The sequence below is a fragment of the Rhizobium sp. RM genome (assembly GCF_013390595.1).
GTDB lineage: Bacteria > Pseudomonadota > Alphaproteobacteria > Rhizobiales > Rhizobiaceae > Agrobacterium.
Window position 1 is genome coordinate 807,403 of sequence record NZ_JACAWV010000007.1, and the last position, 57,373, is coordinate 864,775.

The following is a 57,373-nucleotide window of genomic DNA, read 5'->3' on the forward strand; positions in this document are numbered from 1 at the left end:
CCAGGCTACCAGCACCGCCAACGACGAGATAACGCGTCACGCCCGATGCACGCACCGCCGCGATCAGGGTGGCCGCATCGCTCGCGGTGAAGTGAACTGACGAGATCACGACGTCATGCCCCTTCAACAGAGCAGCCAATCCTTGCCCATCGTACACGTCACCTTTAACAGCCGTCACGTTGGCCAATGTTGCAATCTTTTCAGGGTTTCGGCCAATGGCGGTGACCTGGTGGCCGCGGTCCGAGAGTTCCTTGAGAATACGCGATCCGGCATTACCGGATGCTCCGATCAGTGCGACTTTTGTCATGACGACAGCTCCTTGGCGTAACTGTTAATACGGTCTAAAATATAGACCTATAAGTTTGCTATGACAGATAAATGGCCTGCGCAAGAAGTCATCTTTCGTTGATCTGGTCACACGACGATGACCTTTGGCGGAGAGGAAGGAATGAAATTGACGACCCCATCGAACCGGGACGAGCCCCTCGTTTTCGATCAGCCCTGCCCTATAAGAGATGTGCTGGATCGTATTGGTGACCAGTGGAGCCTGCTGGTGCTGGAGGCGCTGGAAAATGGCGTCCGGCGCTTCAACGAGCTCATGCGCGATATCGGCGACATCTCCAAACAGATGCTCTCAAGGACATTGCGCCGGCTTGAGCAGGACGGCTTCATCGCACGCAAGGTCTATCCCGAAGTCCCACCACGCGTTGAATATACGTTGACCGATCTTGGCCGGTCCTTTCTGCAGCCTATGAAGTTGCTGGTTGGCTGGGCCGACGACAACCATCGGGAAATCGTCAAGGCGCGTACGCGCTACGCCACACCAAACGAACCAGTCTGATTTTCTCCATTGCACTTGGTGCGCATCCAATCAGCGGGAACGAAACGACCCGTCATGAAGCGGATTTAATTGTTTGCATTTTCTCTAACTAGAAAATTTTTGTTGCATCCGAAAATGCAATGCCTATAGCGTAGGCAAACATACGATATGCCTCCCTATTATTCAAATCCCAACGGAGCCCGTCACATGCGCCTTGCATCCACCCTGATTTCCCTGGCTGCCGCTCTTGCGGCAAGTGCGCCGGCGGCGCTCGCCCAGGAAAAGACCCTGGTCGTTTCGGAATGGGGCTACACGCCCGAGCAATCGAACGAATTTCTCTACAAGCCTTTCGAGGCTATCTGCGGCTGCAAGGTCGTCATCGATACCGGCAACAATGCAGACCGCCTCAACAAGATGCGCGTCCGTGGCGGCGTAGACGTGATGTTCATCACCGATGCCTTCACCCAGCAGGGCATCGACGCGGGCGTCTTCGCCAAGGTCGACCGGTCGAAGCTGCCAAATCTTGACGAAGTCTATGACATCGCAAAAGCTCCCCAGGGCGAAGAGTATGGTCCGGCCTACGTCGCCGGTCACTACGGCATCATGTACGATGCTTCCAAGGTAAAGGAGCCGATCACCTCCTGGAAAGACCTGTGGCGTCCGGAGTTCAAGGGACTTGTCGCCATCCCCGGTTTCAACACCACAACGGGCCCGCTGACAGCAGTCATCGCCGGTGAACGCGCAGGCGTGGATGCCTTCAAGGACCCGGAAGGTGCCTTCAAGAGCCTGGGCGAACTCAAGGAAAACGTCCGCAAGACCTACAACACCGGCTCAGAACTGGTGAACCTTTTCTCCACCGGGGAAGTGGTGATCGCTGCGGTTCAGGACTTTGCTGCGCCGGCTATTCACAAAGCTGTTCCAAATGCCAAGTGGGCGCCGTTGTCTGAAGGCGATTATGCCATCTTCAACACGCTGAACATCGGTAAAAAGGCCAACAATCCTGAACTTGCCTATCAGTTCATCAACTACAAACTCTCCAAGGACGTTCAGGAAAAGTTCGTGGCCGTTGGCGATAGCCCTGTTAACAAGAACGTCGTGATCAGCCCTGACAAGGTCGGCGACATGGCTTACGGCGCCGACGCAATCGCAAAGCTGCGCAAACCTGACTTCAAGGCCATTCTGGCACAGAAGCCTGATTGGGAACGCCGCTGGAACGATATTTTCGCGAAATAAGCCGAAACGGTGGATATCGACCAATGAACATCCGGCCCGGTCAGGCTTTACCTTACCTTCTGGTGTTGCCGGGGACGCTTATCGTCCTCGGCCTTCTCGTATTGCCAGTTGCAGATACATTTACTGGAACAATTGGCCCGGAGGGCGATCGTCTCGCTCTCTACCGCCAGTTCTTCAGCTACGACTACAACATCACCGTCATCGTGCGCTCCGTCCGCGTCGCGCTTGTCACGTCGGTGCTGTCTCTCTTTCTCGGCTATTTTGCCGCAAGCGTCATTGCACGCGCCAGCGGCCTCTGGCGGCAAATCCTGCTTGTCTGCGCGGTATTCCCGCTGCTGACAGGCGCGATCGTGCGCAGCTTCGCCTGGATGATCGTGCTCGGCCGCAACGGCCTGCTGAATTCCACACTGCTGTCACTTGGAATTATCAACGAGCCGATGCCGCTGCTTTTTACCGAGGTGTCATTGATCCTCGGCCTTGTTTACCTGTTCACCCCGCTTGCCGTCCTTTCCCTGATTGGCGTAATAGAGGCGATCGACCGCAGCATCATCGATGCTGCTACGTCGCTTGGCGCATCGCCGCGAGCTGTCTTTCGACAAGTTACGCTACCGCTGATCGCGCCTGGCCTTCTGGTCGGCGGCGTTCTGGTCTTCACCGGAAGCCTTGCGGCATTTGCGACGGGTCGTCTGCTCGGCGGTGAAGCGGAGACCATCCTTCCGACACTGCTCAACGAAAAGGCGATGATCAGCTTCGACTGGGACGCCGCTGGCGTTATCGCCGTCGTGATGGTCGCGATCACTTTTGCTGTCGTCCTTGTCGGCCAGTTCGCCGCACGACGTCTCAACCCCTCTGCAGGATAATCGGGCGATGACTGACACCACCTCCCTTTTCACCCGCTTGATGGCCGTCCTGGTGTTCATTTTTCTGCTGGCGCCGCTGTTCATCATCTTCGGCGCATCGCTGACACCCGGAACGTTTCTCTCCTTCCCGCCACAAGGCCTGTCGCTTCGCTGGTACGCCTTCGTTCTGCAGAACGAGAGCTTCATGGAGAGCTTCAAGACCAGCCTGATCGTCGCAACGCTTGGCACCGGCATTGCCATGCTGGTCGGCATTCCAGTGGCCTATGCGTTGGTTCGCCATCGCTCCGTCATTCCCGGCTGGTTCGGTTCGATTTTCTTCCTTCCCGTGCTGGTACCCGAAATCGTGTTCGGTTTTTCGCTTCTGAAAACCGTGATCGTGACGCTGGAGCTTCCCGTCATGACCGCGCTCTTGATCGGCCACACGATCATTGCCATCCCTTATGCAGTGCGCGTCATCGGAGCGAGCCTTTCAAGCTTCGATTTCAGCGCAGAGGAAGCCGCGATCTCGCTTGGTTGCTCGCCACTCAAAACTTTCTTCACGGTGGTCTTGCCCAACATCCGCTCGGGCATCGTCGCAGCCTTCATCCTCGCCTTCATTTCCTCCATGAACGACGTGTCCGTATCGCTCTTCCTGACCGGACCCGGCGTCAGCACGCTCCCAATCAACCTGTTTACCTATGTCGAGCAGCATTTCGATCCATCAGTTGCAGCTGTTTCAGTGCTCCTGATGCTTCTGACGGCGATCGTTATCGTGATCGTCGAACGCACGCTCGGCCTGTCGAAAGTCATGAGATAGACCGATGACCAGTCCTACCCTTTCGCTCACCGGCGTCTCCGCCCATTATGGCTCCACCCGCATTCTCGATGATCTGAGCCTGACCGTCAAAAGCGGCGAATTGATTTCGCTGCTTGGCGCATCCGGCTGCGGCAAGACGACAACGCTTCGACTGATCGCAGGTTTTATCAAGCCTTCTACTGGCTCGATCAGGCTTGGTGACAAGGAGCTGACCAGTTTGCCGCCGCACCGGCGCGACATCGGCCTTGTGTTCCAGAACTACGCACTGCTGCCGCATCTAACCGTCATCGACAATGTCAGTTTCGGACTGAAACAACGCGGCATTGCTGCGGCAGAGCGCCAGAAGCGTTCGATTGAGATGCTTGAAATCGTCGGCATGGCGCACCTGGCCAATCGCCTGCCATCTGCGCTTTCCGGCGGCCAGAAGCAACGTGTCGCACTGGCACGCGCGCTTGTCATCGATCCACCACTGATGATGTTCGATGAGCCGCTTTCCAACCTCGATGCAAAACTGCGTGTCGATATGCGGGTGCAGATCCGCCGCCTGCAGATGGCCGGTCAGCGTACAGCCGTCTACGTGACCCATGATCAGGAAGAGGCGTTTTCAATCTCTGACAAGGTTGCCATCATGGATGCTGGACGTGTTGTCCAGCTCGATACCCCGGAGGTTCTTTATCGCCGACCGGCGAACGCCTTCGTCGCCCGTTTCGTCGGGTTCGAGAATATCCTGCCCTTCCGTGTCGTCGACCGTCTGGCAAATGGCAAGGTGAGCGTTGAATTCGAGGGCGGAAGCCGCGTTATCCTCTCTAGTGCCGACTTCGGTGAAATTCCTGATCAGGGCCTGATCGCTACACGTCCCGAGGGCCTTACACCCGACATCGCCGGCGAAGGCATCACGACAAACATCGGCCTGCGAACCTTTCTGGGCCGCAGTTATCAGTATCACTGCGAAAGCTCGGCGGGCACGCTGGTGGCTTTGGGATCGATAGAGACCCCATTCGAGGCCGGCACGGCCGTGGGCCTGACCATCAATCCGCTGCACAGTGCGATCCTGCCGTTCGAAGCCATTTCCAGCAAAAAGGACACGTGACGATGGCCCGCTTCATCAACATTGCCTGCGCACAGATGGGCCCGATTGCCCGTACCGATAGCCGTCCGCAGATCGTGAAGCGGCAGATCGAACTGCTGCGCGAGGCAAAATCGCGCGGTGCAGAATTTGTGGTTTTCCCCGAACTTGCATTCACCACCTTTTTCCCGCGCTGGGTTTTAAACGATCAGGCCGAGATCGACAGCTATTTCGAACGGGAGATGCCGGGGTCGGAGACACAGCCACTCTTCGACGCGGCCAGAGAACTCGGCATCGGCTTCTACATCGGTTATGCCGAACTGGCCGAAGAAGATGGCCGTACGCGGCATTTCAACACTTCGATCATCGTCGGTCCAAATGGCGAGATTGTCGGCAAATATCGCAAGGTTCACCTCCCCGGCCACGCTGAGCCGGTGCCCGGCCGTGATGCCCAGCATCTGGAAAAGCGCTATTTCGAGCCCGGCAACCTGGGCTTTCCGGTCTGGCGCACGATGGACGGCATCGTCGGCATGTGCATCTGCAACGATCGACGCTGGCCGGAAACCTATCGCGTCATGGCCTTGCAGGGAGCAGAGATGGTGTTTGTTGGCTACAACACACCTGACAATCACACCGGCGTCTTCGATTTCGACCAGTTGACCGGCTTCCATCACCAGCTGTCATTGCAGGCAGGCGCCTATCAGAACGCCACCTGGGTCGCCGCTGCTGCCAAGGCCGGCTGTGAAGAAGGCACGAACATGATCGGCTTGTCGATGATCGTCGCACCATCCGGCCAGATCGTCGCGATGGCATCCACAACTGGTGATGAGATCATCAGCGCCAGGTGCGACCTCGACATGGGCGTCCTGTACAAGCGCACGATTTTCGATTTCGCTCGACACCGCGAGCCATCGCAATACGGTCTGATCGTGGAGCGCAAGGGACCAATTGTCGAGGTTTGAGAACTATCGGCGGGATGGAGAGGCATTATATGGCGGAACATGATGCAACGCCGAACAGGCCGGTAGCAATTGATGGGCGAAGCGCGGAAAAACCCGTCGGTATGCCCGTTGGTGCAATCCTGTCGCGGCTGCGCTTCGAAAACCGTTGGACGCTTGCCGAGGTTTCACGTCGCACGGGCGTTTCCATATCTGCATTGTCAAAAATCGAAAACAACCAGTCGACACCGGCCTACAGCGTTCTGGTGCGCCTGGCGGATGGACTTGGCATCGACTTTGCTGACCTGATCGGCAGCTCGACCCAGAAATTTGCCTCAGCAGCCCGGGTTATCACGCGCGCCGGTGAAGGCACGACCTATGTCAACAAGATGGGCGCCTATGAAGCGCTCGCCTCTGGCCTGGCGGCAAAATCCATGCAGCCCATGGTCATCGACATTCCCAAGCGTACCGGCAACGCCAAGACCGTTCGCAGCGCCCATCGAGCCGAAGAATTCGTCTACGTACTGGATGGCGAAGTGACCTTCTTCATGGAGCCGTACACGCCCGTCGTGCTCAAGACCGGCGATAGCGTCTATTTCGACGGCGCCAGTGAGCACGGCTTCTCTTCCAACAGCGACAAGATCGCCCGCATTCTCTCAATCTGCCTGGAACGTCCCGCAAGCGCGGCACATTCCGGCGAGGACACAGCATGACCAACGATATGACGATCCAGGATATTTCCATTGATGCCGCCAGCGAGATCAAGATCCGCCAGCGGTTGACGCTTGTTGCCCTGGGCAAGGAGAAGGCTGATGTGGCCCTGCGGGTCGGGCGGCTGCTTGATGTCGCAACCCGTACATGGTCGGACGACCAGGAAATCATCATCAAGGATCGTCGCATTGCCTATGTCGGCAAGGCAGGCAGCTATCCGGGTGAAGTCTCAATCCGCGTGCACGAACCCAGTCTATCTGCCGTTCCGGGCCTTGGAGAAGTCCACAAGCACATCGAAAGCTCGCATCTGACACCGGAATGGGAGGCCGCGCTGGTTCTGCCGCGTGGCAACACCTGGACCTGTGAGGCAAGCCATGAATTCTCCAACGTCAACGGTGCGAAAACGCTGGAGTTCTGGTTAAAGGCACGTGAGGCTGGCTCACCACTCAAGATTTTCCCTCTGCCCGGCTCTGCAGTACCGCCCACTGCCTATGAACACGGCGGCGGTTACTTCGGCTACGATGAACAGAAGGCTTTCCTTCAGGACAGCCTGATGACGGCAGGGCTTGATGAGGTGATGGACTGGCCAGCCGTCTGGAACCCGGAAAACCCTTCTTACGACCGTTTGTGGGGCATGATCCGCGCAACTTTCGAAAAGCGCGCCGTGGTTGAGGGACATGCTGCGGGCATCCGCGACCTGCCGACAATCAATGCTTTCGCCGCCGCCGGACTGTCCTCCGATCACGAGGCGTGGACCGTCGAGGAATTCTGGGACAAGCTCACACATGGCCTCTTCATGGAGCTACGTCCGCACAGTCTGCCGGAGGTCATCAAGGGCCTTCTGGAGCGCGGCCTTTCCGACTGGTCGCAGATCGCGCTGACGACGGACGACCGTTCTGCCTCCGACACGCTGAAACTTGGTGCGACAGACCATAATGTTCGACTTGCAATTCAAGCTGGCCTTGCGCCGGAAATCGCCATTCAGTGCGTGACAATCAACCCGGCCCGCCACATGCGGCTTACACCCTGGGTCGGCTCGATCGCTCCTGGCCGGTATGCCGACATCGTGCTGCTTTCCGATGTGGAGACATTCGAAATCGCCAAGGTCTGGGCGGACGGACGGCAGGTCTCTGAAGGTAAGACCTTCCTGCCGGAAGTGCCCCAGATCGACTGGCCGGAATGGGCCCGGAAGACCGTCAACATCGGTCGGCATCTGACGGCAGACGATTTCGCCATCAAGGCTGCGCCTGGCCGAGAAACCATGACCGCCGCAGTCCTGCGCCCCTTCCACTGGACAGACGACTTCCTCACTTACGATTTGCCGGTGAAAGATGGCCTGGTGCAGCGAGACGAGAGCCGCAACATCACCAAATTCTCCGTCATTGACCGCTTTTCCGGCAAGGCTGGCGTGTCGAAAATGTTCTGGCTCGGCTGTGGTCCGGCAACGCCAGACACAGCACTTGCCTGCTCCATGGCGCATGACAAACATAATATCTGGTGCGTCGGCTCGTCCGACGACGCGATGGCAAAAGCCGTCAATGCGGTCGCAGACAATGACGGCGGCTGGGCGCTGGTCCACGCGGGTGAGGTCGTTGCCCGCGTTCGTTACGAGGTGGCTGGCCTGATGAGCTGCCGCTCGGCAGAAGCGTTGCACGCGGAAATGCAGGCGCTTTATGCAGCCGGCGAAAAGATAGAATGGATGTACGAACCGACCTTCATGCCGCGCTGGTTCCCGGGATTCCCTGAACGGCTGGCGTTTGCCACTCTGACCTGCGCGCCCTGGCGCTGGGTTCTGGTTGCACCGAGCGACCATGCCCCGCAGGGTCTGGTCAACGTCCAGACCGGAGCGACCCACCCGGTTGTCTTCTAAGCCGGACTTTCCCCTCCCCGTTTTCTTTTGAAAGTGCAAGCATGACCGCCATCACCACCGTTACACCTGAGCTCGAAAACCGCTTTTCTGGTTTCGACGCGCTTGTTGAACCACGCGTGGTCATCGATCTCCCGACGCTTGACCGCAATCTCAGGGCGATGGCGAACTTGGTTGCCGGACAGGCGGAACTGCATCCGCATGTGAAAACACACAAGAGCCTGGCCATTGCCGGAATGCAGTCTGATCACGGTGCCAAGGGCTTTACGGTGGCGCGCGCGCATGAAGCCAAGATGCTGCTTCAAGCCGGACACGATCCGGTCACCATTGCCTACCCGCTGATATCAGAAGAAACGATCATTGCTCTTTTGAAATTGGCGGGTGAACCGCAGCGGTTGCGTTTCATCGCTGAAAGCGATGCGGGTGTCAGCGCCCTGTCCTCCGCCGGTCGCAAGCTCGGCATGTCCGTTCAGGTCTTTCTCAAGGTCGATGTTGGCCTGCATCGCTGTGGCGTCGATCCGAAAGGAGATGCGGGTCTGCAGCTTGCAGCGACTATCGATCGTGATCCACACCTGAGTCTAGTCGGGCTGCTCTCTCACGCAGGCCATGCTTACGGCGCCCCCGATCCTGATGCGATCAGAGTGGTGGCAACCGAAGAACTCTCTCTTTTGTCAGAGTTTCGCCTCCGCCTGGAAAAGAACGGCGTCGCGGTTCACCGCATCTCCATTGGCAGCACACCCACTCTCCTGTCCAATGCAGGATTTGAGGGCGTGGATGAGGTCCGACCGGGAAACTATGCTTTCCTCGATCTGACGGCAGTCCGTCTCGGCATCGCAAAGCGTACGGATGTTGCCCTTGGCATCGCTGCCCGCATCGTTTCCGGCAATGACCGTTACGCCATCGCCAATGTCGGATCTAAAACGCTGTCGTCTGATCTCGGCGCTCATGGAACGTCGGCCACAAGCAGCTTTGGCGAGGCATGGATCGCCGGTGCCGACGAACCACTAAGCGTGCTGAAGCTATCAGAGGAACATGCGTTTCTCTCCTACAGCGAAAAGCGGCCAGCCAATGGCACCCCCATCCTCATCCTGCCAAACCATAGCTGCCCTGTCGCCAATCTGAGCGGGGGCATGCTGGGTCTCGGCAATGATCGGGTCGCAACGCGTGAAATTCACGTTGAAGGCACACGCTCTGCGTTTCCATGACCTTGAAGTCCCGGGTTTAGCGAAAAGACAGGGGCCGGAAAGCGTTCAAACTTTCCGACCCCGATCCTAGCCTCTAGGCAGACGTTTTTCGCCGGTCCGTATCAGAACTCTTCCCAGCTATCCGCAGACGTGTTGAGCGCAGCATTGCCAGCGAATGCAGCCCTGATCTTTCCACCCAGTGCGCGCGCGGGTGACACTGCAGGCCTGTCAGCCGGCGAGGCTGTGCGGAGCGTTGCTGACGCTTCACTGTAACCGCCTTCTGACAGCTTGAACTGGGACAGTATCCGGTTAAGCGAGGACGCCTCGCGGGCAAGGCCGTGGCTTGCCGCCGTGCTTTCTTCGACCATGGCAGCGTTCTTCTGCGTATCCTGATCCATCTGGTTCACAGCGGTGTTGATCTGCTGCAGGCCGGACGATTGCTCCTGTGCCGATTCCGCAATCGCTGCGACGTGCCGGTTGATTTCCTTCACCTCGGTCACGATCTGCTCCAGCGCCTTGCCGGTCTCGCCAACCAGCTGGACGCCCTGCTGAACCTGACCGTTGGACGTGGTGATGAGATTCTTGATCTCCTTGGCCGCACCTGCCGAACGCTGCGCCAGTTCACGAACCTCCTGCGCGACAACCGCAAAACCCTTGCCCGCTTCGCCGGCACGGGCCGCCTCGACGCCCGCATTCAGCGCCAGCAGGTTGGTCTGGAAGGCGATCTCGTCGATCACGCCGATAATGTTGGAAATCTCATTGGCGGAGGATGCAATCTGCTCCATTGCAGACACAGCCCGCTGAACGACCTCACCCGACTGTTCTGCACCCACCTTTGCACGGCCAACGAGGTGCCCGGCGTCCTGGGCGCGTTTGCTCGCGTCCTTCACGGTCGTCGTGATTTCCTCGAGTGCCGCGGCAGTCTGCTCGACAGCAGCAGCCTGCTGTTCCGTGCGCTTGGCAAGATCATCGGCCGCCGATCTGATCTCGTTCGCACCAGCATCGATGCCACGGGCATTCTGCGCCACCTGGTTCAGCGTCGACTGCAGTTGCTCCGCAGCCCTGTTGAAATCGCCACGGATACCGTCGAGGCTGGCCACAAATGGCTGCACGATACGGTAGGTCACGTCACCCTGGGCAATCTTCGAAAGTGCCGTGGCGAGATTATCGACTGCAAACTGCACATCGACGGTTTCCTTCGCCTTCTGTTTCTCACGCTCGATGCGATCCTTTTCCGACAACGAGCGATTGGCTTCCGTCTCTTTTTCAAGGCGAATGCGCTCGATTGCACTTTCCCGGAAGGCCTGAACGGCGGCGGCCATCTGACCGACTTCATCCTTGCGGTCCATGCCGTCAATTTCCGACACCGTATCCCCAGCCGCCAGCGATCCCATGCGTTCACGCAGGCGCGCAATCGGCGCGGTGATGCCCCGGGAAGAAATCAGAAGACCAAGCGCGATCAACATCAGGGAGACGATTGCGATGCCAGCAAGGCCCGTCCAGATCGTCGTGCTGGTGCTGGCTGTCAGACGCTGTCGCCCCTCATTCATGACCTGAATGAGCTGCTCGTTGCCGGCGCTGATCTTCGGGGAAACTTCGGTCATCTTCTGAAGCACGGCGAGCGCCATTTGCTGGGCTTCGGCTTGTTTGCCGGCCTGAGCCAACGCGATTGCCTTGTTGCCAAGGTCTTCCACTTCAACGACGCCCTTCAGGATCTCGCGGGCTGCATCCGTGCGGGCCGGAACCAGTTCCATGATCTTGTTCTGGCGCTCTTCGAGCTGCTTGCGGTCGGCCCTGAAGGTTTTGACCGCGGCTTCAAAATCGCTGCTCTTTGGATCATTGAGCGTGGCGCGAAGCGTCTGCATGCCCAATGCGTTGAGGTTTCCGCTGGTCCGGGCATTCAGTACGGCAGCGAGCGCCTCATTGGCAATGAAATCGCTGTAGACGCTGTCTGTGCTCTTGTATTGCCAGCTCACATAGCTGATCCCGGAAAGCGACATCAGACTCATCAGCGATATGACAAAAACGACCTTCGTTTTTATCTTGGTATTTTTCAGGAACGACATGAATAGCCTCAAGGCAAGCGCTTCCCCGGCTCCCTTCCAGGACGCCTGAGAAACGAAATATAGAATGAAACATCGCGGGTAGCTGTGCCCCTCCTCATAGGGCGACAAGCGGGCATCCGGTGAAAGCGGCCAAAGCTCGCTCGAGGATGGTGTCCACTCGTTCTACCGGCTCCTCCGATGAAACATTGGAACCTGCACGGCGTAGATTTCACCAAATCACTGAATGAATTGTTACTTCAGGCACCCAATCAATCGCAATTCGCATCGATTGCTGCCGAATTATTCATGTCTTGGAAACGGGGCAATTGACGCTGTCGCCACAGGCCGGAAACCGGACAAAAACCGCTTCGGTCTGGCGCGGAATTTTTAAAGAATAACGACGAGATGAGCCTGAAGGCTAAAAGAGGAAAAGGGCTCCTGATTTCTCAGAAGCCCTCTTCAATCAACGAATTAGGATGGTGGGCGTGACAGGGATTGAACCTGTGACCCCTACGATGTCAACGTAGTGCTCTCCCGCTGAGCTACACGCCCTCCGTTGCGGCGGATAGACCACAAAACCCGATCGCACGTCAACTGCTTTTTTTCGGTTTTGTGAAGGTTTTTTGAGAACCCTTATGCCACAAGGAGTTTGTTGACCTCATCAACGAGGTCGCGAAGGTGAAATGGCTTGGAAAGAACCTTCGCGTCCTTCGGAGCCTTCGAATCGGCATTCAAAGCGACCGCCGCAAAGCCGGTGATGAACATGACTTTCAGGTCTGGGTCGAGTTCGGTGGCGCGGCGCGCCAGTTCGATACCGTCCATCTCTGGCATGACGATGTCGGTCAGAAGCAGCGAAAAAGGCTCTTCGCGGAGACGGTCATAAGCGCTGGCACCGTTGTCGAAGGAAGAGACCTGGTAGCCAGCCTTTTCCAGCGCCTTGACGAGAAAGCGCCGCATATCATTGTCGTCTTCAGCAAGAAGGATTTTCTGATTCATTTAAGTGACCGTAACTGCTCGATGTTTGGAATAACCTAGTCCGATTGTAAGGTTTTCAGGGTAAATATCCTGTGAACGCGGGAATCGGTATAGCGCTGTTTGGGCGATAGTATGGACTTGCCTGCCAGTAACTGGCAACATAAGCATTCTGATAGTTTTACGACATGGTAAATGGGCTGAATGGACTGGATAACCGGTGAATACGAGCTGTTCGAAGTAACGGAACCTGCCGTCCAAACCCTGCCATTCGTCTATAACTCCCCCCACAGCGGTCGCTGTTACCCGGTTTCCTTTCTCGAATCATCGCGGCTGGGCCCGCATGAAATTCGCCGTTCCGAGGATCATTTCGTCGATGAACTCTTTGGAGCGGCTCCGGAGATCGGCGCGCCCATCCTGAAAGCAAATTTTCCGCGCGCCTATCTCGACGTCAACCGTGAGCCCTATGAACTCGATCCGCGCATGTTTGACGGCACGCTGCCACCCTACGCCAATATCGGCTCCATGCGTGTTGCCGGCGGACTGGGCACGGTGCCACGCATTGTTGCCGAGAACATGGATATCTACGCGCATCGTCTGCCGGTCGAAGAGGCGCTAACGCGTGTGGAGACAATATACAAACCCTATCATGCCTGCCTGCGAAGGCTTGTGTCACGCACACACGCGCAGTTTGGCATGGCGGTTCTGATCGACTGCCACTCGATGCCGGGCAATATTCGTGTTGCAGGCTCGAACATCCGGCCCGACATTATCATCGGCGACCGCTACGGCACCAGTGCGTCCCAGGAGGTCTCACGGGCTGCACTGCACTTTCTTGAAGAACTGGGCTTCATTGCCGTTTGCAATAAACCCTACGCCGGCGGTTTTATTACGGAGCATTATGGGCGCCCCATCCGCTCCCTGCATGCCTTGCAGATAGAAGTGAACCGCGCGCTCTATGTCGACGAGAAAACCCTCGTCAAGAATGCCGATTTCCATGCCATTCAGGCATCGCTGGAAATCTTTATGAGACAGCTTGGCGCCTTTGTCTCCGAATACGTCATCGAGACGTCGCTCGCGGCTGAATAAATCTTTCCATCCAGGCGAATAAGAAATGCGCATCCAAGACCTGCGCAAAAAAAACCGCGCCTGCGCGCGGTCAAGTCTAGGGAGGAAACACCCAAGGAGGGTATTTACAGTCAAGGACTGTGAGATAAACCTAGTCAATAAGTGCTCATTTGTCAATCAATTTTATTATTGCACATATTTTGTGCTTTTGCTGAAAATATGGAAATGGTTCCTCCCTAGACATGAGTGGACGACCAGCACCGTTCCAGTCTATTGATTTGCCCAGATTGTTCAGGGAATGAGGTTCTCATGCTGCCCGACCGGGATTTCTTCTTCAAACTTGCCGATGTTGCCAGCGCTGAGACGCTGCCTCGCTTTCGCACCGGCATTGCCGTCACCAACAAGCAAGATGGCGGTTATGATCCGGTCACCGAGGGCGATCAGGCTGCGGAAACAGCAATCCGGGCGTTGATCGAGAACACCTATCCGCAGCATGGCATTCTGGGTGAGGAACACGGTAATGTCGGACTGGATCGCGACCATATCTGGGTTATCGATCCGATCGATGGAACCCGAGCGTTCATTTCCGGCGTTCCGGTCTGGGGTACGCTGATCGGGTTCCAATCCGCTGGTCGCGCGACGATGGGGATGATGGACCAGCCTTTCACCCGGGAGCGTTATTTCGCAGACGGAAAGGACGCATGGTACTTCGGGCCGGACGGTGAGCGAAAGATCAAGACACGCGAGTGCGCCTCACTGTCGGATGCCGTGCTTTTCACCACGTCACCGCACATCTTCACGGCAGAGGAAGCGCCGGTTTACGCAGCCGTTCAGGATAAGGTTCGCCTGTTCCGTTATGGCGTGGATTGCTACGCCTATTGCCTGCTTGCCGCTGGGCACGTCGATCTGGTGATCGAATCAGGCTTGAAACCCTACGATGTCGGCGCACTCATTCCCGTCATCGAACAGGCAGGTGGCATCATGACCACCTGGGATGGCGGCAGACCGGAAAATGGCGGGCGCATCATCGCGTCCGGTTCAAAGACCGTCCACGAAGAAGCTCTCGCTGTCCTTTCCAGGCTGTAGGCTAAAATTCACTCCGGCGCGAGAAACGCATCGATCGCCGCAAGCGCCTGCTTGCGGTAGACATCCCGCTCATGCAGCAGTTCATGACGGGCACCAGTAACGGGAAGAAGTTGTGCCGCTCGAAAATTGCGTGAAAGCTCTTCCTGCGCCTTATAGGGCGTGATTGTGTCGAGCATCGGCGCCAGCACGAGCGTTGGAATGGTCACCTTGGTCAGGTGATCCTGGCGCATGACACGATCCATGGTTTTCAGTGCTTCGTAGAGCCAGCGTGCCGTCGGCGCACCGACGAAAAGATCCGCATTCTGCCTGTGGAGCGCAAGATTGCGGGCAAAACGCGTCGCATCGGACGTCAGCGGATTGCCGTCAAAGTCGCGCTCTCGCTGGTCTTTTCCCAATTGAACTGCACCGAGCCCTACAAAACTGAGAGCCGTGGCCACAAGCCGAATGATCGAGGGCGGAACCGATTGCTGCTCGCCTAAAGCCACAAAGGGTGAGGTCAGAACCAGCCGTTCAATGCGGTTTGAAAGTTTGGGAGCCGACGCGAGCGCCGAGAGCGCGCCGGTCGAATGCGCCACCATGAAAAACGGCAGCCGGGTGTCCGGCAAGACAATCTGCTCCAGAAAAAGGTTGATGTCGCGCTGATAGTCGGAAAATCGGCGAACATGCCCCGCATCGGTCTTTTTAAGCAACCGTTCCGAACCACCCTGGCCGCGCAGATCGAACGTCGCGACCCAAAAGCCCATGGCGGTCAGGTCGGCAATCGTTTCGAAGTATTTTTCGATACATTCGTTTCGGCCATGCAGCAGCACGATCGTTCCACGGGCAAGCTGGCGACTGGCGCGAAAAATCGCATATCGAAGCTTTTTGCCACCATAGCCGGTGAAATAACCAACGGTGTTGTTCTCAGGAACCGGGTTGTTTTCGCTGGCGCGCAATAGGGCTTCGGTCATCAATCTTTTCCGGCTGTCGTGCCTATATCGGATAGGTCGGGGAAACGGACACGTCAAAGAAAAAATTGCCGGAACCGACGGTTAAAGCAGTCGCGGTTCCGGCCAGAAAGACAGAAGAAGAAGGGACGTTATTGCTTCTGTCTTCGAAGCATCGCTCCGATAGGCCCAGTTCTAGACACCTCAAACTGAACACTTCTGTAACCGCACATTCATTGGAAATTCAGCTTCCGTGATGGCCGCTCTGGAATGCCCCTGTCTTTTAACGGGAAAATGACTTGCGGGCGGTGACGAAAAGGCGGATCGTCAATTGCTGTGCGGCGGGAGGTTGTCGCATGAAGAAAGCATTCAGAAACAGCTACGGACGTTCTGCGATCATTCTGCATTGGCTCATCGCCGTGTTGATCTGTGGTCTGCTTTCACTTGGTTACATCATGACGCAGCCGGATATCGATCCAGGCCTGCAATTTTCGCTTTTCCAGTGGCACAAATCATTCGGCATCTTGGTTCTGGCGCTGGCCATCACTCGTGGCGTGCATTGGTGCTTCGCGATGCCTGTCACGCCAATAGCAGAGTTGAGCCCTATCGAGCGCATTGCCTCGAGCGTTGTTCATCGATGCCTGCTCGTGCTGACACTGGCCGTGCCGCTCGCAGGGTGGGCCATCGCGTCTGTTTCCCCTCTCAATATTCCGACGTTTTTGTTCAACCTCTACGTCATTCCCGATCTTCCACTCACGCGCTCCGACCGTGCCGAAGAAGTCTGGTCAAACGTCCACGCGACCCTTGCCTATACGGTTCTTTGTCTCGTCGTGCTGCACATCGGAGCAGCGCTCTACCACCATCTCTGGAAACGGGATTCCGTATTGCTTCGGATGCTTGGCAAAAACGGACAGCGCCCCCTGGAGAAACGCCCATGAAAACCAACTTGTGTTTCCGATTGACATATACGGCCGCCGTTCTCATTTGCCTCTGCGGACAGGCGATTGCGGCAGCGCTACCGAGTTTCGACGAAGCGGCAGGGCGCTACGCGATCCAGCCATCCTCACGGATCGGTTTCACAGTCGAACAGGTTGGTGGGGGCGCCGGCATAAGGGGCACATTCGGGAAATTTTCGGGTACCTTCAATCTCCAGGCGGGCGATATAAGCCGCTCAACGGTGACGTTCACCTTGATACCGGACAGTGTCGAAACCGGCCAACAACGTATCGATACCTTCCTTAAATCAACTGCCGTCTTTGACACCGGCAGCTACGCGACCATTTCCTTCCGCTCTACCGGCATTGCTCAAACAGCGTCCGACACCGCGACCGTCACAGGAGAACTGACGGCCAAAGGTCATAAACGCACGGAGACATTCAACGTCAAACTGACCCGCTGGGACGGCGCTCGCATCGCGTTCCAGGTGACGGGTGGCGTGTTCCGCTCCAGATACGCGAAGGATGTCGGCACACCGATCTACTCCAATGTTGTGCAGTTCAACATGTCGATTGAAGGCGCGCGCCGGTAACAACGCAACCGGCCAACACCGTGGCCTTGACGAGACGCGAAGCGATACCCACCTCTTTGTCACGGTCGCCAGAACGGGGCCGTGCCATAGACCGGCCGTCGCCAGAAAGGGATGTCCGGCTTAACCGCAAACAGTCGCTCACAAGGAGGACACCATGCGTCACGTTGATTTTTCTCCCCTCTATCGTTCCACCGTCGGTTTCGACCGCCTGTTTTCGATGCTCGATGGTATCGGGCAGCCCGAAGCCGCCCAGTCCTATCCGCCCTACAATATCGAACGGACGGGTGAGAACACCTACCGTATCACGATGGCAGTTGCAGGCTTCGATGAAACCGAACTCAGCATCGAATCCCGCGCCAATGCCTTGACGGTCAAGGCGGAGAAGTCCCAGGAAGACAAGGCTGCTGAAGGGGAATTCCTCTATCGCGGCATCGCCACACGCGCCTTCGAGCGCCGCTTCCAGCTTGCCGATCACGTTGAAGTCCAGTCCGCCTCTCTCAAGAACGGCCTGCTTCATATCGATCTGGTCCGCAACATTCCCGAAGCGATGAAACCGCGCCGCATCGCGATTTCCTCTGACATCGCCGAAGCAGCGAAGACGATCGAAGCGCAGGTTACGCCGGCTCAGGTCAACTAATCCTGACGATCAGTACCTAAACGAACGGCCTCCTTGGGGAGGCCGTTTTTGTTTGCCGATCCGGAAATTCTTACCGTGATGGAGCCACAGCAGGTTCCGCGGTGACAGCCGCGGCCTTCTCATGCGCCTTGCGGGCATAACGCTGGGCAAGGACCGCGCACACCATCAACTGGATCTGGTGGAACAGCATGATCGGCAGAACAATTGCGCCGATGCTTTGACCGGCAAAAATAGCGCCTGCCATCGGCACACCGCTGGCAAGGCTCTTTTTCGAGCCGCAGAAGGTGATGGTGATTTCGTCAGCCTTGTTGAAACCCAGCAGACGGCTGCCAAACATGGTGACGCAAAGGACAATAACGAGCAGGACGATATCGATGCCGATCACGACGCCGATGTCACGCAGCGAGAATGTGTGCCAGATGCCTTCGATCACGGCGTCCGAGAAAGCAAGGTAAACAACCATGAGGATGGAACCGCGATCAACAGGCGCGAGCAGTTTCTTGCGTGCCCTGATCCAGTCGCCAATCCAGGGCTGCAAGACCTGACCGACAATAAACGGCAGCAGCAATTGCAAGAAAATCTGCAAGAATGCGTCAAACGAAAAACCACCGCCATGGCCGCCAACGGTAAACAGCAGTCCAACGAGAAGCGGTGTGAGAAACATGCCGAAAATGTTCGAGGCCGAAGCCGAGCAGATCGCCGCCGGAACATTTCCGCCTGCCATCGACGTGAAGGCGATCGACGATTGAACGGTGGAGGGCAGAACGCAAAGAAACAGGATGCCCATATAGAGCGGCGCAGGCAGGATGTCGCCTGGAATAAAGCCGATTGCCAAGCCAAGCAGCGGGAACAGGCCGAAGGTCACCAGAAGAATGGCAAGATGCAAGCGCCAGTGTAGGAGGCCGGCGATAACGACATCTCGCGAAAGACGTGCGCCATGCAGGAAAAACAGCAGTGCTATCGCAAGTTTCGTGGCCACGCCGAAGTAATCGGCGGCCTGACCGCTGACAGGCAGTATGGAGGCGAGAAGAACGGTCGCAACCAGCATCATGGTAAAGCGATCGGGAAGAAAGCGGCTCATCGGAATTCTTTCTCAGCGTATTCTACTTGAAGTGGCCAGAAGTATCGCTCATCATGAAATCAGATGCAAAGATTAACAGTTATCGTGATTTGCAATAAATGCTGAACCTCCAACATCTTGCAAGTTTTGTCATGCTCGAGCGCACCGGCAGCTTTACCCTCGCGGCAGAACGGCTAGGCATCGGACAATCCACCGTCAGCCAGCATATTCAAAGGCTTGAGGCTACGCTCGGACGCACGCTGATTGCCCGTAACACCCATCACGTGAAGCTGACCGGCGAAGGCGAGGCCCTGCTCGGTTATGCGCACAGCATGCTGGATATCGACAGCAAGGTGGCATCGTTATTTGGTGAAAGCCGTCTTCGGGGGCGATTCCGTCTTGGTGTATCCGAAGATTTCGTGGCAAGCCGGCTGACAGTTATCCTCGAGGAATTCATCCGTCTTTATCCGCTGGTGGATCTCGAACTGACGGTTTCACTGAGTGGCGTGCTCTACCAGATGCAGGATAATGGCGAACTCGATGTTGTTCTTGCCAAACGCCGGGTCGGCGACAGGCTCGGGCATTTTCTCTATCGCGAACCGCTGGTCTGGCTGGCACGCGACCCTGAGCGGGTGGTGAGCCGGCCCGACGCCCTGCCACTGATTGCCTTTCCACCCCCCAGCATCACCCGAAAAGCCGCGCAGGAAGCACTGGACGGTGCTGGCGTGGTGTGGCGTATCGTCTGCACCTGCGGAAGTTTGAGTGGTTTGACGGCGGCGGCAAGAGCAGGCATGGGCGTTCTCGTCCAACCGCGCAGCATGGCGCCCGCAGGTTTGAGAGAAATCCCCGCAGGGGTGTTGCCACCACTCGAGGACGTGGAGTTCGTGCTGCAACCAAGCAAAGGCGCTGATGGCAAGCTGGTTCAGGCGCTATCCGACCTCGTGTCCAGCAAAAGCATCGCACCCGGCAGCTTCGTCTGAAGCGTAACCGTAATGACCGCACTCTTGCGAATGCGGTAACACTTTCCAAGGGTAACCTGTCCGCCGGGACGAAAGGTGTCAGGCCGTCGGCTGTTTCGTCTTGCGCAGGTAGGGAAGAACGGTATCGAACGAACCGAAACGGGTCGTCGCATCTTCGTTCGACACTGCGGCGGTGATGATGACATCCTCCCCCTGTTGCCAGTTTGCCGGGGTTGCAACCTGGTGCTTGGCCGTAAGCTGGATGGAATCGATGGCACGCAGGATTTCGTGAAAGTTGCGGCCCGTGGTCATCGGGTAAGTGAGGATCAACTTGATCTTCTTGTCCGGGCCGATGACGTAGACGGACCGAACGGTCGCATTATCGGCAGGCGTGCGCCCCTCCGAAGACTCGCCCGCACCGGCAGGCAGCATGTCATAGAGCTTCGCAACGTTGAGATCACGGTCGCCGATCAGTGGATACTCGACGTCGAAACCCGTTGCGGTCTTGATGTCGAGCTTCCACTTTGCATGGCTATCGACCGGATCGACCGAAATTCCGATAATTTTGACACCGCGTTTTTTGAACTCGCCTTCAAGCCCGGCCACCGCACCAAGCTCTGTGGTGCAGACGGGGGTGAAGTTCTTCGGATGGGAAAACAGAACTGCCCAACCGCCACCGATCCAGTCATGGAAATGGATGGTCCCCTGGGTGGTTTCAGCCGTAAAATCCGGCGCTACATCGTTAATACGCAGGCTCACTGGTCTCTCTCCTCTTTGATTTAACATGCTGTTGGCAACAGCCTGCTTCAGCCCCAATCTTGGACGTCACCTGGCTTTCTTCAAGCAAGTTTATTCCAACATTCCAGCACTTCACGACGTTAATTTTACGAGCACGCATAAATTGTGGTCAAGGTTCTGGCATACCAGCGATTTTTTTGCTGGCTGACGCCCCAGAACGGGGATGTGCAACACCTTTGGCCTCGACACATCATCCGAAGGTATGAGCAATCCTTATGTTTTCCTTATGTCGCCCATATGGATTCCCAATCGAACCTTGACGCAGATCAGGCCTAGATTTCGCTCCTGAATTCACAGGAGAAACGGAAATGTCCGACTTCATCTTCACTCTGGCAGGCGTGGGAATACTCATCCTGTTCGCGCTTTATGCCCGCGCGCTCAACCGGCTGTGAGGCAACCCATGATCGAACCCTTGATCGGCCTCGCCGTCGCTGCGGCACTCGCCATTTATCTCGTCGTGACGCTGTTGCGTCCCGAACGCTTCTGACCCTTCGGGAGAACCCCCATGACTATTATCGGGTGGCTACAGATCAGCCTCCTTTTTCTTGCCGTGCTCGTTATCGTCAAACCGCTTGGCCTTTACATGGCGAAAGTATTTTCCGGTGACAGAACATTTCTTTCTCCTCTTTTCACGCCCGTTGAACGCGGCCTTTATCTGCTCGCTGGCGTAAGCCCGAAGAAGGAGCAGAACTGGCTGGGCTATACACTTTCAATGCTTGCCTTTTCGATCGCAGGTTTTGTCGTGCTTTACGCCATTCTGCGCCTTCAAGCGTTTTTGCCGCTCAATCCGCAGGGCTTTGCCAACGTCCCCTCTGATCTCGCCTTCAACACCGCCGTCAGCTTCGTGACCAATACGAACTGGCAGAATTATGCGGGCGAAACGACGATGAGCCATTTCAGCCAGATGGCAGGCCTGACCGTTCAGAACTTTCTGTCTGCGGCTGTTGGCATGGCAATGGCAATTGCCCTGACGCGCGCTTTCGCACGCTCTCAGTCGGCAACGCTTGGCAATTTCTGGGTCGATATGACCCGTGCCACGCTCTACATCCTTTTGCCTCTCGCCTTCATCGTTGGCATCGCTTTCGTTGCCATGGGCCTGCCGCAGACCCTCGATGCAAGCGTCACCGCAACCACGCTGGAAGGCGCTCAGCAGGTCATTTCGCTTGGGCCGGTCGCAAGCCAGGAAGCCATCAAACAGCTCGGCACCAACGGCGGTGGTTTCTTCAACGTCAACGCAGCCCATCCTTTTGAAAATCCAACGGCATTCGCCAACTACCTGAACATTTTCGCGATGTTGTCGATTTCGGCAGCATTGGTCTACACCTTCGGCCAGATGGTCGGTAACCGCAAGCAGGGTTGGGTGCTGTTGTCTGCCATGGCGATCCTGCTCGTCGCAGGCGTGGCCGTCGTCTACTGGGCGGAATCCTCCGGCAACTCCATTCTCACCGCTCTTGGCGTCGATGCGGCGCAGGGGAACATGGAAGGCAAGGAAATCCGCTTTGGCCAAGCCATGACGGCGCTCTATGCCGCTGTTACGACCGGTCTTTCGGATGGTGGTGTCAACGGCATGCACGGCTCCTTCACCGGTCTTGGCGGTCTGGTGCCGATGTTCCTGATCCAGCTGGGTGAAATCCTGCCGGGCGGTGTCGGCTCCGGTCTTTACGGCATGCTGGTCTTTGCGCTGCTTTCGGTTTTCGTTGCAGGCCTCATGGTCGGCCGTACACCGGAGTTTCTTGGCAAAAAGATCGAAAGCCGGGAAATGAAATATGCCATGCTGGCAGTCCTCATTCTGCCGGTTGCAATCCTTGGCTTTACTGCAGTTTCCGCTGTCCTGCCGTCGGCTGTCGCCAGTATCGGCACCGCTGGTCCGCACGGCCTGTCGGAAATCCTCTACGCCTTCACCTCCGCAACCGGCAACAACGGCTCGGCTTTCGGTGGTCTGAGCGGCAACACGCCCTGGTATAACACGACGCTTGGCATCGCCATGCTGCTCGGCCGCTTTGCCTATGCCGTCCCGGTCATGGCCATCGCCGGCTCTCTTGCAGCAAAGGTCCGCGTTCCCGCCTCCAGCGGCACGTTCCCGACCGATGGCCCACTTTTCGTCGGCCTTCTCATCGGCATCATTCTTATCCTCGGCGGGCTGCAATTCTTCCCGGCGCTCGCACTCGGCCCCATTGTCGAACATTTCGCGATGCTGGCCGGCCAGACGTTCTAAAGGACAGTCAACATGTCTCACAAACCCGCAAAACCGGGCCTTTTCGATCCGGCCATTTTGGTGCCGGCCACAAAAAATGCGTTCGTGAAACTCGATCCGCGCCAACTCGTGCGCAACCCCGTCATCTTCGTCACCGAAGCCGTAGCCGCCATGGTAACCGTCTTCTTCCTTCGGGATCTTGTGGCGAACACCGGCAATGCCGGCTTCTCGGGCCAGATCGCCGCATGGCTTTGGTTCACGGTTCTTTTCGCCACCTTTGCTGAGGCGGTGGCGGAAGGTCGTGGCCGCGCCCAGGCTGACAGCCTGAAACGGACCCGTTCCGATCTGACTGCCCGACGCGTCGCCGCAAACGGCAAGGAAGAGACCATTGCAGCCACCATGCTCAAGGTCGGCGATCTCGTTGTCGTCGATGCCGGTGAACTTATCCCCGGTGACGGCGAGGTCATCGAGGGTGTCGCTTCCGTCAACGAAAGCGCCATTACCGGTGAATCCGCTCCTGTGATCCGCGAATCCGGCGGCGATCGGTCGGCTGTAACTGGCGGTACGCAGGTTCTCTCCGACCAGCTCACCATCCGTATCACCACCCCGCCCGGCGCAAGCTTCGTGGATCGCATGATTGCGTTGATTGAAGGCGCGGAGCGCCAGAAGACCCCGAACGAGATCGCATTGTCGATCCTGCTGTCGGGTCTGACGCTGATCTTCCTGATCGTCGTCGTAACCATCTGGGGTCTTGCCGGTTACTCCGGTACCGTACTCTCGGTGACAGTCCTAGCGGCTCTCCTCGTCACCCTTATCCCGACAACCATCGGCGGACTTCTGTCTGCCATCGGTATTGCCGGGATGGATCGACTGGTCCGTTTCAACGTGATCGCCACGTCCGGTCGCGCCGTCGAAGCTGCTGGCGACGTCGACACGCTGCTGCTCGACAAGACCGGCACGATCACCTTCGGCAACCGCATGGCAGCAGACTTCATTCCTGCCCCTGGCGTCACCCAGCAACAGGTCGCCGAAGCCGCCTTGCTTGCCAGCCTCTCGGATGAAACGCCGGAAGGCCGCTCCATCGCCGCCCTCGCAACGGGTGAGTTTGGCCTGGCCGCACCGAAAGTGACGGTCGATGCGACAATTCCCTTTACCGCGCAGACACGCCTTTCCGGTATCGACATGGGCTCGCATCGACTGCGCAAGGGTGCGATCGATGCCATCCTGAAATTCGCAGGCGTCTCGGACAAGAACGTGCCTGCCGAATTCAGCCAGGCTGTCGAAAAGATCGCACGGACTGGCGGCACGCCGCTTGGCGTCGCTGATGGAAACCGTCTGATCGGTGTCATTCATCTCAAGGACGTCGTAAAGCCAGGCATCAAGGAACGCTTCGCAGCACTGCGTGCCATGGGCATTCGAACCGTGATGGTCACCGGCGACAACCCGGTCACGGCAGCCGCTATCGCATCCGAAGCCGGTGTCGATGACTACCTCGCCGAGGCAACGCCGGAAGACAAGCTCGCTTACATCCGTCGTGAGCAGCAAGGCGGCCGACTGATCGCCATGTGCGGTGATGGCACCAACGACGCACCCGCACTGGCGCAGGCCGATGTTGGCGTTGCGATGCAGACAGGAACCCAGGCAGCTCGCGAAGCCGCCAACATGGTGGACCTCGATTCCAGCCCGACAAAGCTGATCGAGATCGTTGAAATCGGCAAGCAATTGCTGATGACACGTGGCTCGCTGACGACCTTCTCGATCGCCAATGACGTCGCCAAGTATTTCGCGATCATTCCGGCCCTGTTCGTTGCGACCTACCCGGCCCTCAGCGCCCTGAACATCATGGGGCTTGCCTCGCCGCAATCGGCAATCCTGTCTGCGGTCATCTTCAACGCGTTGATCATCATCGCGCTGATCCCGCTGGCACTCAAAGGCGTGGCCTATCGCCCTGCCGGCGCCGCGTCTCTCCTGCGCCGCAATCTCTTCATCTACGGACTTGGCGGCCTCGTCCTGCCATTTGCCGGAATCAAGATCATCGATATCGCCGTTTCGGCGCTGCATCTGGTGTAATCATGCTGAACCAACTTCGCCCCGCATTCGTTCTTATTGTCATCCTGACAGCTCTGACCGGCCTTGGCTTTCCGCTTGCCGTAACGGGTATTGCACAGGCACTTCTGCCTGGGCAGGCCAACGGCACGTTGATCTACCGCGGCGACACGCTCGTTGGCTCCGCCTTGATCGGTCAGAACTTTTCATCCGACCGTTACTTCTGGCCGCGCCCTTCCGCAACCGGGCCGGATGCCTACAATGCATCCGCTTCATCCGGCTCCAACCTCGGAACGACCTCGGTCAAGCTGCGTGATCGCGTCGCCGCCGATGTCGAACGCCTCAAGACCGCTGGTATGGAAACCATACCCGCCGATGCCGTCACCACATCCGGTTCCGGCCTTGACCCGCACATCTCACCTGAGTTTGCCGACGCCCAGATCATTCGTGTTGCAACGGCACGGAACATCATGCCCGAAACCCTTCGCACGATGGTTCAAGATCATACGGAAAACCGGACTTTTGGAATTGTCGGCGAACCACGTGTGAATGTGCTAGAGCTCAATCTCGCGCTGGATGCGCTCAAGAGCTGATACGGATGCCATCGAACGAACGAGACGACACAAATCGCCCCGATCCGGATGCGTTGCTTGCCCTGGCGGAGAAAGACCGCCGGGGCAAGCTCACGATTTTTCTGGGAGCCGCACCCGGCGTCGGCAAGACCTATGCGATGCTGAACCGTGCCCAGCGCCTGAAGCGTGAGGGCACGGATATCGTTGCCGGCCTGGTGGAAACGCATGAGCGAAACGAGACATCTGCCCTGCTGGACGGTCTGGAAATCTTGCCACGTATCGCCGTTTCCTACCGCGGCAAATCGCTTGAAGAGTTCGATCTCGACGCCGCGCTGGCACGTCGGCCAAGCATCATCATCGTCGATGAACTGGCTCACTCCAACCCGGAGGGCTTTCGTCATCCGAAACGCTACCAGGACATAGAGGAGCTGATTGCCGCCGGAATCGACGTCTGGACGGCGCTTAATATCCAGCATCTGGAAAGCCTGTCTGATCTCGTCGCGCAGATCACCGGTGTCAACGTGCGAGAGCGCGTTCCCGACACGGTATTGAAACGCGCTGATGATGTATTGCTGGTGGACCTGCCGCCAGCCGAACTCATTACCCGGCTACAGGAAGGTAAGGTCTACTTGCCTGCGAGCGCGCGGCGTGCCGCCGACCGCTTTTTCCGTCTTGGAAATCTCACCGCGCTCCGTGAACTGGCCCTGCGGCGCACCGCCGACCGCGTCGACGACCAGATGATCGACTATCTGCGCCAGAACGCCATTGAAGGTCCCTGGGCGACCGGCGAGCGTCTTCTCGTGTGTATCGGGCCAGATGCCCTGTCCGAAAAGGTGGTGCGTGTCGCAAGCCGTCTCGCCTCCGGCCTTAACGCACCATGGGTAGTCGTCAGCATTTCACGCGACGACCGCGAAACCATGGACGAGGAGGGTTTGCGCCGGATCGACGAAACCTTTCGTCTGGCCGAAAAGCTTGGCGCCGAGACAAAGCGCATCACAGGCAACGATTTCGTCACGGAAATTCTCAAACTCGCACGGCGTGAACATGCGACGCAGATCGTCATCGGATCGCAAAAGCGCGGCTGGCTGCGCCTTCCCTTCCGCACACGCCTGGCCGATGCCCTGACACGCGAAGCAAGCGGCATTGGCCTTCATCTCGTGACGGCAGATGAAAAAGCGGTTGCGAAAACGCCGCCGAAACGGGTCCGGCTGCGGATTTCCTCGCTTGCCAGACCATTCGGCATCGCTGCACTGTCTGTCCTGCCGGCAATTGCAGTCGGCACGATCATGGATCGTCTCGTTTATCTGCCGAATGTCTCGCTGCTCTTCCTGCTCGCCGTTCTTTGCGCTGCGACCTATGCCGGCTTCACTGCGGCCATATTTGCCGCCCTGTTGTCGGCCCTCGGCTACAATTTCTTCTTCATCACGCCGCGCTACAACTTTACCATCGCCGCACCGCACGAGGTGTTTGCCCTTTTCGTTTTCATCGCCGCAGCGATTTTGGCCGGCAGTCTCGCTTCGCGTATCCGCGAACAGGCCAACATGGCGCGTTCGCGTGCGACGGCCATGCAGGCACTCTACGACTTTGCCCGCAAACTTTCCGGAACTGCCGATGTGGACGAAGTGCTCTGGGCGTCCGTGACGCAATTGCAGGCGGGCATCCGCCGCAACGTCGTGCTACTGCTGCCACAGAACGACACACTGGACACCGCCGCCGCGTGGCCACCGGACACCGAACTCGGCGTCACGGAAATTGCCGCTGCGCGATGGGCCAACGAGCGCAAGGAACCGGCAGGCTCAGGCACCGGCACCTTGCCCAATTGCAGATTCCAGTTCAGGCCGCTGACAAGTCCGCATGGTGTGGTCGGTGTCTGCGGTTACGAAGTCGGTGACGAACCGCTCGACTCCAATGCTGAAAGGATGTTGTCCGCCATCATCGACCAGACCGCGACAGCCATTGACCGCGCCCGCCTCTCCTCAGAAAGTGCCGAGCAGGCTGCAAGGCTGGAAAACGAACGCTACCGGGAGGCTCTGTTGTCTTCCATTTCGCATGACCTGCGCACACCCCTGGCAACAATCACCGGTGCCGTCACGAGCCTACGCGAACTGGGTGATCGAATGCCGCCGGAAAGCCGCGACGATCTTCTCCAGTCCATTGAAGAAGAAGGCGCGAGGCTGACGCGCTTCGTCGCCAATCTTCTCGACATGACCAGAATAACCGCAGGCACCCTCAAGGCCAAACGCGAATGGGTGGATGTGAGCGATGTCGTGCGTCTGGCAACTGAACGGGCGCGCAAATATTTCCCTGCACAGGCATTTGAAACCGGCATTGCAACGGATCTACCGTTGCTGCGCGGTGACAGTGTTCTGCTCGAGCAGGTCCTTTTCAATCTGCTGGACAATGCCGCCAAATATGGAGGCGGAGAACCCGTCAACATTTACGCGCGCAAGGACGGCAGGGAGCTGATAATTTCTGTTACGGACCTTGGCAAAGGGATTCCGACGGCCGATCTGGACCGTATCTTTGAAAAGTTCTATCGACGTTCCAAATCGGATGGTCGCGCACCTGGCACGGGCCTTGGTCTCTCCATCGCGCGTGGCTTCATCGAAGCGATGGGTGGGCGTATCCATGCTGAAAGCCCGGCCGTTCGCAAGCGGGGCACACGTATCGTCATGCGTTTCCCGATCGAGGAAAAGCAGGCGGACAAGGGAACATCATGACGTTAGGACGGATTCTTGTTGTCGATGACGAGCCTCAGATCAGGCGCTTTCTGCGTCCAGCCCTTGCTGCGGCTGGGTACGAGGTGATCGAAGCCGAAAATGGCACCGATGCCCTGAAGGCTGTTGCGACTGCTGCACCGCAGATCGTCATTCTCGATCTTGGATTGCCCGATATGGATGGCAAGGATGTCATTGCCAGCCTGCGTGGCTGGTCGAGCATTCCGATCATCATCCTGTCGGCCCGTGATCGCGAAACAGAAAAGATCGCCGCACTCGATCTTGGTGCCGACGATTACATCGAAAAGCCTTTCGGGATCGGCGAATTGACCGCACGCATCCGCACGGCGATGCGTCATCGCGGCAATACAAGTGCGGCGCTCACCGTCGTCCACGCAGACGGGCTGAAGATCGATGTGGTGCAGCGGATCGTTTCTCGCGACGGCAATCCGATACGCCTGACACCGAAAGAATACGACCTTCTGGTTCTCCTTGCGCACCATGCCGGGCGCGTGGTCACCCATCGCATCCTGCTGACCTCCGTATGGGGACCAGCCCATGGCGAAGACTTGCACTATCTGCGCGTTTTCATTGGTCAGTTACGGCAAAAGATAGAACGCGACCCGACCCAGCCGAAAATTGTGCAGACGGAACCCGGTGTCGGCTACCGGCTCATCGTTGATACGGATGGCGCGTAGACGAGGTCATCTTCCGCTACGGCGGAGACGTATTCTGACTCAGGTGTCTGCCGAGGGCCTTCGGAAGCAGCGATTGTCGCACCGAACGCATCACCAACGCCTATCAGAATGGGCTCGTTCACACCCAGCGTTTCAACGGCCGTGGCCAGCTGAGCCAAAGTTCCTTTCCAACGCTTTTCATTGACGCGGCTGACCGATGTCATAATGGCAACTGGCGTCGACGCTGGCATGCCGTGCAGCAAAAGTGCACTCTGGATATCTCCAGCCGTGCGGCCACCCATGTAAAAAACAGTCGTGACAGAAGGATCGGAAAGCGACTTCCAGTCCAGACTATCGGGCAACTTGCCCTGTCTCGAATGTCCAGTCACGAAGCGGACAGACTGCGCGTGATCGCGGTGCGTCAGAGACACGCCGAGACGTGAAGCCATGGCGCTGGCCGCCGTAATGCCGGGTACAATCTCGACCGGTATGTTCTCGGCCTGTAGCGCGGCGATCTCTTCGCCCGCACGTCCGAAGATCATCGGGTCGCCGGATTTCAGTCGCACCACCCGTTTTCCCGTCTTTGCAAGCCGGATCATCGTTGCGTTGATGTCTTCCTGCTTGCAGCTTTCGCGGCCGCCACGCTTGCCCACCAGCATGCGCTTCGCCTCCCGGCGTGCCAGTTCCAGAACATCGTCGGACACAAGATCATCAAAAAGAATGACGTCGGCAGCCTGCAGAGCGCGCACCGCTTTCAAGGTGAGAAGTTCGGCATCTCCCGGTCCGGCGCCCACCAGGGTCACATGCCCACAGGATGGTCTGATAGCACGCGTCTTGCTTTCGATCTCATTCAGCAGCCGCCCTTCGACGGCCGGATCTGGCTTTTCGGTAAAAGCCAGGTCGACAAATTTCTCCCAGAAAGTCCGCCGCGCGCCACCCGGCGCAAATCGCAAATTGACGCGATCGCGGATCGTATGAGCAAGTCTACCCCATTCCTTGAGCGTTCCGGGTAACAGAGTTTCGATACGTCGGCGGATCGCCTGTGCCAAAATAGGTGCGGCGCCATCTGTCGAGATCGACACCACCACCGGGGAACGGTTGACGATAGAGCCGAACTGGAACTGACAGAACTGTGGCTTGTCGATAACGTTGACCGGTACACCTGCCTTGCGCGCCGCAACGTAGAAAGATTTGGCCTCCGCGTCCGTTTCGCAATCAGCCAGTGCCAGTTCAGCACCGTCGAATATACTTTCATCCCAATGGTGAGCGTGCAACGTCATGGTCGGTGTTGCGGCGATCAACGCTGCGAAGGTCTCAGACAACTCGGACTGCTCGCAATGAACATGAACCTCTGCACCGCAGGCGCTAAGAAGCTCCGCCTTCCATGCCGCCCCATCCGAGCCACCCGCCAGGACAGCGCGCTTGCCTTCCAACCCCCAAAATACTGGAAGCTTGGCGAGTTTTTCCATGCGAGCCGGCTCATTCCGCTGCAGTTTTAAGGCATCCATCGATGATCCCCCTGATCTCGGCGCGGCATGAGCCGCAATTTGTTCCTGCGCTCAACGTCTTGCCGATGGCCTCGACCGTGTGGCAGCCGTCCCGGATGGCGGCGGTAATCTGATTGACGCCAACGCTAAAGCAGGAGCAGACGGTGGCACCCGGGTCAGGCCTGCCAGCGCCTGGACGTCCGGCAATCAGGGCGAAACGCATACGCAGGTCTTCATGGCGCGTGGTGAGCTGCGAGATTGCCCAATTACGGGCAACGGCGACCGGGCTCTTTGCGATGAAAAGCGCTGCGAGCAGCGTCTCCCCATCAAAAAACGCGAGCCTGATATCGCCGGTCTGACGGTCGTTATAACCGAGGGGTTCAATTCTGGAGTCGATACCAAAAGCTGAGCGCGCCCAGGCGGTCCAGTCTTCCGGCAGACCTTCAAAAGCGAGCTCCATGCGATGCCCGCCATCCGCTTTTGCGACGGCCCAATAACGACAATCCAATGTCTTTGGATGGGCGCGGGAAATCGCAAAGCCGTAAGCGGCAGGCTCGAAACGAGAAGCCTTCACCGCCACGTTTTTCGAAGCGGGCTGACCGGAGTGCGGATCGGTGACCGCTGGAACGAGCGTATCGATACGTGCCAGAGAGGCGAACTGATCGTTCCAGTGCATGGGTGCGAAGACAGAGCCACGCGCCTGGCGATCGCTGACCAACGCACGCAACAGCACCGTACCTTGCGGGCTTTGCAACATGACCAGGTCGGCACTTGCAATGCCGAGTGATTGCGCGTCGCGGGGATGCATCTCGACGAAGGGTTCGGCAATATGCGCCGTCAACCGTGCGCTTTTGCCGGTACGTGTCATCGTGTGCCACTGGTCTCTGATACGGCCAGTGTTCAAAGTCAGAGGATAATCTGCGCAAGCAGTTCGCCGCTCCGGCAGGACCGTCGGAATAAAGCGCGCCTTGCCGTCGGCGTGAAAAAACCGGCCCTCCGCAAAAAACCGTTTTTCGACGGCATCCGATCCCTTTGCTTTTGGCCATTGGAAGGGAAGCATCCGGTCGTAGGAAACCGGATCGATGCCGTCGCACGACCCGATATCGAAATCGCGTTGGCCGTCGTTTTCAAACGCCGAAAGTGCGGCGTGCTCACTGAAAACCGCCGCTGGATGCGAGAACGAAAAGGCCTGCTCATAGCCCATACGGCGGCCGACTTCGGCCAGTTGCCACCAGTCGGCTCTCGCCTCCCCGGCAGGTTCGAGAAAGGCACGCTGGCGGGAAATACGCCGTTCGGAGTTTGTGACCGTGCCATCCTTTTCGCCCCAGCCGAGAGAAGGCAACAGCACATGGGCATGGCGCGCCGTGTCCGTCGTCTCCATGATCTCAGAAACGACGACGAACGGACATTGGGCGATCGCCGCCTCGACAAAGGAGGCATCCGGCATGGAGACGACCGGATTGGTAGCCATGATCCAGAGCGCTTTCACACGTCCGTCCCGCACGGCCTGAAACAGATCGACTGCCTTCAACCCAGGCTTTTCTGCAATGACGGGAGAGCTCCAGAAGCGCTGTACACGATCGCGATCCTGCGGATTTTCGATGGCCATGTGCGCAGCGAGCATATTGGCGAGCCCGCCGACCTCACGGCCACCCATGGCATTCGGCTGACCGGTCAGTGAGAACGGTCCCATGCCGGGTCGGCCGATCCGACCCGTCGCCAAGTGGCAGTTGATGATGGCGTTGACCTTGTCGGTGCCAGAGGCCGATTGGTTGACGCCCTGGCTGTAGCACGTAATGACCTTTTCGGTTGCCTCGAACAGTTCATAGAAATGGAGGAGTTCGGGTAGCATCAACCCGGTCGCTTCCGCGATCTCACCGAGCTCGTATGCGTTTGCGGTGTCGACCGCGGTGGCAAAGCCCGCCGTATGGCGACCGACATAAACGTCATCAACCGAAGAACCGGCCGCGAGATATGCCAACAGACCGGCAAAAAGCGCCACATCGCCATCGGGGCGAACAGCAAGGTGCATATCGGCAATATCCACCGTCATCGTCCGACGCGGATCAATCACCACGACCTTCATGTCCGGTCGCGCGGCTTTTGCGGCTGCAAGCCTCTGGTACAGAACAGGATGACACCATGCCAGATTGGAGCCGGTGAGGATGACCAGATCTGCCAGCTCCAGATCTTCATAGGTGCCGGGAACCGTATCCGCCCCGAAGGCACGGCGGTGTCCGGCGACCGATGACGACATGCAGAGCCGCGAATTGGTGTCGATGTTCGCGGAACCGATGAAACCCTTCATCAGCTTGTTGGCGAGGTAATAATCCTCCGTCAGCAACTGACCGGAGACGTAAAAAGCAACCGCCTCAGGTCCATGTTCCGAGATGATTTGCGAAAAGCGGGAAGCAACGAGGTCAAGCGCTTCATTCCATCCTGTTCTACGACCGGCCACCGAGGGATAGAGCAGTCGCCCTTCCAGATCGAGGGTCTCAGCAAGAGCGGAGCCCTTGGAGCAGAGCCGGCCGAGATTGGCCGGATGCTCAGGATCTCCCTTGACTGAAACAGCACCGCCGTCCGAAACGGTCGCGACAACGCCGCAACCGACACCACAATAGGGACAGGTGGTCTTGACGTCTTTTGCCATGTTCACTCCGCCGCCATCATCAAAGCCTCGATCGCGATCGAAAGTTGGCCGTCGAGATTGCGGACCGGAACCGTTTTCACCTCGCCCTCATCAGCCCCCAGCGCCTTTCCGGTTTCCAGCGAAATGACCCAGTTGTGCAGCGGGCAGGTTACAGAAGCGCCGTGCACGATCCCCTGAGACAGTGGCCCGCCCTTGTGCGGGCAATGGTCTTCAATGGCGAAGACCTGATCGTCTGCCGTGCGGAATACGGCGATCTTGCCCATGGGGGTTTTCACACATCGTGCGCCGCGAAGCGGAATGTCTGAGATGTGGCCGATATCGATCCAGTTTCTGTCCATCTGTTTCACTCCGCTGCCTGATTGAAACCGAGCGTGGCCATCGGCTTGAACTCGTGCTTGTCGTGACCCGACACGCGCTCGGACCATGGATCGACCTGTGCGAATTTCTGACTGAAGACGAAGCGTTGGTAGTACGCCTGCCGCTTGTCGGCATCGTCCATGATCTGGCGGCGGATCTCGTCGTAACCGATGCGTTTGGCCCATTTGTAGATCCGCTCCAGATAACGCGCCTGTTCGCGGTACATCTGGGTCAGCGCGACGATATGCTCGAGTGCGGCGTCCTCGGTCGGAACCAGTCCGAGAACTTCCGTGCCCTTGATGTCCAAACCAGCGGCACCGGCAAAGTGAATTTCAAAACCTGAATCCACACAGACCACGCCGATATCCTTGCAGGTGGCCTCGGCGCAGTTGCGCGGACAGCCGGAAACCGCAAGCTTCAGCTTGGCCGGTGTCCACGAACCCCACATGAACTTTTCGATGCGGATGCCAAGGCCGGTCGAATCCTGCGTGCCGAAGCGGCACCATTGCTGACCCACACAGGTTTTGACCGTGCGAAGTCCCTTGGCATAGGCCTGGCCGGAGATGAAACCGGCCTTGCCGAGATCGGCCCACACAGCCGGCAAGTCTTCCTTTTCGATGCCGAGAAGGTCGATGCGCTGGCCACCTGTCACCTTCACCAAAGGAATGTCGAACTTGTCGACGACATCGGCGATGGCACGAAGCTCGTTGGCATTGGTGACGCCGCCCCACATACGCGGAACAACTGAGTAGGTGCCATCCTTTTGAATATTGGCATGGACACGCTCATTGATGAAGCGCGACTGGTAGTCGTCGGCATATTCGTCGGGCCAATCGCAGACGAGATAGTAGTTGAGCGCCGGGCGGCATTTTGCGCAACCGCACGAGGTTTTCCATTCCAGTTCCTGCATGACAGCAGGAATGGTCTTCAGGCCCTTTGCCTTGATGAGACGACGCACATCGTCATGGCCAAGATCGGTGCATTTACACATCGGCTGCACTGCGGCCGGATTGTAGCTGTCGCCAAGCGTCAGCGTCATCAATTGTTCGACGAGGCCCGTGCAGTTGCCGCAGGACGCCGATGCCTTGGTATGGGCGCGAACATCATCGAGCGAGGTCAATCCCTTCGCCGTAATGGTCGAGGTGATCTTGCCCTTGCAAACGCCGTTGCAGCCGCAGATTTCCGCATCATCCGGCAAGGCTGCAACGGCCGCCATAGGGTCCAGAGGGGACCCTCCCTGATAGGCCTGGCCGAAGATCAGGGTTTCGCGCATGGCGGAAACGTCGGTGGCCTTCTTCATGAGGTCGAAGAACCACGAACCATCCGCCGTTTCACCGTAGAGAACCGCACCGATAATGCGGTTTTCCTTAAGGATCAGGCGCTTATAGACACCCGCAGTAGCATCGCGCAGCACGATCTCCTCACGATCGTCGCCTTCGGCAAAATCGCCGGCGGAGAACAGATTGACGCCGGTGACCTTGAGTTTCGTATTGGTAACGGAGCCATGATATTCGGAATGACCGCCGGTCAGACGATCGGCAAGGACCTTGGCGCTTTCATAGAGGGGCGCGACAAGGCCGTAGCAGATGCCTCTGTGTTCGGCGCATTCGCCGAGCGCATAAATCGAGGCGTCTGACGTCATCATGCCATCATCCACGACAATTCCGCGATTGACAGCAATACCGGCATCCTTGGCAAGGCCGGACGCGGGACGGATACCAACTGCCATGACGACCATATCGCCTTCAATGATACGGCCGTCTTCCAGTTCGATACCCTCAACCTTGTCTTCACCAAGGATGCGCTTGGTGTTGGCCTTGGTGATAATGTCGATGCCCCGTTCGTTCAGCGCCTTTTCCAGAAGATAGGCGGCTGCCGGGTCAAGCTGGCGCTCCATGATGGTAGGCATCAGATGGATAACGGTGACATCCATGCCTTGGCGTTTCAGGCCATATGCTGCTTCGAGACCGAGAAGACCGGCTCCGATGACGATGGCGCGTCCCTTACCCTTGGCGATCTCCAGCATTTTCGTAACATCATCGAGATCACGATATGGCAACACGCCCGCCAGTTGATGCCCAGGCACCGGAATGATGAAAGGCAAGGAACCGGTGGCAATCACCAGCTTGTCGTAGGCAACGGTTATTCCGTTTGCACTTGTGACGGTTTTCCGGTCACGATCGATTTCCGTTATCTTTGCCCCCTTGTGCAGGGTGACTTGGTTGGCGGCGTACCAGTCGTCGTTATGAATGACGATATCATCATAGGATTTCTCGCCTGAAAGGACCGGCGAGAGCATGATCCGGTCGTAATTGACGCGAGGTTCTGCATTGAAGATCGTGACGTCGTAGAGGCCGGGAGCCGTTTCGAACAGGTTTTCCAGCATGCGCCCCGGTGCCATGCCATTACCGATGATGACGAGTTTTTGCGCCATTGGTTTACTCCGCGGCTTCGACGAAGCGGTGACGTTCGTAGAGGAACTTCAACACGGCTTCGCGGCATTTGAGATAGGTCTTGTCGGATGCAAGCTCGATGCGGTTTCGCGGCCGGGCCAGCGGTACCTCCAGCACCTCACCGATGTGGGCAGCAGGTCCATTGGTCATCATGACGATACGGTCGGAAAGCAGCACGGCCTCGTCAACATCGTGAGTAATCATCACCATCGTGTTGCCGAGACGGGCGTGGATTTCCATGACCGCGTCCTGAAGATGCGCGCGTGTCAACGCATCGAGTGCACCAAACGGCTCGTCGAGCAGCAGGATTTTCGGCTCCATTGCAAGCGCACGCGCAATACCAACACGCTGCTTCATGCCGCCGGAGATTTCAGACGGTCTCTTGTCCTTGGCATGCGCCATCTGCACGAGGTCGAGGTTGCGCATGACCCAATCGTGACGCTCGGCTTTCGTCTTGCTTCTGCTGAAAACCTTTTCGACCGCCAGATTGACGTTCTCGTAAACCGAAAGCCAGGGCAGAAGGCTGTGGTTCTGGAACACGACGGCGCGCTCCGGCCCCGGTTCATTGACCTCGCGATTTTCCAGCAGCACTGCGCCTGCTGACACCTTGGTCAGCCCTGCAATGAGGTTCAACATCGTGGACTTGCCGCAGCCCGAATGGCCGATGACAGAGACGAACTCGCCCTTGTCGATGGTGAGGTTGATGCCCTTCAGCACATCGGCACGGGAGCCGCCCTTGTCAAAATATTTGTCGATATGATCGAGTTTGAGATAAGCGTTCATTTGAAATCTCCTGTGAGGCAATTCCATGTGGAAACCGGACTCCCGTTTCCCTGGAATGCTGGCTCATCAATGTGCCGACGCGCCGCGAGTGATGATCTTGCCAAGCGCGGCAACCAGCTTGTCGAGCAGGAAGCCGACAACACCGATGTAGGCGAGAGCCACGATGATGTCGGGCAGGCGCGACGAATTCCACGCGTCCCAGATAAAGAAACCGATACCGACACCGCCCGTCAGCATTTCAGCTGCAACGATGGCGAGCCAGGAAAGGCCGACGCCGATCCGCAGGCCGGTGAAGATGTAGGGTGCCGCCGAAGGCAGCATGATCTTGTAGAAAAATTCCAGCTGGTTGAGACGCAGAACCTGCGCAACGTTGCGGTAGTCCTGCGGAATATTGCGAACACCAACGGCGGTATTGATGATCACCGGCCAGATCGACGTGATGAAGATAACGAAGATCGCAGACGGATTGCTGTCTTGAAACGCAGCCAGCGAAAGCGGCAACCAGGCCAAGGGCGGCACCGTGCGCAGCACCTGAAAAATCGGATCGAGACCACGCATGGCCCAGATCGATTGGCCGATGACCGCACCGACAACGACGCCGACGACGGCCGCAAGCCCGAACCCATAAGCAACACGCTGAAGTGATACGAGCACACGCCAGCCGAGACCGATATCCTGCGAACCAAAATTGAAGAACGGCGATACGATCAGGTCGTAGCTTTCCTCGAAAACCTGGCTGGGAGGTGGCAAAGACGCGCCGGGGGCGGAACAGAGCAACTGCCAGATGCCAAGCAACAGAGCGAGTACGACAAGCGGCGGCACAACGTTTCGCGTTGCTGCAGCGCCCCATTTTTGCAGATGAATCCTTTGCGCCGGCTTCGCCGACAAAGTCACGACATTTGCTTTCTGCGCAGTCGATTGCTGCGGCTCTTCCTTGAATTTACGGGCCAATGCGGACATGGCAATTCCTCTGGATTTCAGTTGTGACTGGGACCTCGCCCCTCACCTTGCCATCGGCGAGTGAGGGGCGAGGCCACGACTCCTCCTCAGGAGGCTGCCTTGATGGAAAGACTGTCGAGATAGGCGGACGGGTTGTCTGGATCGAAAACCTTGCCGTCGAAGAAGGTTTCCTTGCCGCGTGACGCGGACTGCGGAAGATCAGACACGCCAAGTTCCTTGGCGGCCTCCATCCACAGATCCTCGCGGTTGACCTGAGCGACCAGAGCCTTGATGTCCGTGTCGGGCGCGAATTTTCCCCAGCGAACGTTTTCGGCAATGAACCAGCTATCATGGCTCTTGAACGGATAAGAGGCATGGTCCTGCCAGAACTTCATCTGCAGGCCGGTGTTTTCGAGACTACGACCGTTGCCGTAATTGATGTTGCCTTTCAAGCGACCAAGCACGTCTTTAGGCGGAACATTGAACCATTGGCGCTTGCCAAGGATAGTCGACATCTCCTCCTTGTTGTCCATGCTGTCGCACCATTGCTGGGCTTCCAGAACGGCCATGAGCAACGCCTTGGTGGCATTCGGGTTCTTCTCGACCCAGTCTGCGCGCATACCCAAAGCTTTTTCGGGATGTCCTTTCCAAAGCTCGCCGGTGGTACAGGCTGTAAAGCCGATGCCCTGATTGACGAGTTGTTCGTTCCAGGGTTCGCCCACACAGAAAACGTCCATGTTGCCAACCTTCATGTTGGCGACCATCTGCGGTGGAGGAACGACGATCGTGGAAACGTCCTTGTCTGGATTGATGCCGCCAGCGGCCAGCCAGTAGCGAATCCACAAGTCGTGAGTACCGCCGGGGAACGTCATGGCGGCCTTGATTTCCTTGCCCTCGGCCTTCTTTTTCTCAAAAGCAGCCTGCAGCTTCGAGGCGTCGAGCTGCACACCCGTCTCTGCATATTCTTTCGCAACAGAGATTCCCTGACTGTCGAGGTTCAGCCGCGCCAGGATCGTCATCGGCACCGGCACGTTGTTTTGCGTTACCTTGCCGGTATGCATGAGGTACGGCATCGGCGTGAGGATATGTGCACCGTCAATGCCGTTGGCGGCACCACCGAGAACCATGTTATCACGCGTTGCCCCCCAGGATGCCTGTTTCAGAACTTCAACATCCGGCATGCCGTGCTTGGCGAACAACCCTTTTTCCGAAGCAACGATCAGTGCCGCGGCATCGGTCAGAGCGATGAAGCCAAGCTTTGCGCCCGTGACTTCCGGCGTTGAGGTGGCCGCGAAGGCGCCCGAGGGAAATGCCGCACGTGCCGCAGTCACGAGTGCCGCAGTGGCTGTCGTCTTCAGGATGGTGCGGCGGCGGCTGATGGAGCCCGAGAGTATTGTTTTCATCGCATGTTCCCCTTGTCTGGCCACGCTTGGGACGTGACATTGTCGTTTGCGAAAAAAGCCTGAAAATAAAAAAACGCCGCTCGGTCCTTGCGCCTGCGGAACGATGCTCCGGGCAGCAAGACCTTGCGACGTCGATGTCTTTGGAAAACGCTTATCGTGCGCTTCTTTTACCCCGGTCGCCGTTGACCGGTGCGATTTTAGAGAAGCAAAGGGCGTGCCAGTTTTTTCACATTGACATAAGTAATTGACAATTATGGGCTATTTATCGAAATCGAAACAACGCCTGTTTTTTAATCGCAGAAATAACCGCCTGCAATTTGTGCTCCCCATGGAAAAGGGCGCTTCAATTTTGCGCAGATCGCAGCGTGTGACGGTAATCAGGCCTCGCTGCCAGCCCCTGATGTTCCCGCGCTGCGAACGGCGAAACCGTCCACATAGCGCTCGATCTGGGCAGGATCGAAAACGAAACCGTCGAGAAAACGGTCTCCTTCTTCTGCACCCTCAATCCTGATATCAGCGCCTGCAGGCGCGGCATCATCGCCGAGCGCCAGGTGATAAATGTCCGGCCGATATGCGGATGTCGCCGCCTTTACGCCAGCTTCAGAAAAACTGGCCTGCCCCCACCGGATCATCTGGCTATAAATCCAGAGCGCCTGGCTCTGGCGGGGATAATTTGCGTGACCTTCGTGAAACACGAAATACTTGTCAATCACCCGCTGATTGCCCAGGCTGTCTATACTGAACTCTCCAGCAAGGACGCGACGAATGATGTTCTCAGGTGCATCGATATACCGTTTATCCGCCAAAGCTCTGCTGAGATCGTCATGGTTTTCCGGTTTGTCGCACCATTTAGCGGCCGCATCGAGAGCAAGCAGAAGGCGGGACACCGTTTCCTGCTGACTATCCGCCCATTCAGGCCGCATACCGATGACTTTTTCCGGCGCCGACGGCCACAGATCCTGCTTGGCAGCGACGATGCGGCCAACACCGCGTTCGGCAGCAACGATATTCCATGGTGCGCCGACACAAAATCCATCGATCGCGCCTGCAGCCAAGGCGTCCGAGGTCAAGGGCGGCGGGACGACCACAAGCTTCACATCGTGATCGGGATGGATGCCTCCAGCAGCAAGCCAATAACGAAACTCGTAGTTATGCGACGAAAATGGATAGGTCATGCCAAGCGTCGGCTGAGGCTCACCCCGCGCCCGCATGTCATCGAGAACGCGTTTCAAGGCAAGCGCATTGTCGAGCGCTCCTGCCGTTTCAGAAATTCCAGTCAACGCCTTCATCCGTGCAAACAGGCGCGTCGATAGCGTAATGGCATTGCCGCCTTTGCCCAATGAAAAGGGCGTAACAGTTGGTGACGGGTTCGAACCGAGCTCGAGCATCGAAGCGACAGGCATTGGCGAGAGCATATGGGCAATGTCGAACTGGCGGAACGCCAGGCGATCGCGCACATTGGCCCAGGAAACATCCTTGACGAGATCGAGAACAAGCCCTTCGCGCTCTGCAAAACCGAATTCAGCTGCAGCGATCAGAACGGAAGCGTCGACAAGCGGAATGAACCCGGCGCGCAAGGTTCTCTGCCGGTCGTCACCGATGATCGCCGGAGAGGCGACGTTTGCTATATCGCCGCTCGTGCCGGGTTCCGTTCCATGCCCAGTCATACCGTTCACTCCACATTGTCGCCGGTCCGGCCGTTACATCAGCAGACCCGCAGCCGTGACCACGCTTTGCGCAATCTCGGAGATTTTTTTCTTTTCATTCATTGCCGTCTGGCGCAGCAGCGCAAACGCCTCCTCCTCGGAAAGACCACGCATCTTCATCAGAATGCCCTTGGCACGTTCGATGAGCTTGCGGTCCTCCAGTGCCGATTTGGCATCGGCCAGTTCTCGCTGCAGACGGCTGAACGCGTTGAAGCGGCTAACCGCCATATCAAGGATGGGCTTCACCCGCTCCTTTTTCAGACCATCGACGATATAAGCCGACACGCCTGCTTCGACCGCAGCTTCAATGGACGCCGTATCCGACCGGTCGACAAACATCGCGATCGGCCGCCCGACCGTGCGGGTCAGTTGAAAAAGGTGCTCCATCATATCGCGATTGGGATTTTCGAGATCAATAACGATCACATCCGGCTGCAGCGTCTCGATGGTTCGCGCCACGCCATGCACCTCGTGAATGACGGTGACACGGTGATGCCCGGCTTCGCGAAGGCCCTCCTCGATAATGGAGGCGCGGATCGCATTTTCATCTATGACAAGAATGGTAAGGTCGCGAAGCGTCATAATCGAATAGATGACGCACCGCAGCAAACTTGGCAATCACGTCGAACGCAAAATCCGGCAAACGGACAGCGCCGTTTCAGGAAATCGTCAGGACGCGTATTCCACGGCACGTTCCAATGCCTTCAGGACCGTACGCTCGGAAAGATTGAGGTAGATGTCCATTTCATCACCAGCCTCACCCGTCCGCCCCTCTTCCACGAGGGAAAGGATCTTGTTGTTCATGTCCACAAAAGGGGAGTGAAGCATCTCGGGGTCTTTCAAAAGCCCGAAACAAAGGCGTAGTTCCGCGGCGATCCGCTCGTAAAAATCGCTCAACCGTCCACTATCGAGAAGATCCACGACGGCGGCATGGAATTTCATATTGGCGCTGCCAACTCCGTGCCAATCGGCCTGGTCGCGCTTGACCTTGGCTTCCTCGACCGCCTTGCGCATGATCTTCACCGCATGGTGTTTATGCCATGCCTGGCGCAGCGCACCGGATTCGATCATGCGGCGCACGCGGTAGATGTCAATGACCGATGCCATCGAAGGAACGGCGACAAAAACGCCACGGTTGGCCTCATGACGCAAAAGGCCGTCCTTCGTCAGCAGACGAAAGGCTTCGCGCAAAGAATTGCGTGACACGTCAAAACGCTCACTGAAGGCTGCCTCGGAAAGACGCTGGCCAGGCTTCAGTTCACCGGAGATCAGCAGAATGCGAATATCCTTGGCCAGTCGATCGGCAAGCGGCAGACCTTCCACAGTTTCCGTCATGACGCTCCTTTCCAGATAACAAGGCAGTGCGGGAGACCGTGGCGGCGGTTGCGGACACGGTTACGATTGCCATTAGCACAAACACCGGGCAAAGCACGCAAAATTGTGATGAAACACTCAGCACAACGTCCAACAAATAAGCATATTAAAAGAACAATATGATATGATTGTTGAACAATATTGACAATTCTGCAGAACGCGACAAGATTGTCCTCCATAAAGCATCCGCGAGGGGCGGATCGCAGCACAGGATGGGAGAAAATCCATGCAGCAAACGAAGCTCGCACAGAGCGTCGACACCATACGATCCCGGCGTTCATCCTTGATGGCAGCCATCTTCCTGATGGCAACATCGGCCATCGGCCCTGGCTTCATCACGCAGACCGCGACATTCACCACGCAATTGGGTGCCGCTTTTGCATTCGGTATTCTTGCATCCATCCTGATCGATTTTGTCGTACAATTGAATATCTGGCGGATCGTGACGCTGACGCGCATGCGTGCTTCCGATATTGCCAATGCTGCAATTCCCGGCTCCGGTTATCTGCTTGCAATTCTCGTCATCGTTGGCGGCCTTTTCTTCAACATCGGCAACATCGGCGGCACCGGTCTTGGCCTCAACGCCATCTTCGGCCTTGATCCAAAGATCGGCGGCGCGATCAGCGCCCTGTTCTCCATTGCCATTTTTGTCTCCAAGCGCGCTGGAATGGCGGTCGATCGCTTCATCATATTCGCAGGCATCCTGATGATCGCGCTCACCCTCTATGTCGCTTTTGTTTCTCAGCCTCCAGTCGGTGATGCCTTCCGGCAGACGTTCCTGCCTGACACCATCAACTTCGCAACCATCACGACCATTGTCGGCGGCACGGTCGGCGGCTACATCACCTATTCCGGCGCACATCGTCTGCTGGATCGCGGCATGGTCGGCATTGAAAACCTGCCGGCCGTCAATCGCGCCGCTTTGACGGGCATCGCCGTCACCGGCGTCATGCGTTATGTGCTGTTCCTTGCCATCCTCGGCGTCGTTGCCAGCGGTATTGTCATCGACACCTCCAGCCAGGCTGCAAACCCGGCGGCACAGGCCTTCCAGCACGCCGCTGGCGATCTCGGTTACAGACTGTTCGGCGTCATCTTCTGGGCCGCAGCCATAACAAGCGTCATCGGTGCGGCCTACACGTCGGTGTCCTTCATCACCATTTTCAAGCAGGACATCACCGAGCGCGCCCGCAACCTGGCGACCGTTGTTTTCATCGCCATCTCGCTTGTCTGCTACCTGCTCATCACGACGCCTCCCGCAGCTATGCTGGTCTTCGTTGGCGGCCTCAACGGCCTCATCCTTCCAATTGGCCTCAGCATCTTCCTGTTCGCCGCCTGGAAACGCGAAGACCTGATGGGCGGCTATCGCTACCCGCGCATCTTGCTGATCCTCGGCGTTCTGACCTGCGCCCTGACATGGTACATGGGCTATAAGTCCGCCGGCACGATCTTCGGCCTGCTTGGCCTGTAATACGACAAAAGGGAGAAACGACATGGCCGCCATCGACCTCAACAGCGACCTCGGAGAAAGCTACGGCGCATGGAAAATGGGGGATGACGCAGCAATGCTCGCCGTCGTTTCCAGCGCCAACATCGCCTGCGGTTTTCATGCCGGCGATCCGGCCGGTATTTACCGCACCGTCAAGGCTGCTGCCGAGAAAGGCGTCGTGGTCGGCGCTCATGTCTCTTACCCGGATCGCGTCGGCTTCGGCCGCCGCGATCTCGACACCACCTCTGAAGAACTGATTGCCGATGTCATCTATCAGATCGGCGCGCTCAAAGGCGTTGCCGCCGCCGCCGGCACCGCCGTTCGATATGTCAAACCCCACGGCGCACTCTACAATCGCATCGCCAATGATGCGAAACAGGGCCAGGCTGTCATTGATGGCATCAAGGCAGTCGATCCGTCGCTCGTATTGATGGGCCTCGCGGGCGCGCCTATTCTGGATCTTGCCCGCAAGGCTGGACTGGCCGTCGTCGCGGAAGCCTTTGCCGACCGCGCCTACACACCGCAGGGCCAGCTGGTCTCGCGCCGCGAAGCAGGCGCCGTTCTGCACGACACCACAAAGATCGCTGACCGTATGTTGCAGCTTGCCCGTGAGGGTACCCTCGAAGCCATCGATGGCAGCATCATCAAGATCGAAGCACAGTCTATCTGCGTTCATGGCGACAGCCCAGGCGCGGTTGCGATCGCGCAGGAAATCCGCCGCCGCTTCGAAGCGGAGGGCGTTGAAATCCGCTCGTTCGTTTCAGGCGTCTGAGGAGCAGCACATGACCATTCCCACCTCCTTCCTCAAACACACGAATGCGCAATCTGCACGGGACGCGCGTGCTACCTATCGCGGCGGCCTCGTTCAGCCGACATCTGGCGTTGCCCCCGGTTTCACGCAGGCAAACATGATTGTCTTGCCGCGTGACTGGGCATTCGATTTCCTTCTTTACGCGCAGCGTAATCCGAAGCCATGCCCGGTGCTCGATGTCTCCGACCCTGGCTCGCCGACCACCCTGCTTGCGCCGGGTGCGGATCTCCGAACCGATCTGCCGCTTTATCGCATCTGGCGTGACGGGAAACTCGTCGAAGAAACAGCAGATGCCACTGCAGCCTGGGCCGAACGCGACGATCTCGTCGCCTTTCTGATCGGCTGCAGCTTTACCTTCGAGACACCCATGGTCGAGGCCGGCATCGAAATCCGCCACATGACCGACAAGACCAACGTACCGATGTATCTGACCAATCAGCCTTGCCGTCCCGCCGGACGCCTTAAAGGCAATATGGTCGTCTCCATGCGGCCGATCCCGGCATCCCGTGTCGCCGATGCTGCGACCATATCCGGTCGTTTTCCCGCCGTTCATGGTGCGCCCGTTCATATTGGCGCGCCGGAAGAAATCGGTATTGCCGATCTCTCCAAACCGGAATTCGGCGATGCGGTGCGTATCGAACCCGGCGAAGTTCCCGTCTTCTGGGCGTGCGGCGTCACCCCGCAGGCGGCCGTTATGGCGTCCGGCGTTCCCTTCGCCATCACTCATGCACCGGGCCATATGTTCATCACCGACATCCCCGATTCTGCCTATCATGCGTGAGGACAGCATGCGTTTTCTTCCTGTCAGCCTCACCACCCTGCTTGTCGAACTGGCCGACCTTGACCAGACGCTTGCCTTGTTCGCCTCTCTCCAGGCCGACCCGATCGAAGGTATCGACGAAACGGTTCCGGCAGCGCGGACGCTGATGATCCGTTTCCGCCCGAATAAAATCAGCGCCGAGACACTGGCGGCCCTGATCGCGACCCGCGACCTCTCGGCCAAGATTGCTCCTTCCGAAAATCTCGTCGAGATCCCCGTCCATTACGACGGTGAAGATCTTGGCGATGTTGCCGAACTAACGGGTCTGAGCGTGGAAGAAGTGATCCGCCGGCACACTGAAAGCGAGTTCACTGTCGCTTTTTGTGGTTTTGCCCCCGGTTTCGGTTATCTCGTAGGCGGCGATCCCGCACTTCACGTCCCGCGTCGCCAAAGCCCACGCACCCGTATTCCCGCAGGTTCCGTCGCGCTCGCCGGCGCCTTCAGTGGCGTATATCCGCAAAACAGCCCGGGTGGCTGGCAGATCATTGGCACAACGCCGTCGAAGATGTGGGATATCGACCGTGATCCCGGCGCACTTTTCCAGCCCGGTTATCGCGTCCGCTTCTTCGATCTGAACAAGGCAGGCAAGACGGTATCCGTTGGTGTGCCAGCGCCGCGTAAAAATGAGACGGAAACAGACAGAACAGCACCGCACTTTGAAGTGCTCGCCGCACCGATGCCGGCGCTCTTTCAGGATCTCGGCCGCTTTGGCCAGACCGGACAGGGCGTTTCGGCGTCCGGCGCACTCGACCAGAGCGCTTTCAACGCCGCGAACCGTATTGTCGGCAATCCCGCCAATACACCCTGCCTCGAACTGACGCTCGGCGGTTTTTCATTCAAAAGCTCAAGCCGGACCGTCATCGCCACTGCCGGAGCGCTTTGCCCGATCACCATCAAGACTGCAGCCGGGCACACAATCTCTGCCGAACCCTACGCCCCTGTATCGGTAGATCCCGGCGATCTCGTGAGCTTCGGCCAGCCGCCCAAAGGCATGCGCTGCTATCTTGCCGTGCGCGGCGGTTTCAAGGTTGATCCGGTCCTTGGCAGCTTTGCCACCGATACGCTGGCCGTTGTCGGTCCGCAGCCCGTCACGGCCGGTTCAATTCTCTTCCTCAATGTAGAGACGTCCGGCCTCTCCAGTCTTTCGATCGACGAAATCCCGGCTTTCACCCCCCCTCAGCCCGGCGATGTGGTGACACTCGATGTGGTCCTGGGACCGCGCACCGACTGGTTCACACAGAAAGGTCTCGACACACTGACAGGCCAGCTATGGCAGGTAACGCCACAGTCGAACCGTGTCGGCATCCGCCTTTCCGGCGAAATCCCGGTTGAGCGGAAAGATAGTGCGGAATTGCCAAGCGAAGGCACGGCAACAGGCGCCATTCAGATACCGCATAGCGGCCAGCCGGTCCTGTTCCTCGCCGACCATCCATTGACCGGCGGTTATCCGGTTATCGGTGCGGTCGCCGAATATCACCTTGACCTTGCCGGCCAGATCCCGGTCAACGCAAAAATCAAATTCCGGCCCATTGGCCCCTTCGCCGAAATTTCGGCGAACGAGAACACAGAATTCCGAGGAGAACAGCGATGAAGAAAGTCCTGATTGCCAATCGCGGCGAGATCGCGGTGCGCATTATCCGCGCATGCCGCGACTACGGCATCCAGTCGGTCGCCGTCTACGCCGACCCGGATCTGGACGCACTCTTCGTGCGCCTTGCAGATGAGGCTTATGCGCTGGAAGGTGTACGCCCTGCGGAAACTTATCTCGACATTTCCAAGCTGATCGCCATTGCAAAACGCGCTGGCGCCGATGCGGTACACCCCGGTTATGGTTTTCTTTCCGAGCGTGCCGAATTCGCGCAGGCAGTGCTGGATGCGGGCCTGACCTGGATCGGCCCGGACCCCAAGGTCATCGAAGCACTGGGCGACAAGGTGGAAGCACGCCGCATTGCCACCAGTGTCGGTGCGCCGTTGGTTGCAGGCAGCGACGGTCCGGTCTCCTCCTCGGCAGAAGTCATCGCCTTTGCCGAAGAATACGGCCTTCCAGTCGCCATCAAGGCAGCACATGGCGGCGGCGGTCGCGGCCTCAAGGTTGCCTGGAAGATGGAAGAAATCGCCGATCTCTATGAATCTGCCGTCCGCGAGGCAACGGCCGCTTTCGGCCGCGGCGAATGTTTCCTTGAACGTTTTCTCGACCGGCCTCGCCACATTGAAGCACAGGTCATTGCCGACAAGCACGGCAATGTGCTGGTTCTTGGAACGCGCGATTGCTCGCTGCAACGCCGCAACCAGAAACTGATCGAGGAGGCGCCAGCACCGTTCTTGTCTAAAGAGCAGCGCCAGAAGATCCATGAGGCCGCTAAATCGATCTGTGCCGCTGCAGGCTATTCGGGTGCCGGCACTGTCGAGTTCCTGCTTGGCGTCGATGGCACGATTTCCTTCCTTGAGGTCAATACCAGACTTCAGGTGGAGCACCCTGTCACCGAAGAGACCACAGGCATCGATCTGGTTATCGAGCAGTTCCGCATCGCCGAAGGCGAGACCTTACGCGTGCTGGAAACGCCCGAACCACGTGGCCACTCCATGGAATTCCGCATCAACGCCGAAGATCCTGGCCGTGGCTTCCTTCCGACCCCAGGCGAAATCACTCTCTTCGATCCACCATCCGGCCCCGGCATTCGTATGGACAGCGGGGTCGTCAGCGGCTCCTCCATTCCAGGCGTGTTCGACTCGCTGATGGCAAAGCTGATCGTAACTGGTGCCAACCGCGATGAGGTTCTGCGTCGCGCCCGGCGCGCGCTGAAGGAATTCCGCATAGAGGGCGTGGCGACTGTGCTGCCGTTCCACCGCGCAGCCATCGACACCGAAGACTTTATTGGTTCTGACGGCTTCAAGGTGCACACGCGCTGGATCGAGACGGACTTTGCCGCCATGCCAGACGCGATGGAGCGTCCCGAACCGGCAGTTGATCCGTCCATGACCCGCACTTGGCTGGAGATTGACGGCAAGCGCATTTCCGTTGGTTTGCCGAACATCTTGCTGTCAGCTCTCGGCACGGCCGGACGTATCGACACCGCCGCAGCCGAAACGAATGGCCAGAAAAACGACGACGGCGTCGTCGCACCCGTTTCCGGAACTCTTCAATCCTTCAAGGTCGAGGATGGCGCCACGGTTGCCGAAGGCGATCTTCTGGCTGTGATGGAAGCCATGAAGATGGAGACGCAGATCACGGCGCCCCAGGCAGGCAAGGTCCGCCTTCTAGCCAAAGAAGGAGACTATCTGCAGGCAGGTGCAACGCTGCTTCAGGTTCTGAACTGATCATTGTGTTAGCCTGGCCGGTCAGCCAGTCTCCGACAGCGAAAGATAAAATTGCAAGAACATGGCGTGTTGCCCGCAAATGGCGGGTGACACGCTTGCATGGCTGCCATTCACAAAATAATGTTGTCTGACAAGCGATTTCAGGGAAAACATCAATCCTGAATATTGCTGCCCCCACTGCATGTCACATTTATAAGCGGCGAAGCCGGACAACGAGTTATTTAATGCCGTCACAAAAAACCGGTTATCTTTACGCGCTTACCGCCTTCACCATTTTTGCGGCACAGGACGGCATCTCCAAACATCTCGGTAGCGCCTATCCGCCCGTGTTTGTTGCGATGTTGCGATACTGGGCCTTTGCCGTTTTCGTGTTGTTGATGGCGGCAAGATCACCGGGCGGCATCCGCGGCGCTGCCATGGCAAACCGGCCTTGGCTCCAGATCAGCCGTGGTGTTCTGCTGGCAGTGCAGATTGTGTTTTCGATCTTTTCCTTCGCGCTTATCGGGCTGGCACACACTCATGCCATTGTAGCTTCCGCACCGTTGATCGTTGCAGCCCTCTCCGTGCCTTTGCTTGGTGAGCAGGTCGGCTGGCGGCGCTGGTGTGCGATTTTTGTCGGTTTTATCGGCGTTCTCATCATCTTGAAGCCCGATGAGAGCGGTTTTGACAGCACCCTCCTGATCACTTTCATGGCCGCTTTCATGCTGGCTCTCTATGGCGTTCTGACGCGCCTCGGCAGCAAAAGCGACACATCAATGACGAGTTTCTTCTACACCGGTGTCGCCGGTGCTGCCGCGTTGACCTTCGTTGGCCCATTTTACTGGGTCGAACTGGCGCCCTATGACTGGGGATGGATGCTGGCGCTCTGCATAACCGGCATGAGTGGACATTATTGTCTGATCAAGGCGTTCGAGCTGGCAGACGCGGCCTCCGTCCAACCGTTCTCTTACTATCAGCTCGTGCTGGTCTCGATTCTCGGCGTCACGATGTTTGGCGAGGTCTTGAGCGCCAACATGGTCATCGGCGCCGCAATCGTTATCGCTGCCGGCCTGTTCACCATATGGCGCGAGCATGTACTCGCCCGTAAAAAACGACGCGGCGCCTAAACCGCCGCGCCCTTCGCTCTCCCCAGGGACTTTCAAGCCATCGCGGCTTCACAGCGCAACAGCATGCCAAACAGATCCCGTGGCTCATCAGGGTCTGCCAGCAGGTCCAGTTCGGCGTAGAGGCCGGTGGACGGCAGTTTTGAGCGCACGTAACGCAGTGCTGAAAAATCCTCAGTCGCGAAACCGACGCTGTCGAAAAGCGTGATCTGCCCTTCGGAGCCTCGGCCGTCCTTCAACCCGGCAATCACCTGCCAAAGTTCGATAACCGGGTAATCCTGTGGTAGCTGCTGAATTTCACCCTCGATACGGGTCTGCGGCGGATACTCGACGAAAATATCGGATCGCAACAGAATATCCTTGTGCAGTTCCGTTTTACCGGGGCAATCTCCACCAACTGCGTTGATATGAACACCAGGCCCAACCATGTTATCGGTCAGGATCGTCGCATATTGTTTGTCTGCGGTGACCGTCGTGATGATATCGGCGCCTTCGACCGCATCCTCGGCGCTCTCGCAAATCTTGATCGAAAAGCCTTGTCCCTGAAGATTACGGGCGCATTTTTCACTCGCCGTGCGGTCTATGTCGAAAAGGCGCAACTGATCGATGCCCAGAATCGCCTTGAAGGCCCGCGCCTGGAACTCGCTTTGCGCACCATTGCCGATGATGGCCATGGAACGGGCATTCTTGCGAGCAAGATGCTTTGCCGCAACCGCCGAGGTCGCCGCCGTTCGCAATGCAGTCAACAGGGTCATTTCCGTCAGCAGCAGCGGATAACCATTACCGACATCGGAAAGCACGCCAAAAGCAGTCACGGTCTGCCGGCCTTCCCGCATGTTTTTCGGGTGACCATTGACATATTTGAAGCCATAGAGCGTTCCGTCACTCGTCGGCATCAACTCGATCACACCTTCCTTGGAATGAGACGCGATACGCGGCGTTTTATCAAAGCTCTCCCAGCGGATGAAATCTTCCTCGACCACATCGGCGAGTTCACGCAGAAACGTATCGATGCCGACACGCAGCACGAGCTTCATCATGTGGTCGACACTGACGAAGGGCACGATGTTCAGGTTTGGTATTGCGGTCATCTCAAGTCCTCCTGTCAGCCGGCGCGTGTGGGTCGATCCATGACGCGCTTGCCCAGAAGGCTCGCGGCGAGATCCACCATGAGGGTTGCCGTCCGGCCGCGCTCATCCAGAAACGGGTTCAGTTCCACGAGATCGAGACTCCCCACCAATCCGCTGTCATGCAGCATTTCCATGACGAGGTGTGCCTCGCGGAACGTCGCTCCACCCGGCACGGTGGTGCCGACGGCTGGCGCAATCGCGGGATCGAGAAAATCGACATCGAGGCTGACATGCAGCACGCCGTTCGCATCGCGAACCCGCGCCAGAAATTTGCGCAGCAGCACGGCAACGCCATGCTCATCGATGGCGCGCATGTCATTGATCGTAATGCGGCTCTGCTCAAGTGCGGCGTTTTCAGCCGGATCGACGCTTCGAATCCCGATCATGCAAATGTTTTCTTCCAGAACCTTGTTCGGTAGAGGCGGGAAATAGCCATCAAAGCCATCTCGACCGCTGAAATAGGCAACAGGCGTGCCATGCAGATTGCCACTGCGTGTCGTCTCAAGCGTATGATAATCGGTATGCGCATCCAGCCAGAGAACAAAGAAAGGCCGTCCGCTCTCGGCAACGCGACGCGCCATACCCGCGACCGTACCGGCAGAAATCGCATGGTCACCACCGAGAAATATCGGCATGGCATCTGTGCTCTCGCGATAGGCTGCCTCCATCAACGCTTCCGTCCAGGCAACAGTTTCGCTCAGATGGTGGACCGCAGGATTGGGATGGTCAAACGTCTTCATGGGCGCTGGTGCGATGTTGCCCACATCGGCGACCTGATGCCCAAGATCCTCCAGAGCACGGACAAGACCGGCAATGCGGAACGCGCTCGGTCCCATTTCGCATCCCAGTTGTCCCGCCCCGATTTGCAACGGTGCGCCGATAAGCTTGATATCCATGTGGCATTGTTCCCAGTGACGACTGTTACGAGTGAACCATAAAACCGCTGGCAGATTGAATAGATAATATTGGCAAACATATTCAATGCGCATATCACTTTGGAAAATAAACTTATCAAAATGAGCATCATGGACACGTTGGACGAAAAGCTCGTCACTCTTCTCAGACACAATGGCAGGCGCAGTATTTCCGATCTGGCGATTGAAGCCGGCGCATCCCGTGCGACTGTCAGGTCACGGATCGAGAAGATGGAGGCCGAAGGGACGATCATAGGTTACACCGTGATCTTGCGGGCCGATGCGGTGGAAGCGGCTGTGCGCGGCATCATGATGGTGGAAATCGAAGGACATGTCACCGACCGCGTGATTCGGACGTTAGGCGGCTTCCCTGAAATATCCGAGATCCATACGACCAACGGGCGCTGGGACCTGATCGTTGAACTCCACGCCGCCACCCTGAGCGATCTGGATGCAGTCCTGCGACGTATTCGCCTCGTTCCAGGGATCACAGGAAGCGAAACCAGCCTGCTGCTTTCAACCCCGCGCTCCACCCGAGCAAGGCTCTAGGCAAAAGATTGTCCCAAAACTCATTTTTCGACTTGCGCCCTGAAATAAATCATCTATATGACGACCCACCAAACGCAAACGCGCTTCGCGTCTCGGGCTTTTGGGGAATAGTTCAATGGTAGAACAGCGGACTCTGACTCCGTCGATCTTGGTTCGAATCCAGGTTCCCCAGCCAATCACTGAAATTCACCTAATCCTTTGATTTTTAGTCTTGTGAAGGCACCAAACGGCGCCGGTTGTGGTCTTTGCCCTTCGATGTTGAGTGAGACCCTTGACCCTGCGGAGAGCCGCCTCGAGAGAGCGCGAAAAGCAAAGCGGGCAGTTACGTTCAACGGAAGAGTTGTATCACGTTCTCTGTGCTGGCATTTGCGATAGAGAGCGACTGGATCGCAAGTTGCTCTTGTGTTTGCAAGGCCTTGAGCCTCGTCGACGCTTCATTCATGTCTGCATCGACGAGTCGACCGACGCCCCTGTCTATGGCTGCCATCAACTTGGCCGTGAACTCTGTCTGCATATCAATACGCATCGAGAGCGATCCTAGGATTGAAGCCCCGGCGACCACACGCTGAGAGGCAACCTCGATGTAGTCGATATATAGATCGACCGCGCCGGGGTTTTGCTCGATGTCGATGTTGAGAAAGTTCATTGCCGGGATAGGCTCGATACTGACAACGATATTTGAGAATCCGATACTCGTGCCAGGTCCCCATTTTCTGTCGACTGATGGGTCAGATTTCACGATGATGTAGTTCGGGTCGGAAGCGGACACTTCGATGATCGTATTCGGCCATTCAGGGTCGATTAGAGACTTAAGCAGAGTGACCATTTCCTCTGCTGTTTCTACGGTACCTGTATCTTTGCCAAGCAGGTCGTTAATGTAGGTGCGATTGAAGTTATGCGTTGTGGCAGACGCACCATTGACCGAAAAGCGGAAATCAACCTCAACCCCGTCAGCATTATCGCCGTCTATGTGAAGCGTAAACTGCTCGAACCGCAGTGCAATGCCGGATCCCCGATCTCCGTAGTCGTATCGGTTCAAAAGACCACCTGTGCTGACACCAACACTGCTGAGATTGGCGATCTCAACATAGTTGCCGTTGCCGTGAATCTGGCGTGTTGAAATAAGCATCGTAACAGGATCGCGCACGAATTTGTTGGACCCAGGCGGATCCTCCTTTGTGAACCGACCAGAGACAGATGCACCGTGCGGAGAAAGCAAAGAGTTCAACAAGTCTGCGAATTGCTCATTTGTCGAAACAATGCCCCCCCAGCTGGCATTGTAGGCATCCACCGTCGCTTTTGTGATGGTCAAACTCGCCGCCGAATATCCGGGATCGTAAGGTCCAGGCAAATCGTAGAGTTCGCCATAAACGCCGGTAAGTGCCGATGGATCGTATTCCTTATCCAGGATGAGATCGAATTTGATCTCCGCGCCAGGCGTATTAAAGTCCAGTGGTGCTCCATCCGGGAACGACATATTGAAAGACGCATTATCCCCGCTGTCACCGCGCGGATGCATCCATTCGGTCGATGTTTCGGTATGATAGACGGTCGGTGAACCACTCCAGGTGGAAGAACTGCCGAGAGACCTCATCCCACCAAGCGTTTTCACGTCACGCGGGTCAGCTTGCAACAAGCCGCCGCCGGTGGAATTGAAGAGGCTGATCTTGTCGAGGTGAACGTCCATCGTGCCTGTCGACACACCGCTTGACGACCTGACGAACGAAGAAATAACCGATGCCCTGTTCGTCTCGATATCATAAATCTGTTCAATATTCGTGTTTAGCCAGTTCTGGCCATTGAAGCTTGACGACGTCGAGATGCCCTGCACCTGTGCTTTGAGCTGTTCCAGTTCCGTCTGGACTTTAGCTTTGTCGACACCATCCTCCTTGGCAGCAACGAGCTTAGCTTTGAACTGCGCCAGTACATCGATGACGGCGCTCATTCCAGAATATGCGGTGTCAGTCTTTGCTGCACCCAAGCCAAGCGCGTCAGCGACGGCGGACACTGCCATCCGGTCCGCACGCATCGTTGTAGAGATTGACCAGTATGCAGCGTTATCCGCGGCAACATCCACGCGCAAGCCTGACGAAACCACCCGTTGGGCTTCACCTAAATCAGCGGAAATTGCACGCAGAGTTTGGAGCGCAGATATTGCAGCCCCATTCGTTAGAATGGAGGTCATGGTACTCAGCCTTGGTGGGATAAACTCATCATGAGCAGAAAATCACGATGGGATACAACCATTTAGAGCGTTAATGCGCAGTTAACGGAAAACGCGATATCTCTGCAGAACACAACCATTAATAGTTGATTTTGATCTGGGAAAATGCGGATCTAGAGGTCAATTGTCTCGATGTGCACGCACGCGAACGTTCAAGATCAAGGAGAGCAAACGCTCTCCCAAGTTACGTTTTTTGCCCGCTTGGAAAACTACTCTGGCAAACGTGGCGCGCGTTGGGTCTAAATCAACCGAAACGGCAAACCGGAAATCAGCGCTTTCACATAGCGCTTTTTCTGAAAGTGGCCATTCAGTGAAACACGCGGCAACGCCGTGGGCTGGCGCAGGGATTGAGGTGTCAAGACACCCGGTCGCGTGGTGACGGCTGCCGGGAACCCGGCGGCCAGGGTGGCCTTCATCTCGCGGTCGGCTGCAGCGGTCGCCCATCCGTAGGGATAGGAAAACGACCGGGGACGTTGACCGACATAACCTTCAATCCGCGATGTCGACTGGCTGATTTCCTGGTGTAGGCGTTCGTTGCTGACCCGACGCATGTTGACATGTGTCATGGTATGCGCACCTAGATGGGCGAGCGGATCAGAGGAAAGCGCCGCCAATTCCCCCTTGTTCATCACGAGCCGGTCGACGATTGCCATTGGGTCGATACCGTGGTGGCGCGCAGCAAGATCAATGCGGGCAACAGCCTCATCTTCATCCGTGGATGAGACGAACTGCTCAAAACGGATGAAGGCTGCAATCTTCTGTGCGGGAGTGGAGACCGAAACAGTTTCTTCGCCTTGACCAAAATCAAACCGGAAAGACGTGTTGTTCTTCGCCAGCGCCTCGGCCGTCTCCCACCATATGCTGCGGGTACGCTCGACAAAGCCCGGCGTGATGAAAATCGTGTAGGGAACAGCAAATTTGCGGAACACCGGTGCGGCATATTCGGCGTTGTTGCGGTAGCCATCGTCCAACGTGAAGGCGAAGAATTTTCGACCGTCATGCGGCTCCATGGTCAGCTGTGGCAGATCATGCAGGTGCGCCGGCAAGAGGCCGCATTCGAGTGCGGCCTCAATGGCAACGTCCAGAAATTCCGGAGTGATGGACAAGTGAGCATTGGGGGCAAAGCCGGGGGTTTTTTCTGGCGGACGAACATGATGCAATGTGAAGATCACGCCTCTTCCGCCAAGAGAGGGCTGAAGGGATCGCACGCCGGGTAGCGCCGACACTTCAAGTCCCGCGCGAATGGCAAGGTACTTCAACGACCGCTTCATTGTCTTTGATAACAACATGCAGGTTACCGATGCTCTGACCGTATGGAGGGCAAAACCCTCTTTTTCATCACCCGCCACGCAGTCAGCGGCAAGTCGATCAGACCGGGAAGAGGATCCTGGGTCGCAAATGCCGCCCAGCAACGGACTTTACCAAGAGATGGAAACACGGCTGCGACACCGGACTGGCCGCGTCGCTTCAGTGTGAGGGCAGCGACAACATCACGGATGAAATAGGACCACGCGACGCCCTGCCGGGCGCTGGATACGTGTTTGCGGTTATCGCCATTGGCAAGGTGCCACAACATGCTTCCGAGATCGACGCCCGCAGCAGAGCACAAGGCAAACCACGACCAGGGACGCGGGTTTACGTCAAGAAGCTTCAGCGTGTCTGTGCGGCGATCAAGTTTGAACTCAGCTTCCACTAGCCCGCTATGTCCAACCGAGCTTAGAATCTTTCTTGCGGCTTCCACGGCACGCGGTTCGTCCACCACTTCGACATAGGTGCTCGTATACCCAAAATCGACAGGATATTGGCGGGTGCGGCGCGCCGTGAATTCGGCAACCGGTTCACCGTCTTTCCAGAGAGCTGCGTAGGAAAACTGGCTTTCCCCGCCACCAGGTATTAGCTCCTGCACCACCACGTTCTCCGCACCGATCTGCGCGCTTGCATCCGCATAGGCTTGCATCAACTCTGCAGGGGTCTCGGCTCTGATGACCTTGGCCTTGGCAATTGGCGTACCGCCACCGCCCATATTCGGTTTCAGGACCACAGGGAAAACGACATCTGCTTTCTCCAGATGTGCTATCGAAGCCGATTCGTAGGTTTTCGGAATTGCCACTCCAAGGTCCGTGGCACGCTTGTAAAGCAGCGGTTTTTCGCACAACCACTGCAGCGCCGTCCAGTCAGGCAGAACGATCGTATAAAGGGAAGACAAAATCTCGCGGTTTTCCGCAACGAACTTGACCTCACCGTCGCCGGCAGGAACGAGAAGAGAGCCGCGCATATGCGGCCGCTCCGCCAAATCTGACAGGAATTGAAGCGCACCAGCGTCTTCCGCACCTGACCAACGGATGGTTTCGTGCACGAAACGCGACCAGCCGGCCAGGGGAGAATCATGCGTGACGTAAGTGACGCGAACATTCAGGGCACCCAGGCTTCGCGCGAGGGCCAAAGTCCCGTGAGCGCCCCCAACAATAACAACGCCTGGAATAGTCACAGCCTGATCCCCGTCTTATCCAATTCCTTAATGGCAAAAATTGATAAACAAATTGGATAACGCCGACAGGCAACATTCACCCCTTTGAGGTTCAGGCCACGCTCTTTACCGGGCGAGGATCGCCATTGTCGTCGACAGCAACCATGATGAACACGGCTTCCGTCACCTTCTCGCGGGAGTCCTGATAGTGCCGGCGGGTCCACGCCTCGATCTTGAGTGTGATGGAGGTTCGGCCGACCTTCTCGATGCGCGTGTAAACGCACAGGGTATCGCCGATCTTTACGGGCTTCTTGAAGACAATTTCATTGACGGCAACCGTAACTGTGCGTCCGCCCGCAACATCATTAGCGCGGACAAATGCCGCAAGGTCCATCTGGGACATGACCCAGCCGCCAAAAATATCGCCTGCGGGATTGGCGTCTGCGGGCATTGCAAGAGTGCGAAGCGTGAGCTCCATATCGGCGGGTGGCTGCTGATCCATCTGAAAAATCCTTCCGGCTAACCTCCCGGCAAAGCCATTAAAGGACCCGAGAGGATGAGCCAATAGCCGTTTTTTCGTAGCAGCCCTTCCGAAACAGCAAGGAATACCAAGGTCATGGTAAGCTTGGGTTAACCATG

Annotated in this window: 50 protein-coding genes and 2 tRNA genes (1 of these 52 cut by a window edge); 29 read left to right on the plus strand and 23 right to left on the minus strand. The window is 57.4% G+C overall.

Going from position 1 to position 57,373, the window contains the following annotated elements:
- A protein-coding gene (locus HWX89_RS08255; protein WP_138791974.1) for an NAD(P)-dependent oxidoreductase crosses the window boundary here: on the minus strand, window positions 1-307 show its 5' portion. 305 nt of this gene lie to the left of the window's left edge; the window shows 307 of its 612 coding nt (coding positions 1-307); it begins with the start codon at window positions 305-307; its stop codon lies beyond the left edge, outside the window.
- A gap of 141 nt (window positions 308-448) precedes the next feature.
- Here HWX89_RS08255 and HWX89_RS08260 point away from each other — a divergent pair, with 141 nt between their 5' ends.
- The 9 genes from HWX89_RS08260 to HWX89_RS08300 all read left to right on the plus strand — a co-directional run bounded on the left by HWX89_RS08260 (window position 449) and on the right by HWX89_RS08300 (window position 9,496).
- Window positions 449-841 carry a winged helix-turn-helix transcriptional regulator gene (locus HWX89_RS08260; protein ID WP_138791973.1) on the plus strand — a complete coding sequence of 131 codons (393 nt, stop codon included), beginning with the start codon at window positions 449-451 and terminating at the stop codon, window positions 839-841.
- Window positions 842-1,027: 186 nt separating this feature from the next.
- Window positions 1,028-2,053 carry an ABC transporter substrate-binding protein gene (locus HWX89_RS08265; RefSeq protein WP_138791972.1) on the plus strand — a complete coding sequence of 342 codons (1,026 nt, stop codon included), beginning with the start codon at window positions 1,028-1,030 and terminating at the stop codon, window positions 2,051-2,053.
- A 23-nt stretch (window positions 2,054-2,076) separates the two neighbouring features.
- Window positions 2,077-2,913: an ABC transporter permease gene (locus HWX89_RS08270; RefSeq protein WP_138791971.1), complete on the plus strand. Its 837-nt coding sequence runs from the start codon at window positions 2,077-2,079 to the stop codon at window positions 2,911-2,913.
- A 7-nt stretch (window positions 2,914-2,920) separates the two neighbouring features.
- On the plus strand, window positions 2,921-3,709 hold the full coding sequence (locus HWX89_RS08275; RefSeq protein ID WP_138791970.1) for an ABC transporter permease: 789 nt from the start codon (window positions 2,921-2,923) through the stop codon (window positions 3,707-3,709).
- 4 nt (window positions 3,710-3,713) lie between these two features.
- A complete protein-coding gene (locus HWX89_RS08280) occupies window positions 3,714-4,799 on the plus strand; it encodes an ABC transporter ATP-binding protein (protein WP_138791969.1) in 1,086 nt (361 codons plus the stop codon).
- Window positions 4,800-4,801: 2 nt separating this feature from the next.
- Window positions 4,802-5,737 (plus strand): N-carbamoyl-D-amino-acid hydrolase, encoded by a 936-nt coding sequence (locus HWX89_RS08285; RefSeq protein WP_138791968.1) that lies wholly within the window; start codon window positions 4,802-4,804, stop codon window positions 5,735-5,737.
- Between the two features lie 29 nt (window positions 5,738-5,766).
- Entirely contained in the window at window positions 5,767-6,426 is a 660-nt protein-coding gene (locus HWX89_RS08290) for a helix-turn-helix domain-containing protein (protein ID WP_246705103.1), read from the plus strand.
- The gene (locus tag HWX89_RS08295; RefSeq protein ID WP_138791967.1) at window positions 6,423-8,294 is read left to right on the plus strand and encodes an adenine deaminase; all 1,872 of its coding nucleotides are present in this window, start codon (window positions 6,423-6,425) and stop codon (window positions 8,292-8,294) included. Before HWX89_RS08290 ends, HWX89_RS08295 begins: the two co-directional genes overlap by 4 nt.
- A gap of 41 nt (window positions 8,295-8,335) precedes the next feature.
- The gene (locus tag HWX89_RS08300) at window positions 8,336-9,496 is read left to right on the plus strand and encodes an alanine racemase (protein ID WP_138791966.1); all 1,161 of its coding nucleotides are present in this window, start codon (window positions 8,336-8,338) and stop codon (window positions 9,494-9,496) included.
- Between the two features lie 101 nt (window positions 9,497-9,597).
- Here the strand turns inward: HWX89_RS08300 and HWX89_RS08305 are convergent, their stop codons facing one another.
- From HWX89_RS08305 to cpdR, 3 genes are all read right to left on the minus strand, one after another.
- A complete protein-coding gene (locus tag HWX89_RS08305; RefSeq protein WP_138791965.1) occupies window positions 9,598-11,541 on the minus strand; it encodes a methyl-accepting chemotaxis protein in 1,944 nt (647 codons plus the stop codon).
- A gap of 456 nt (window positions 11,542-11,997) precedes the next feature.
- Window positions 11,998-12,072 (minus strand) — tRNA-Val (locus HWX89_RS08310).
- An 81-nt stretch (window positions 12,073-12,153) separates the two neighbouring features.
- A complete protein-coding gene (cpdR, locus tag HWX89_RS08315; RefSeq protein ID WP_138791964.1) occupies window positions 12,154-12,516 on the minus strand; it encodes a cell cycle two-component system response regulator CpdR in 363 nt (120 codons plus the stop codon).
- 180 nt (window positions 12,517-12,696) lie between these two features.
- Here cpdR and HWX89_RS08320 point away from each other — a divergent pair, with 180 nt between their 5' ends.
- Together HWX89_RS08320 and hisN are read left to right on the plus strand one after the other, a co-directional pair.
- Entirely contained in the window at window positions 12,697-13,581 is an 885-nt protein-coding gene (locus HWX89_RS08320; RefSeq protein ID WP_138791963.1) for an N-formylglutamate amidohydrolase, read from the plus strand.
- Window positions 13,582-13,869: 288 nt separating this feature from the next.
- Entirely contained in the window at window positions 13,870-14,646 is a 777-nt protein-coding gene (hisN, locus tag HWX89_RS08325) for a histidinol-phosphatase (RefSeq protein WP_138791962.1), read from the plus strand.
- 8 nt (window positions 14,647-14,654) lie between these two features.
- Here hisN and HWX89_RS08330 read toward each other — a convergent pair whose 3' ends face one another.
- Window positions 14,655-15,596, minus strand: a complete 942-nt coding sequence (locus HWX89_RS08330; RefSeq protein ID WP_138791961.1) for an alpha/beta fold hydrolase — start codon at window positions 15,594-15,596, stop codon at window positions 14,655-14,657.
- 332 nt (window positions 15,597-15,928) lie between these two features.
- On the opposite strand from HWX89_RS08330, the gene HWX89_RS08335 reads away from it, so the two are divergent.
- The 3 genes from HWX89_RS08335 to HWX89_RS08345 all read left to right on the plus strand — a co-directional run bounded on the left by HWX89_RS08335 (window position 15,929) and on the right by HWX89_RS08345 (window position 17,737).
- Complete coding sequence (locus tag HWX89_RS08335) at window positions 15,929-16,510, plus strand: cytochrome b (protein WP_138791960.1); 582 nt, start codon at window positions 15,929-15,931, stop codon at window positions 16,508-16,510.
- On the plus strand, window positions 16,507-17,100 hold the full coding sequence (locus tag HWX89_RS08340) for a YceI family protein (RefSeq protein WP_138791959.1): 594 nt from the start codon (window positions 16,507-16,509) through the stop codon (window positions 17,098-17,100). Before HWX89_RS08335 ends, HWX89_RS08340 begins: the two co-directional genes overlap by 4 nt.
- A gap of 154 nt (window positions 17,101-17,254) precedes the next feature.
- Window positions 17,255-17,737: an Hsp20 family protein gene (locus tag HWX89_RS08345; protein ID WP_138791958.1), complete on the plus strand. Its 483-nt coding sequence runs from the start codon at window positions 17,255-17,257 to the stop codon at window positions 17,735-17,737.
- Between the two features lie 70 nt (window positions 17,738-17,807).
- Here the strand turns inward: HWX89_RS08345 and HWX89_RS08350 are convergent, their stop codons facing one another.
- Window positions 17,808-18,818 carry a bile acid:sodium symporter family protein gene (locus HWX89_RS08350; protein ID WP_138791957.1) on the minus strand — a complete coding sequence of 337 codons (1,011 nt, stop codon included), beginning with the start codon at window positions 18,816-18,818 and terminating at the stop codon, window positions 17,808-17,810.
- A gap of 98 nt (window positions 18,819-18,916) precedes the next feature.
- Here HWX89_RS08350 and HWX89_RS08355 point away from each other — a divergent pair, with 98 nt between their 5' ends.
- Window positions 18,917-19,777 carry a LysR family transcriptional regulator gene (locus HWX89_RS08355; RefSeq protein ID WP_138791956.1) on the plus strand — a complete coding sequence of 287 codons (861 nt, stop codon included), beginning with the start codon at window positions 18,917-18,919 and terminating at the stop codon, window positions 19,775-19,777.
- Window positions 19,778-19,855: 78 nt separating this feature from the next.
- Here the strand turns inward: HWX89_RS08355 and HWX89_RS08360 are convergent, their stop codons facing one another.
- The gene (locus HWX89_RS08360; protein ID WP_138791955.1) at window positions 19,856-20,515 is read right to left on the minus strand and encodes a peroxiredoxin; all 660 of its coding nucleotides are present in this window, start codon (window positions 20,513-20,515) and stop codon (window positions 19,856-19,858) included.
- 439 nt (window positions 20,516-20,954) lie between these two features.
- Here HWX89_RS08360 and kdpF point away from each other — a divergent pair, with 439 nt between their 5' ends.
- Genes kdpF through HWX89_RS08390 form a run of 6 tightly spaced genes read left to right on the plus strand, consistent with a single transcriptional unit; the run spans window position 20,955 to window position 28,781 of the window.
- Window positions 20,955-21,041, plus strand: a complete 87-nt coding sequence (kdpF, locus tag HWX89_RS26515) for a K(+)-transporting ATPase subunit F (protein ID WP_138792259.1) — start codon at window positions 20,955-20,957, stop codon at window positions 21,039-21,041.
- 18 nt (window positions 21,042-21,059) lie between these two features.
- Window positions 21,060-22,769: a potassium-transporting ATPase subunit KdpA gene (gene kdpA, locus HWX89_RS08370; protein WP_138791954.1), complete on the plus strand. Its 1,710-nt coding sequence runs from the start codon at window positions 21,060-21,062 to the stop codon at window positions 22,767-22,769.
- 12 nt (window positions 22,770-22,781) lie between these two features.
- Window positions 22,782-24,818 (plus strand): potassium-transporting ATPase subunit KdpB, encoded by a 2,037-nt coding sequence (gene kdpB, locus HWX89_RS08375; protein WP_138791953.1) that lies wholly within the window; start codon window positions 22,782-22,784, stop codon window positions 24,816-24,818.
- 2 nt (window positions 24,819-24,820) lie between these two features.
- Window positions 24,821-25,387, plus strand: a complete 567-nt coding sequence (gene kdpC / locus HWX89_RS08380) for a potassium-transporting ATPase subunit KdpC (protein WP_138791952.1) — start codon at window positions 24,821-24,823, stop codon at window positions 25,385-25,387.
- Window positions 25,388-25,392: 5 nt separating this feature from the next.
- Window positions 25,393-28,086, plus strand: a complete 2,694-nt coding sequence (locus HWX89_RS08385; RefSeq protein WP_138791951.1) for an ATP-binding protein — start codon at window positions 25,393-25,395, stop codon at window positions 28,084-28,086.
- Window positions 28,083-28,781 carry a response regulator gene (locus HWX89_RS08390; RefSeq protein WP_138791950.1) on the plus strand — a complete coding sequence of 233 codons (699 nt, stop codon included), beginning with the start codon at window positions 28,083-28,085 and terminating at the stop codon, window positions 28,779-28,781. Before HWX89_RS08385 ends, HWX89_RS08390 begins: the two co-directional genes overlap by 4 nt.
- Here HWX89_RS08390 and cysG read toward each other — a convergent pair.
- The 10 genes from cysG to HWX89_RS08440 all read right to left on the minus strand — a co-directional run bounded on the left by cysG (window position 28,748) and on the right by HWX89_RS08440 (window position 41,873).
- A complete protein-coding gene (gene cysG / locus HWX89_RS08395) occupies window positions 28,748-30,268 on the minus strand; it encodes a siroheme synthase CysG (RefSeq protein ID WP_178340664.1) in 1,521 nt (506 codons plus the stop codon). The genes HWX89_RS08390 and cysG overlap by 34 nt on opposite strands.
- Window positions 30,240-32,897, minus strand: coding sequence for a nitrate reductase (locus HWX89_RS08400; RefSeq protein ID WP_138791949.1), 2,658 nt, complete (start codon window positions 32,895-32,897; stop codon window positions 30,240-30,242). Before HWX89_RS08400 ends, cysG begins: the two co-directional genes overlap by 29 nt.
- A gap of 2 nt (window positions 32,898-32,899) precedes the next feature.
- Window positions 32,900-33,235 (minus strand): nitrite reductase small subunit NirD, encoded by a 336-nt coding sequence (gene nirD, locus HWX89_RS08405; protein ID WP_138791948.1) that lies wholly within the window; start codon window positions 33,233-33,235, stop codon window positions 32,900-32,902.
- Window positions 33,236-33,240: 5 nt separating this feature from the next.
- Window positions 33,241-35,688 (minus strand): nitrite reductase large subunit NirB, encoded by a 2,448-nt coding sequence (gene nirB / locus HWX89_RS08410; RefSeq protein ID WP_138791947.1) that lies wholly within the window; start codon window positions 35,686-35,688, stop codon window positions 33,241-33,243.
- Window positions 35,689-35,692: 4 nt separating this feature from the next.
- Window positions 35,693-36,490, minus strand: coding sequence for an ABC transporter ATP-binding protein (locus tag HWX89_RS08415; protein ID WP_138791946.1), 798 nt, complete (start codon window positions 36,488-36,490; stop codon window positions 35,693-35,695).
- A gap of 66 nt (window positions 36,491-36,556) precedes the next feature.
- Window positions 36,557-37,450 (minus strand): nitrate ABC transporter permease, encoded by an 894-nt coding sequence (ntrB, locus tag HWX89_RS08420; protein ID WP_138791945.1) that lies wholly within the window; start codon window positions 37,448-37,450, stop codon window positions 36,557-36,559.
- A gap of 86 nt (window positions 37,451-37,536) precedes the next feature.
- Entirely contained in the window at window positions 37,537-38,832 is a 1,296-nt protein-coding gene (locus HWX89_RS08425) for a CmpA/NrtA family ABC transporter substrate-binding protein (protein WP_138791944.1), read from the minus strand.
- Between the two features lie 377 nt (window positions 38,833-39,209).
- Window positions 39,210-40,499: a CmpA/NrtA family ABC transporter substrate-binding protein gene (locus HWX89_RS08430; protein ID WP_138791943.1), complete on the minus strand. Its 1,290-nt coding sequence runs from the start codon at window positions 40,497-40,499 to the stop codon at window positions 39,210-39,212.
- A gap of 33 nt (window positions 40,500-40,532) precedes the next feature.
- Complete coding sequence (locus HWX89_RS08435; RefSeq protein ID WP_138791942.1) at window positions 40,533-41,120, minus strand: ANTAR domain-containing response regulator; 588 nt, start codon at window positions 41,118-41,120, stop codon at window positions 40,533-40,535.
- Between the two features lie 87 nt (window positions 41,121-41,207).
- Window positions 41,208-41,873, minus strand: a complete 666-nt coding sequence (locus HWX89_RS08440) for a GntR family transcriptional regulator (RefSeq protein WP_138791941.1) — start codon at window positions 41,871-41,873, stop codon at window positions 41,208-41,210.
- A 265-nt stretch (window positions 41,874-42,138) separates the two neighbouring features.
- Between HWX89_RS08440 and HWX89_RS08445 the strand changes: the two genes are divergently transcribed.
- From HWX89_RS08445 to HWX89_RS08470, 6 genes are all read left to right on the plus strand, one after another.
- Window positions 42,139-43,380, plus strand: a complete 1,242-nt coding sequence (locus tag HWX89_RS08445; protein ID WP_138791940.1) for an NRAMP family divalent metal transporter — start codon at window positions 42,139-42,141, stop codon at window positions 43,378-43,380.
- A gap of 22 nt (window positions 43,381-43,402) precedes the next feature.
- The gene (locus HWX89_RS08450; RefSeq protein WP_138791939.1) at window positions 43,403-44,170 is read left to right on the plus strand and encodes a LamB/YcsF family protein; all 768 of its coding nucleotides are present in this window, start codon (window positions 43,403-43,405) and stop codon (window positions 44,168-44,170) included.
- Between the two features lie 10 nt (window positions 44,171-44,180).
- Complete coding sequence (locus HWX89_RS08455; protein WP_138791938.1) at window positions 44,181-44,990, plus strand: putative hydro-lyase; 810 nt, start codon at window positions 44,181-44,183, stop codon at window positions 44,988-44,990.
- A 7-nt stretch (window positions 44,991-44,997) separates the two neighbouring features.
- Window positions 44,998-46,620: a 5-oxoprolinase subunit B/C family protein gene (locus tag HWX89_RS08460; RefSeq protein WP_138791937.1), complete on the plus strand. Its 1,623-nt coding sequence runs from the start codon at window positions 44,998-45,000 to the stop codon at window positions 46,618-46,620.
- On the plus strand, window positions 46,617-48,347 hold the full coding sequence (locus HWX89_RS08465) for an acetyl/propionyl/methylcrotonyl-CoA carboxylase subunit alpha (protein ID WP_138791936.1): 1,731 nt from the start codon (window positions 46,617-46,619) through the stop codon (window positions 48,345-48,347). Before HWX89_RS08460 ends, HWX89_RS08465 begins: the two co-directional genes overlap by 4 nt.
- 224 nt (window positions 48,348-48,571) lie before the next feature.
- Window positions 48,572-49,453 carry a DMT family transporter gene (locus tag HWX89_RS08470; RefSeq protein ID WP_138791935.1) on the plus strand — a complete coding sequence of 294 codons (882 nt, stop codon included), beginning with the start codon at window positions 48,572-48,574 and terminating at the stop codon, window positions 49,451-49,453.
- 32 nt (window positions 49,454-49,485) lie between these two features.
- On the opposite strand, the gene ocd is transcribed toward HWX89_RS08470, so the two are convergent.
- Together ocd and rocF are read right to left on the minus strand one after the other, a co-directional pair.
- Complete coding sequence (ocd, locus tag HWX89_RS08475) at window positions 49,486-50,541, minus strand: ornithine cyclodeaminase (RefSeq protein ID WP_138791934.1); 1,056 nt, start codon at window positions 50,539-50,541, stop codon at window positions 49,486-49,488.
- A gap of 14 nt (window positions 50,542-50,555) precedes the next feature.
- Window positions 50,556-51,476: an arginase gene (gene rocF / locus HWX89_RS08480; protein ID WP_138791933.1), complete on the minus strand. Its 921-nt coding sequence runs from the start codon at window positions 51,474-51,476 to the stop codon at window positions 50,556-50,558.
- Between the two features lie 129 nt (window positions 51,477-51,605).
- On the opposite strand from rocF, the gene HWX89_RS08485 reads away from it, so the two are divergent.
- Window positions 51,606-52,043: an Lrp/AsnC family transcriptional regulator gene (locus HWX89_RS08485; protein WP_138791932.1), complete on the plus strand. Its 438-nt coding sequence runs from the start codon at window positions 51,606-51,608 to the stop codon at window positions 52,041-52,043.
- Between the two features lie 101 nt (window positions 52,044-52,144).
- Window positions 52,145-52,218 (plus strand) — tRNA-Gln (locus HWX89_RS08490).
- Between the two features lie 153 nt (window positions 52,219-52,371).
- Here the strand turns inward: HWX89_RS08490 and HWX89_RS26640 are convergent.
- The 4 genes from HWX89_RS26640 to HWX89_RS08510 all read right to left on the minus strand — a co-directional run bounded on the left by HWX89_RS26640 (window position 52,372) and on the right by HWX89_RS08510 (window position 57,236).
- Complete coding sequence (locus HWX89_RS26640; RefSeq protein WP_138791931.1) at window positions 52,372-54,228, minus strand: flagellin N-terminal helical domain-containing protein; 1,857 nt, start codon at window positions 54,226-54,228, stop codon at window positions 52,372-52,374.
- Between the two features lie 278 nt (window positions 54,229-54,506).
- The gene (locus HWX89_RS08500) at window positions 54,507-55,556 is read right to left on the minus strand and encodes a polysaccharide deacetylase family protein (RefSeq protein ID WP_138791930.1); all 1,050 of its coding nucleotides are present in this window, start codon (window positions 55,554-55,556) and stop codon (window positions 54,507-54,509) included.
- Between the two features lie 5 nt (window positions 55,557-55,561).
- The gene (locus tag HWX89_RS08505) at window positions 55,562-56,755 is read right to left on the minus strand and encodes a carboxylate--amine ligase (RefSeq protein ID WP_138791929.1); all 1,194 of its coding nucleotides are present in this window, start codon (window positions 56,753-56,755) and stop codon (window positions 55,562-55,564) included.
- Window positions 56,756-56,846: 91 nt separating this feature from the next.
- Complete coding sequence (locus HWX89_RS08510; RefSeq protein WP_138791928.1) at window positions 56,847-57,236, minus strand: acyl-CoA thioesterase; 390 nt, start codon at window positions 57,234-57,236, stop codon at window positions 56,847-56,849.
- Between the last annotated feature and the right edge of the window lie 137 nt (window positions 57,237-57,373).

Coding starts and splice junctions, on each gene's coding strand:
- rocF (WP_138791933.1), bottom strand. CDS start 51,476: ATGGATATCAAGCTTATCGGCGCACCGTTGCAAATCGGGGCGGGACAA.
- HWX89_RS08445 (WP_138791940.1), top strand. CDS start 42,139: ATGCAGCAAACGAAGCTCGCACAGAGCGTCGACACCATACGATCCCGG.
- nirD (WP_138791948.1), bottom strand. CDS start 33,235: ATGGACAGAAACTGGATCGATATCGGCCACATCTCAGACATTCCGCTT.
- HWX89_RS08345 (WP_138791958.1), top strand. CDS start 17,255: ATGCGTCACGTTGATTTTTCTCCCCTCTATCGTTCCACCGTCGGTTTC.
- HWX89_RS08440 (WP_138791941.1), bottom strand. CDS start 41,873: ATGACGGAAACTGTGGAAGGTCTGCCGCTTGCCGATCGACTGGCCAAG.
- HWX89_RS08350 (WP_138791957.1), bottom strand. CDS start 18,818: ATGAGCCGCTTTCTTCCCGATCGCTTTACCATGATGCTGGTTGCGACC.
- HWX89_RS08295 (WP_138791967.1), top strand. CDS start 6,423: ATGACCAACGATATGACGATCCAGGATATTTCCATTGATGCCGCCAGC.
- kdpC (WP_138791952.1), top strand. CDS start 24,821: ATGCTGAACCAACTTCGCCCCGCATTCGTTCTTATTGTCATCCTGACA.
- HWX89_RS08450 (WP_138791939.1), top strand. CDS start 43,403: ATGGCCGCCATCGACCTCAACAGCGACCTCGGAGAAAGCTACGGCGCA.
- HWX89_RS08510 (WP_138791928.1), bottom strand. CDS start 57,236: ATGGATCAGCAGCCACCCGCCGATATGGAGCTCACGCTTCGCACTCTT.
- HWX89_RS08265 (WP_138791972.1), top strand. CDS start 1,028: ATGCGCCTTGCATCCACCCTGATTTCCCTGGCTGCCGCTCTTGCGGCA.
- HWX89_RS08500 (WP_138791930.1), bottom strand. CDS start 55,556: ATGTTGTTATCAAAGACAATGAAGCGGTCGTTGAAGTACCTTGCCATT.
- HWX89_RS08385 (WP_138791951.1), top strand. CDS start 25,393: ATGCCATCGAACGAACGAGACGACACAAATCGCCCCGATCCGGATGCG.
- HWX89_RS08290 (WP_246705103.1), top strand. CDS start 5,767: ATGGCGGAACATGATGCAACGCCGAACAGGCCGGTAGCAATTGATGGG.
- HWX89_RS08320 (WP_138791963.1), top strand. CDS start 12,697: ATGGACTGGATAACCGGTGAATACGAGCTGTTCGAAGTAACGGAACCT.
- kdpF (WP_138792259.1), top strand. CDS start 20,955: ATGATCGAACCCTTGATCGGCCTCGCCGTCGCTGCGGCACTCGCCATT.
- HWX89_RS08335 (WP_138791960.1), top strand. CDS start 15,929: ATGAAGAAAGCATTCAGAAACAGCTACGGACGTTCTGCGATCATTCTG.
- kdpB (WP_138791953.1), top strand. CDS start 22,782: ATGTCTCACAAACCCGCAAAACCGGGCCTTTTCGATCCGGCCATTTTG.
- HWX89_RS08400 (WP_138791949.1), bottom strand. CDS start 32,897: ATGGCAAAAGACGTCAAGACCACCTGTCCCTATTGTGGTGTCGGTTGC.
- HWX89_RS08415 (WP_138791946.1), bottom strand. CDS start 36,490: ATGAACGCTTATCTCAAACTCGATCATATCGACAAATATTTTGACAAG.
- HWX89_RS08455 (WP_138791938.1), top strand. CDS start 44,181: ATGACCATTCCCACCTCCTTCCTCAAACACACGAATGCGCAATCTGCA.
- HWX89_RS08390 (WP_138791950.1), top strand. CDS start 28,083: ATGACGTTAGGACGGATTCTTGTTGTCGATGACGAGCCTCAGATCAGG.
- HWX89_RS08270 (WP_138791971.1), top strand. CDS start 2,077: ATGAACATCCGGCCCGGTCAGGCTTTACCTTACCTTCTGGTGTTGCCG.
- HWX89_RS08430 (WP_138791943.1), bottom strand. CDS start 40,499: ATGACTGGGCATGGAACGGAACCCGGCACGAGCGGCGATATAGCAAAC.
- HWX89_RS26640 (WP_138791931.1), bottom strand. CDS start 54,228: ATGACCTCCATTCTAACGAATGGGGCTGCAATATCTGCGCTCCAAACT.
- HWX89_RS08465 (WP_138791936.1), top strand. CDS start 46,617: ATGAAGAAAGTCCTGATTGCCAATCGCGGCGAGATCGCGGTGCGCATT.
- kdpA (WP_138791954.1), top strand. CDS start 21,060: ATGACTATTATCGGGTGGCTACAGATCAGCCTCCTTTTTCTTGCCGTG.
- HWX89_RS08435 (WP_138791942.1), bottom strand. CDS start 41,120: ATGACGCTTCGCGACCTTACCATTCTTGTCATAGATGAAAATGCGATC.
- HWX89_RS08485 (WP_138791932.1), top strand. CDS start 51,606: ATGGACACGTTGGACGAAAAGCTCGTCACTCTTCTCAGACACAATGGC.
- HWX89_RS08260 (WP_138791973.1), top strand. CDS start 449: ATGAAATTGACGACCCCATCGAACCGGGACGAGCCCCTCGTTTTCGAT.
- HWX89_RS08425 (WP_138791944.1), bottom strand. CDS start 38,832: ATGAAAACAATACTCTCGGGCTCCATCAGCCGCCGCCGCACCATCCTG.
- HWX89_RS08460 (WP_138791937.1), top strand. CDS start 44,998: ATGCGTTTTCTTCCTGTCAGCCTCACCACCCTGCTTGTCGAACTGGCC.
- HWX89_RS08300 (WP_138791966.1), top strand. CDS start 8,336: ATGACCGCCATCACCACCGTTACACCTGAGCTCGAAAACCGCTTTTCT.
- cpdR (WP_138791964.1), bottom strand. CDS start 12,516: ATGAATCAGAAAATCCTTCTTGCTGAAGACGACAATGATATGCGGCGC.
- HWX89_RS08280 (WP_138791969.1), top strand. CDS start 3,714: ATGACCAGTCCTACCCTTTCGCTCACCGGCGTCTCCGCCCATTATGGC.
- HWX89_RS08275 (WP_138791970.1), top strand. CDS start 2,921: ATGACTGACACCACCTCCCTTTTCACCCGCTTGATGGCCGTCCTGGTG.
- cysG (WP_178340664.1), bottom strand. CDS start 30,268: ATGGATGCCTTAAAACTGCAGCGGAATGAGCCGGCTCGCATGGAAAAA.
- HWX89_RS08305 (WP_138791965.1), bottom strand. CDS start 11,541: ATGTCGTTCCTGAAAAATACCAAGATAAAAACGAAGGTCGTTTTTGTC.
- HWX89_RS08285 (WP_138791968.1), top strand. CDS start 4,802: ATGGCCCGCTTCATCAACATTGCCTGCGCACAGATGGGCCCGATTGCC.
- HWX89_RS08470 (WP_138791935.1), top strand. CDS start 48,572: ATGCCGTCACAAAAAACCGGTTATCTTTACGCGCTTACCGCCTTCACC.
- hisN (WP_138791962.1), top strand. CDS start 13,870: ATGCTGCCCGACCGGGATTTCTTCTTCAAACTTGCCGATGTTGCCAGC.
- nirB (WP_138791947.1), bottom strand. CDS start 35,688: ATGGCGCAAAAACTCGTCATCATCGGTAATGGCATGGCACCGGGGCGC.
- HWX89_RS08330 (WP_138791961.1), bottom strand. CDS start 15,596: ATGACCGAAGCCCTATTGCGCGCCAGCGAAAACAACCCGGTTCCTGAG.
- ocd (WP_138791934.1), bottom strand. CDS start 50,541: ATGACCGCAATACCAAACCTGAACATCGTGCCCTTCGTCAGTGTCGAC.
- HWX89_RS08355 (WP_138791956.1), top strand. CDS start 18,917: ATGCTGAACCTCCAACATCTTGCAAGTTTTGTCATGCTCGAGCGCACC.
- HWX89_RS08340 (WP_138791959.1), top strand. CDS start 16,507: ATGAAAACCAACTTGTGTTTCCGATTGACATATACGGCCGCCGTTCTC.
- ntrB (WP_138791945.1), bottom strand. CDS start 37,450: ATGTCCGCATTGGCCCGTAAATTCAAGGAAGAGCCGCAGCAATCGACT.